The sequence below is a fragment of the Nocardiopsis sp. NRRL B-16309 genome, assembly GCF_001279585.1.
Lineage (GTDB): Bacteria > Actinomycetota > Actinomycetes > Streptosporangiales > Streptosporangiaceae > Nocardiopsis.
The window spans coordinates 114,384-170,196 of sequence record NZ_LGEC01000137.1 but is presented as its reverse complement, the minus strand read 5'-3'; the positions used below and the strand labels follow the sequence as shown (position 1 = coordinate 170,196).

54 protein-coding genes (2 of these 54 only partly in view) are annotated in these 55,813 nt (G+C 73.2%); 27 read left to right on the top strand and 27 right to left on the bottom strand.

Features of this window, described 5'->3' with window-relative positions:
* The 5 genes from ADL05_RS28355 to ADL05_RS28335 form a co-directional block, all read left to right on the top strand.
* Positions 1–1,930 carry the 3' portion of a nitrate- and nitrite sensing domain-containing protein gene (locus tag ADL05_RS28355; protein WP_053620095.1) on the top strand. Its footprint begins 491 nt before the window's first position, so the window shows 1,930 of its 2,421 coding nt (coding positions 492–2,421); its start codon lies beyond the left edge, outside the window; it ends in the stop codon at positions 1,928–1,930.
* A gap of 5 nt (positions 1,931–1,935) precedes the next feature.
* Entirely contained in the window at positions 1,936–2,394 is a 459-nt protein-coding gene (locus ADL05_RS28350; protein WP_053620077.1) for a roadblock/LC7 domain-containing protein, read from the top strand.
* Positions 2,391–2,753: a DUF742 domain-containing protein gene (locus ADL05_RS28345; RefSeq protein ID WP_053620076.1), complete on the top strand. Its 363-nt coding sequence runs from the start codon at positions 2,391–2,393 to the stop codon at positions 2,751–2,753. The genes ADL05_RS28350 and ADL05_RS28345 overlap by 4 nt, the downstream gene beginning before the upstream one ends.
* 21 nt (positions 2,754–2,774) lie before the next feature.
* Complete coding sequence (locus ADL05_RS28340) at positions 2,775–3,350, top strand: ATP/GTP-binding protein (protein ID WP_053620094.1); 576 nt, start codon at positions 2,775–2,777, stop codon at positions 3,348–3,350.
* 289 nt (positions 3,351–3,639) lie between these two features.
* Positions 3,640–4,995 (top strand): APC family permease, encoded by a 1,356-nt coding sequence (locus ADL05_RS28335; protein WP_053620075.1) that lies wholly within the window; start codon positions 3,640–3,642, stop codon positions 4,993–4,995.
* A 91-nt stretch (positions 4,996–5,086) separates the two neighbouring features.
* Here ADL05_RS28335 and ADL05_RS28330 read toward each other — a convergent pair whose 3' ends face one another.
* From ADL05_RS28330 to ADL05_RS28315, 4 genes are all read right to left on the bottom strand, one after another.
* Positions 5,087–5,647, bottom strand: coding sequence for a TIGR03086 family metal-binding protein (locus tag ADL05_RS28330; RefSeq protein ID WP_053620074.1), 561 nt, complete (start codon positions 5,645–5,647; stop codon positions 5,087–5,089).
* On the bottom strand, positions 5,635–6,114 hold the full coding sequence (locus tag ADL05_RS28325) for a hypothetical protein (RefSeq protein ID WP_053620073.1): 480 nt from the start codon (positions 6,112–6,114) through the stop codon (positions 5,635–5,637). The genes ADL05_RS28330 and ADL05_RS28325 overlap by 13 nt, the downstream gene beginning before the upstream one ends.
* Positions 6,115–6,269: 155 nt before the next feature.
* The gene (locus tag ADL05_RS28320) at positions 6,270–7,676 is read right to left on the bottom strand and encodes an amidase (RefSeq protein WP_053620072.1); all 1,407 of its coding nucleotides are present in this window, start codon (positions 7,674–7,676) and stop codon (positions 6,270–6,272) included.
* Between the two features lie 402 nt (positions 7,677–8,078).
* The gene (locus ADL05_RS28315) at positions 8,079–8,864 is read right to left on the bottom strand and encodes a DeoR/GlpR family DNA-binding transcription regulator (RefSeq protein ID WP_053620071.1); all 786 of its coding nucleotides are present in this window, start codon (positions 8,862–8,864) and stop codon (positions 8,079–8,081) included.
* A gap of 178 nt (positions 8,865–9,042) precedes the next feature.
* Between ADL05_RS28315 and ADL05_RS28310 the strand changes: the two genes are divergently transcribed.
* The 4 genes from ADL05_RS28310 to ADL05_RS28295 are packed head-to-tail and all read left to right on the top strand — an operon-like array spanning position 9,043 to position 14,351.
* Positions 9,043–10,329, top strand: a complete 1,287-nt coding sequence (locus ADL05_RS28310) for an ABC transporter substrate-binding protein (RefSeq protein WP_053620070.1) — start codon at positions 9,043–9,045, stop codon at positions 10,327–10,329.
* Positions 10,330–10,339: 10 nt separating this feature from the next.
* On the top strand, positions 10,340–11,305 hold the full coding sequence (locus tag ADL05_RS28305) for a carbohydrate ABC transporter permease (protein ID WP_197285967.1): 966 nt from the start codon (positions 10,340–10,342) through the stop codon (positions 11,303–11,305).
* Positions 11,302–12,189 carry a carbohydrate ABC transporter permease gene (locus tag ADL05_RS28300; RefSeq protein WP_053620069.1) on the top strand — a complete coding sequence of 296 codons (888 nt, stop codon included), beginning with the start codon at positions 11,302–11,304 and terminating at the stop codon, positions 12,187–12,189. The genes ADL05_RS28305 and ADL05_RS28300 overlap by 4 nt, the downstream gene beginning before the upstream one ends.
* A complete protein-coding gene (locus tag ADL05_RS28295; protein ID WP_053620068.1) occupies positions 12,186–14,351 on the top strand; it encodes an alpha-galactosidase in 2,166 nt (721 codons plus the stop codon). The genes ADL05_RS28300 and ADL05_RS28295 overlap by 4 nt, the downstream gene beginning before the upstream one ends.
* A 229-nt stretch (positions 14,352–14,580) precedes the next feature.
* Here the strand turns inward: ADL05_RS28295 and ADL05_RS30935 are convergent, their stop codons facing one another.
* The gene (locus ADL05_RS30935; protein ID WP_156366090.1) at positions 14,581–14,742 is read right to left on the bottom strand and encodes a MerR family transcriptional regulator; all 162 of its coding nucleotides are present in this window, start codon (positions 14,740–14,742) and stop codon (positions 14,581–14,583) included.
* Positions 14,743–14,767: 25 nt separating this feature from the next.
* On the opposite strand from ADL05_RS30935, the gene ADL05_RS28290 reads away from it, so the two are divergent.
* On the top strand, positions 14,768–15,787 hold the full coding sequence (locus tag ADL05_RS28290) for an aldo/keto reductase (protein ID WP_369801006.1): 1,020 nt from the start codon (positions 14,768–14,770) through the stop codon (positions 15,785–15,787).
* Positions 15,788–15,807: 20 nt separating this feature from the next.
* Positions 15,808–16,434, top strand: coding sequence for a class I SAM-dependent methyltransferase (locus ADL05_RS28285; protein ID WP_053620066.1), 627 nt, complete (start codon positions 15,808–15,810; stop codon positions 16,432–16,434).
* A 122-nt stretch (positions 16,435–16,556) separates the two neighbouring features.
* On the opposite strand, the gene ADL05_RS28280 is transcribed toward ADL05_RS28285, so the two are convergent.
* The gene (locus ADL05_RS28280) at positions 16,557–17,336 is read right to left on the bottom strand and encodes a TSUP family transporter (RefSeq protein ID WP_053620065.1); all 780 of its coding nucleotides are present in this window, start codon (positions 17,334–17,336) and stop codon (positions 16,557–16,559) included.
* 347 nt (positions 17,337–17,683) lie between these two features.
* The gene (locus ADL05_RS28275) at positions 17,684–18,163 is read right to left on the bottom strand and encodes a hypothetical protein (RefSeq protein ID WP_053620064.1); all 480 of its coding nucleotides are present in this window, start codon (positions 18,161–18,163) and stop codon (positions 17,684–17,686) included.
* Between the two features lie 314 nt (positions 18,164–18,477).
* On the opposite strand from ADL05_RS28275, the gene ADL05_RS28270 reads away from it, so the two are divergent.
* Positions 18,478–18,735, top strand: a complete 258-nt coding sequence (locus ADL05_RS28270) for a hypothetical protein (protein ID WP_156366089.1) — start codon at positions 18,478–18,480, stop codon at positions 18,733–18,735.
* 140 nt (positions 18,736–18,875) lie between these two features.
* Here ADL05_RS28270 and ADL05_RS28265 read toward each other — a convergent pair whose 3' ends face one another.
* From ADL05_RS28265 to ADL05_RS28250, 4 genes are all read right to left on the bottom strand, one after another.
* A complete protein-coding gene (locus ADL05_RS28265) occupies positions 18,876–19,634 on the bottom strand; it encodes a potassium channel family protein (protein WP_082376954.1) in 759 nt (252 codons plus the stop codon).
* 95 nt (positions 19,635–19,729) lie between these two features.
* Positions 19,730–20,362 (bottom strand): alpha/beta hydrolase, encoded by a 633-nt coding sequence (locus ADL05_RS28260; RefSeq protein ID WP_053620062.1) that lies wholly within the window; start codon positions 20,360–20,362, stop codon positions 19,730–19,732.
* Positions 20,359–21,309 carry a ring-cleaving dioxygenase gene (locus ADL05_RS28255; RefSeq protein ID WP_053620061.1) on the bottom strand — a complete coding sequence of 317 codons (951 nt, stop codon included), beginning with the start codon at positions 21,307–21,309 and terminating at the stop codon, positions 20,359–20,361. The genes ADL05_RS28260 and ADL05_RS28255 overlap by 4 nt, the downstream gene beginning before the upstream one ends.
* A gap of 306 nt (positions 21,310–21,615) precedes the next feature.
* A complete protein-coding gene (locus ADL05_RS28250) occupies positions 21,616–22,512 on the bottom strand; it encodes a hypothetical protein (protein WP_053620060.1) in 897 nt (298 codons plus the stop codon).
* 205 nt (positions 22,513–22,717) lie between these two features.
* On the opposite strand from ADL05_RS28250, the gene ADL05_RS28245 reads away from it, so the two are divergent.
* The 4 genes from ADL05_RS28245 (at position 22,718) to ADL05_RS28230 (ending at position 26,170) form a co-directional block, all read left to right on the top strand.
* On the top strand, positions 22,718–23,248 hold the full coding sequence (locus ADL05_RS28245) for a hypothetical protein (protein ID WP_053620059.1): 531 nt from the start codon (positions 22,718–22,720) through the stop codon (positions 23,246–23,248).
* 62 nt (positions 23,249–23,310) lie between these two features.
* A complete protein-coding gene (locus tag ADL05_RS28240) occupies positions 23,311–23,997 on the top strand; it encodes a response regulator transcription factor (RefSeq protein ID WP_197285965.1) in 687 nt (228 codons plus the stop codon).
* A complete protein-coding gene (locus ADL05_RS28235) occupies positions 23,997–25,394 on the top strand; it encodes a HAMP domain-containing sensor histidine kinase (protein WP_053620057.1) in 1,398 nt (465 codons plus the stop codon). The genes ADL05_RS28240 and ADL05_RS28235 overlap by 1 nt, the downstream gene beginning before the upstream one ends.
* 56 nt (positions 25,395–25,450) lie before the next feature.
* Positions 25,451–26,170 (top strand): CdaR family transcriptional regulator, encoded by a 720-nt coding sequence (locus ADL05_RS28230; protein ID WP_197285964.1) that lies wholly within the window; start codon positions 25,451–25,453, stop codon positions 26,168–26,170.
* Between the two features lie 50 nt (positions 26,171–26,220).
* Here the strand turns inward: ADL05_RS28230 and ADL05_RS28225 are convergent, their stop codons facing one another.
* Positions 26,221–27,462 (bottom strand): MFS transporter, encoded by a 1,242-nt coding sequence (locus ADL05_RS28225; RefSeq protein WP_053620055.1) that lies wholly within the window; start codon positions 27,460–27,462, stop codon positions 26,221–26,223.
* 69 nt (positions 27,463–27,531) lie between these two features.
* Between ADL05_RS28225 and ADL05_RS28220 the strand changes: the two genes are divergently transcribed.
* A complete protein-coding gene (locus ADL05_RS28220; RefSeq protein ID WP_053620054.1) occupies positions 27,532–28,548 on the top strand; it encodes a LysR family transcriptional regulator in 1,017 nt (338 codons plus the stop codon).
* Positions 28,549–28,708: 160 nt separating this feature from the next.
* On the opposite strand, the gene ADL05_RS28215 is transcribed toward ADL05_RS28220, so the two are convergent.
* The 6 genes from ADL05_RS28215 to ADL05_RS28190 form a co-directional block, all read right to left on the bottom strand.
* A complete protein-coding gene (locus tag ADL05_RS28215; protein WP_053620053.1) occupies positions 28,709–29,167 on the bottom strand; it encodes a cupredoxin domain-containing protein in 459 nt (152 codons plus the stop codon).
* 358 nt (positions 29,168–29,525) lie between these two features.
* Complete coding sequence (locus ADL05_RS28210) at positions 29,526–30,983, bottom strand: aldehyde dehydrogenase family protein (protein ID WP_053620052.1); 1,458 nt, start codon at positions 30,981–30,983, stop codon at positions 29,526–29,528.
* Between the two features lie 67 nt (positions 30,984–31,050).
* Complete coding sequence (locus ADL05_RS28205) at positions 31,051–31,917, bottom strand: ABC transporter ATP-binding protein (protein WP_369801005.1); 867 nt, start codon at positions 31,915–31,917, stop codon at positions 31,051–31,053.
* Between the two features lie 5 nt (positions 31,918–31,922).
* Positions 31,923–32,804 (bottom strand): ABC transporter permease, encoded by an 882-nt coding sequence (locus ADL05_RS28200; protein WP_082376953.1) that lies wholly within the window; start codon positions 32,802–32,804, stop codon positions 31,923–31,925.
* Complete coding sequence (locus ADL05_RS28195; RefSeq protein WP_053620050.1) at positions 32,801–33,649, bottom strand: ABC transporter permease; 849 nt, start codon at positions 33,647–33,649, stop codon at positions 32,801–32,803. Before ADL05_RS28195 ends, ADL05_RS28200 begins: the two co-directional genes overlap by 4 nt.
* A gap of 251 nt (positions 33,650–33,900) precedes the next feature.
* Positions 33,901–34,857: an ABC transporter substrate-binding protein gene (locus ADL05_RS28190; RefSeq protein ID WP_053620049.1), complete on the bottom strand. Its 957-nt coding sequence runs from the start codon at positions 34,855–34,857 to the stop codon at positions 33,901–33,903.
* Positions 34,858–35,210: 353 nt separating this feature from the next.
* Here ADL05_RS28190 and ADL05_RS28185 point away from each other — a divergent pair, with 353 nt between their 5' ends.
* A complete protein-coding gene (locus ADL05_RS28185; protein ID WP_053620091.1) occupies positions 35,211–36,149 on the top strand; it encodes a sucrase ferredoxin in 939 nt (312 codons plus the stop codon).
* Between the two features lie 120 nt (positions 36,150–36,269).
* On the opposite strand, the gene ADL05_RS32355 is transcribed toward ADL05_RS28185, so the two are convergent.
* Entirely contained in the window at positions 36,270–38,186 is a 1,917-nt protein-coding gene (locus ADL05_RS32355) for a serine/threonine-protein kinase (protein WP_304437804.1), read from the bottom strand.
* Positions 38,187–38,623: 437 nt separating this feature from the next.
* Here ADL05_RS32355 and ADL05_RS28175 point away from each other — a divergent pair, with 437 nt between their 5' ends.
* Together ADL05_RS28175 and ADL05_RS28170 are read left to right on the top strand one after the other, a co-directional pair.
* Positions 38,624–39,892 (top strand): cytochrome P450, encoded by a 1,269-nt coding sequence (locus ADL05_RS28175; RefSeq protein WP_053620047.1) that lies wholly within the window; start codon positions 38,624–38,626, stop codon positions 39,890–39,892.
* A 71-nt stretch (positions 39,893–39,963) separates the two neighbouring features.
* Positions 39,964–41,088, top strand: coding sequence for an endo-1,4-beta-xylanase (locus ADL05_RS28170; protein ID WP_053620046.1), 1,125 nt, complete (start codon positions 39,964–39,966; stop codon positions 41,086–41,088).
* Here ADL05_RS28170 and ADL05_RS28165 read toward each other — a convergent pair.
* Together ADL05_RS28165 and ADL05_RS28160 are read right to left on the bottom strand one after the other, a co-directional pair.
* A complete protein-coding gene (locus ADL05_RS28165) occupies positions 41,081–42,052 on the bottom strand; it encodes an MBL fold metallo-hydrolase (RefSeq protein ID WP_053620045.1) in 972 nt (323 codons plus the stop codon). The two genes, ADL05_RS28170 and ADL05_RS28165, sit on opposite strands and share 8 nt — an antisense overlap.
* Before the next feature lie 103 nt (positions 42,053–42,155).
* Complete coding sequence (locus tag ADL05_RS28160) at positions 42,156–43,028, bottom strand: serine hydrolase (protein WP_053620090.1); 873 nt, start codon at positions 43,026–43,028, stop codon at positions 42,156–42,158.
* 39 nt (positions 43,029–43,067) lie between these two features.
* Here ADL05_RS28160 and ADL05_RS28155 point away from each other — a divergent pair, with 39 nt between their 5' ends.
* Entirely contained in the window at positions 43,068–44,075 is a 1,008-nt protein-coding gene (locus tag ADL05_RS28155; protein WP_053620044.1) for a LysR family transcriptional regulator, read from the top strand.
* A 317-nt stretch (positions 44,076–44,392) separates the two neighbouring features.
* Here ADL05_RS28155 and ADL05_RS28150 read toward each other — a convergent pair whose 3' ends face one another.
* Complete coding sequence (locus ADL05_RS28150; RefSeq protein ID WP_053620043.1) at positions 44,393–44,908, bottom strand: hypothetical protein; 516 nt, start codon at positions 44,906–44,908, stop codon at positions 44,393–44,395.
* Between the two features lie 147 nt (positions 44,909–45,055).
* On the opposite strand from ADL05_RS28150, the gene ADL05_RS28145 reads away from it, so the two are divergent.
* Positions 45,056–45,982, top strand: a complete 927-nt coding sequence (locus tag ADL05_RS28145) for an aminoglycoside phosphotransferase family protein (RefSeq protein WP_053620042.1) — start codon at positions 45,056–45,058, stop codon at positions 45,980–45,982.
* A 25-nt stretch (positions 45,983–46,007) separates the two neighbouring features.
* On the opposite strand, the gene ADL05_RS31410 is transcribed toward ADL05_RS28145, so the two are convergent.
* Positions 46,008–46,592 carry a hypothetical protein gene (locus ADL05_RS31410; protein ID WP_197285963.1) on the bottom strand — a complete coding sequence of 195 codons (585 nt, stop codon included), beginning with the start codon at positions 46,590–46,592 and terminating at the stop codon, positions 46,008–46,010.
* A 206-nt stretch (positions 46,593–46,798) separates the two neighbouring features.
* Between ADL05_RS31410 and ADL05_RS28135 the strand changes: the two genes are divergently transcribed.
* The gene (locus tag ADL05_RS28135; RefSeq protein WP_053620041.1) at positions 46,799–47,782 is read left to right on the top strand and encodes an alpha/beta hydrolase; all 984 of its coding nucleotides are present in this window, start codon (positions 46,799–46,801) and stop codon (positions 47,780–47,782) included.
* Between the two features lie 19 nt (positions 47,783–47,801).
* Positions 47,802–48,779: a helix-turn-helix domain-containing protein gene (locus tag ADL05_RS28130; RefSeq protein ID WP_053620040.1), complete on the top strand. Its 978-nt coding sequence runs from the start codon at positions 47,802–47,804 to the stop codon at positions 48,777–48,779.
* Positions 48,780–48,795: 16 nt separating this feature from the next.
* Here the strand turns inward: ADL05_RS28130 and ADL05_RS28125 are convergent, their stop codons facing one another.
* Positions 48,796–49,254: an ATP-binding protein gene (locus ADL05_RS28125; protein WP_053620039.1), complete on the bottom strand. Its 459-nt coding sequence runs from the start codon at positions 49,252–49,254 to the stop codon at positions 48,796–48,798.
* A gap of 412 nt (positions 49,255–49,666) precedes the next feature.
* On the opposite strand from ADL05_RS28125, the gene ADL05_RS28120 reads away from it, so the two are divergent.
* Complete coding sequence (locus ADL05_RS28120) at positions 49,667–50,470, top strand: helix-turn-helix transcriptional regulator (protein WP_082376951.1); 804 nt, start codon at positions 49,667–49,669, stop codon at positions 50,468–50,470.
* A gap of 11 nt (positions 50,471–50,481) precedes the next feature.
* The gene (locus ADL05_RS30180; RefSeq protein WP_231640934.1) at positions 50,482–50,652 is read left to right on the top strand and encodes a DUF397 domain-containing protein; all 171 of its coding nucleotides are present in this window, start codon (positions 50,482–50,484) and stop codon (positions 50,650–50,652) included.
* A 155-nt stretch (positions 50,653–50,807) separates the two neighbouring features.
* Here the strand turns inward: ADL05_RS30180 and ADL05_RS28115 are convergent, their stop codons facing one another.
* The 3 genes from ADL05_RS28115 to ADL05_RS28105 form a co-directional block, all read right to left on the bottom strand.
* Positions 50,808–52,523, bottom strand: coding sequence for a CBM35 domain-containing protein (locus tag ADL05_RS28115; protein WP_053620038.1), 1,716 nt, complete (start codon positions 52,521–52,523; stop codon positions 50,808–50,810).
* 247 nt (positions 52,524–52,770) lie between these two features.
* The gene (locus tag ADL05_RS28110) at positions 52,771–53,472 is read right to left on the bottom strand and encodes a pentapeptide repeat-containing protein (protein WP_053620037.1); all 702 of its coding nucleotides are present in this window, start codon (positions 53,470–53,472) and stop codon (positions 52,771–52,773) included.
* Between the two features lie 150 nt (positions 53,473–53,622).
* Positions 53,623–55,197, bottom strand: a complete 1,575-nt coding sequence (locus ADL05_RS28105; protein ID WP_053620036.1) for a PucR family transcriptional regulator — start codon at positions 55,195–55,197, stop codon at positions 53,623–53,625.
* 285 nt (positions 55,198–55,482) lie between these two features.
* On the opposite strand from ADL05_RS28105, the gene ADL05_RS28100 reads away from it, so the two are divergent.
* Positions 55,483–55,813, top strand: the 5' end (the start) of a protein-coding gene (locus tag ADL05_RS28100; protein WP_053620035.1) for a xanthine dehydrogenase family protein subunit M. 539 nt of this gene lie beyond the right edge of the window; the window shows 331 of its 870 coding nt (coding positions 1–331); its start codon is at positions 55,483–55,485; its stop codon lies beyond the right edge, outside the window.

Below are 55,813 nucleotides of genomic sequence, written 5' to 3'. Positions count from 1 at the left end.
GCTTTCCGACCCCGAACAGGTCCCCCACCTGCGCTCCCTGACCTCGCTGATGCGCACCCGCGAGCTGCTCAACCAGCAGGACGCCGTCCTGGCGCACGCGGTGGCCACCAACTCCTTCCCCGCCGAGTCCCACGCCGCCTTCGCCGCGGCGGCCGGAGCCCAGCGGTACGCCTGGGCGCGGGTGGGCACCGAGCTCAGCGACCAGGACCGCCAGGACTACGTGGCGCTGGAGTCCTACTCGGTGCTGCACACCGTCTACTTGCTGCAGGGCAGCATCGTCGGCACGCCCCTGCGCCGGAGCGGCACGATTCCGGTCAACACCCCCACCTGGCGCGGAGCGGCCGAGGCCGTGGACATCCGGATGCGCGAGGTCGAGGAGGCGCAGATGGAGCGGGTCGTGGCCCTGGGCCACGCCCACGCCGCCTCGCTGCGCGACCAGGTGCTGCTGATCAGCGTTCCCGCGCTGGTGGTGGCGCTGGCCTCCAGCGCGGTCGCCGTCACCGGAGCCCAGCGGGTGGGGCGGCGGCTGCAGCTCCTGCGCTCGGCGACGCTGGAGCACGCCCGGGTGCGGCTGCCCTCGGTCACGGCGCGGCTGCGCCGGGGCGAGGAGGTGGACGTGGACGAGGAGGTGCCGCGGTTGGGCCGGGGGCGCTCGGACGAGATCGGCGGGGTCGCGGAGGCCTTCGACACCGCCCAGCGCGCCGCGGTGGCCGCGGCCGTGGAGGAGGCGCAGGTCCGGGCGGGGGTGCGCAACATGTTCCGCAACATCGCGCGGCGCACGCAGTCGCTGGTCCACCGCCAGCTGGGGCTGTTGGACTCGCTGGAGCGCGGCGAGACCGATCCGGCGGTCCTGGAGTCGCTGTTCCGGATCGACCACTTCAGTACGCAGCTGCGGCGCAACGCCGAGAACCTGATGCTGTTGAGCGGGGACGCGCCCGTGCGGCGCGGGTGGGCCCCGGTGGGGCTGTACGAGGCGGTGCGGGCGGCCTCCAGCGAGATCGAGGACTACACCCGGGTGCGGCTGCGGCGGCTGCCCGACGTGGCGCTGCGGGGCGATGTCGGGGCGGGCGCCGTGCGGCTGCTGGCCGAGCTGTTGGAGAACGCGACGGTGTTCTCCCCGCCGGGGACCGAGGTGACGGTGACCGGTGAGCGCGCCCGGGACGGCGGGGTCGTGCTGCGGGTGCGCGACCGGGGTCTGGGGATGGGCGAGACCCAGGTGGAGCGGGCCAACGCGCTGTTGGCGGACGCTCCCCGCTTCGATCTGGGCCGGGTGCGCGAGGATTCGCAGCTGGGGCTGTTCGTGGTGGCCACGGTCGCGGCCCAGCACGGCCTGGAGGTGTCCTTGGCGTCCTCGGCGCAGGGCACGCTCGCGGTGGTGGTGATCCCCGAGGACGCGCTGGTGCCGAACGAACCGGCCGGGCCGGTGTGCCTTCCGGTCGCGGCTCCCGCGCCCGTTCCGGAGTCGTCGCCGGCGCTCGCGCGGACGGTGGTGCGGCCGGAGGCGCGTGTGCCCGAGCCGGCCGGTGCGCGCCCTGGCGGGTCCTCCCCGGGTCCGGCGCCCTCGGCGCCGCCGGTGTCCCCCTCCTCGCCCGTGGGCGGCGGCGGTGGAGTGCCGGAGCGGGCGGGGGAGCCGGAGGCGGTGGCCGCCGCGGTGGTGGCGAGCGGTGAGGCGGGCGGTGCGGCCGGTGGGGAGTCCGAGGACACCTACATGGGTCTGCCGCGGCGTCGGCGCGGGGGCCGCCGGGAGCCGGTGTCCGAACCGGCGGCCCCGTCGGGGCGGGAGCCGGACGGGCAGCGGTCGCTGTCGGAGATCCGGTCCATGATGAGCGCGTTCCAGGCCGGGACGATGCGCGGTCGCGCGGAGTCCGAGGGTCCTGGTGGTGAGGCGGGTGCGCGCGGTGCGGGCCCTGGAGAGGACGTGGAAGGGTGAGGCCGATGTCGGCGGGTGCTGCGGCGGAGGACCGGGTCACGGACGGCGGTACGGGGGGTGCTTCCCCGGCCCAGACGTTGGACTGGCTGTTGAGCGACCTGGTGGAACGGGTGGTGGGCGCGCGGCAGGCGCTGCTGCTGTCGTCGGACGGGTTGCTGCTGTCCTGCTCGCGGGGGTTGGACCGTGGGGAGGGCGAGCGCCTGGCGGCGATCGCGTCGGGGTTCGCGAGTCTGGCTCGTGGGGCCAGGGCGCAGCTGGGGGCGGCCGAGGTGCGTCAGACCGTGGTGGAGATGGACAGTGTGTTCTTCTTCGTCCTGGCGGCCGGGCGGGGGGCGTCGTTGGCGCTGGTCGCGGAGTCCTCGTGCGACATGGGCCAGGCGGCGTTCGAGGTGAACCGCCTGGTGCGCCAGGTGGGTCCGCATCTGTCGGCGCTGCCGCGACGGCGGGGTGGTGGCGTGGGGTGAGCGGGGTGCCGCCCGGTGAGCCGGGGGAGTCGAGTCTGATCCGTCCGTACTCGGTGACGGGTGGGCGTACGCGTCCGTCGCGCTCGGATCTGGCCCTGACCTCCCAGGTGGTGGCGGTCCCGTCGATGGACCCGGTGGAGCTCGACCCCGAGCCGGGGCTGTTGCTGTCGCTGTGTGCGCGGCCGGTGTCGGTGGCGGAGGCGGCCTCGCGTTCGGGGTTCGCGCTGGGAGTGGTGCGGATCCTGTTGGCCGATCTGTTGGATCAGGGCTACGCGGTGGTGCACAGCTCGGAGTGGGAGAAGCGGCGTCCGGACGCCGCGACGCTGCGGTCGGTACTGGAGCGTATTCGTGCGTTGTGAGGTGGAGTGGCGTTGGACGTGATGGCCTCCGAGGGGGCGGGACCTGTTCCCGACACCTTGAAGATCCTGGTCGCCGGGGGTTTCGGGGCGGGCAAGACCACCCTGGTCTCGGCGGTGAGCGAGGTGGAGTCGCTGCACACCGAGGAGGTGATGACCTCCGAGAGCGTGGGCGTGGACGACCTGGCGGGGGTGGAGGGCAAGACCACGACGACGGTGGCGCTGGACTTCGGCCGGATCACGTTGGACGAGTCGACGGTGGTGTACCTGTTCGGGACGCCGGGGCAGAAGCGGTTCTCGTTCATGTGGGAGGAGTTGGCGGAGGGTGCGCTGGGCGCGGTGGTGCTGGCGGACACGCGCCGGTTGTCGGACTCCTTCGGTGCGATCGACTTCTTCGAGAGCCGCGGGGTGCCGTTCGTGGTCGCGGTGAACTGCTTCGACGGCCAGCGCACGCACCGCGGCGACGATGTGCGGGTGGCGTTGGACCTGGAGGACCAGGTGCCGTTGCTGCTGTGCGACGCGCGCAGTCGGGAGTCGGCCAAGGAGGTGCTGGTGGAGTTGGTGGCGCTGGTGCTGCGGATGGAGTTGTCGGGGGTCTGAGGGTGTGCGGTGGCGGGGTCCGGCGCGGGGGCGCCGGGCCCCGTTCGTGTGCGTGGACGAGGTCGGGGGTGTGTGGTGTGGGGTCGTTCGTGTGGATGCACGACCCCTCCCCCGTTTCGGCAACTGATTTCATTGCGCTTTCAGGCTAGATATCGTGATTCAGTTGTCGGGCCGATTCTTTGCGAGTGATTCACTTGCACTCAGGACGTGATGTCTGTCATGGTGGGCTGGTTCACAAAAGCCCTGAAGCCATGCAAGTGGTGATATACCTCGCAGGAAGGTCGATCTGTTGCCAAAGACGACCCCTCAGCTGGAGCGCGTCCTCAAGCTCCCGCATCTGGTGCTGTTCGGCCTGGCCTACCTCGTGCCGACGACGATCCTGACCGTCTACGGCGTGGCCACCGCCATGTCCGGGGGCCGCCTGCCCTCCGCGGTGCTCGTCGCCCTGGTCGCCATGCTCTTCACCGCCTACTCCTACGGGCGGATGTCGCGGGTCTACACCTCGACCGGCTCGGCCTACGTCTACGCCCAGAAGTCGCTCGGGCCGCGTACGGGGTTCATGGTCGGCTGGACGATGATGCTGGACTACCTGTTCCTGCCGCTGATCAACTACATCACCATCGGGCTGTACCTGAACGCCCAGTTCCCCTCCGTGCCCGACTGGGTGTGGATCGCCGGCTTCCTGGTCGTGATCACCACCCTGAACGTGCGCGGCATCCAGATCGTGGCCCGGGCCAACACCTTCATCGTCGGCGCCCAGGTGGCCTTCCTGCTGCTGTTCTTCGCCCTGAGCACGCGGCACCTGTTCGGACAGGCCGACATCCACCCGCTGGCGCCCTTCGCGGGCACCGGGCTGGAGATCCTGCCCGTCATCGCGGCCGCCGCCATCCTCACCGAGTCCTTCCTGGGCTTCGACGCGGTCACCACGCTCTCGGAGGAGGCCGAGGACCCCAGCCGCGACGTGCCCCGGGCGATCATGCTCGTCACCCTGCTGGGCGGGCTGATCTTCCTGGCCGCCTCGTGGTTCGGCCACATGGTCTTCCCCGACCACTCCCGCTTCACCGACGTGGACTCCGCCGCGCTGGACATCATGCGCGCCCTGGGCGGCGACCTGCTGGCGGCGCTGCTGACCACCGCGCTGATCATCGGCTCCTTCGGGTCCGCGCTCAGCTCCCAGGCCAGCGTCTCGCGCGTGCTCTACGCCATGGGGCGCGACGGCACACTCCCCCGGGGCGTCTTCGGCCGCCTCAGCCCCCGCTACTCCACCCCCGCGGCCAACATCGTCCTGGTCGGCGCGGTGTCGGTGGGCGCGGTGTTCCTGGACATCGAGACGGTGGCCTCCTTCATCAGCTTCGGCGCCCTGGTGGCCTTCTCCGCGGTGAACCTGTCGGTCATCTGCCACTTCGTGGTCCGCGAGCGGATGCGCACCCGCGCCGACCTGGTGCGCTACGGGCTCATTCCCGGCGTCGGCCTGGCGCTGACGGTGTACCTGTGGACCAACCTGAGCGGTCTGGCCTTCGCCATCGGCGGTGTGTGGGCGCTGGTCGGGCTGGCCCAGCTCGCCTACGTCACCCAGGGGTTCCGCCGGCCCCCGCCCGAGATGGACTTCGACGAGCGCAACCTGGCCGAGCGCGTCGAGGCCTGACCCCCGAACCACTCCCCTGGCACACGTCGGCGGCCCCGGAGCACGATGCTCCGGGGCCGCCGGTGTGCGCGGGCGGGAGGACTCCGACGTGTCAGGGTGTGCGCCCGGTCAGGGCCAGGAGCCGGTCCTGGGGCGAGGCACCGTCCGGGACCGCCGCGGGGGCCTCGAACATCGGGGCCGGCCCCAGGGGCCGGTCCCCGGTCCACACGCGCAGCTCGGCGACCAGGCCGGGGTCCAGGCGCTCGTCGGCGCCCACCGCCCGGGCCAGGTCCCACGCGTGCACGGCCAGGTCGAAGGTCATCTCCCACAGGTAGTGCTCGCCGGGGGCGTCGCCCATGGACAGGTGCACGGTGCGCTCCAGCGCCCCGGGTGAGAGCCAGGCCAGGCGGGCCTCGCGGGAGGCGATCGCCCAGGTGGCGGCGGGTTCCTCGCCGAGGTTGTCGCCCGCCAGGTCCTCGGCCAGGTCCCGCACCCGGCCGCCGGAGAGCAGGTGGGGCACCCACAGCTGTTCGGTGACCAGGTGGTCGACCAGGTCGTGCACGTCCCAGTCCCGGCAGGGCGTGGGCCGCCCCCAGTCGGCGGTGCCCACGGCCCTGACCCGTCGGTCGAACTCGCCCATGGCGGTGGCGTGCAGGTCGATCAGCTCCGGCATGTCTCCCCCGCGGCGGCGTCGAGGCGGTCGTAGACGGCACTGGTGACGAGCGCGTAGACGGCGTGGTGGAAGAGGTCGACGCCGATCTCCTTGGCGCCCCAGCGCCAGGCGGGCGGGGCGGTGCCGGTGGCGGGCAGCACGGCCTGTTCGGCGCCCCACACCGCCGCCATGTGGGCGGCCGCGGCCACCGGTCCGCTCAGTCCGGTGGCGCCGATGAGCCCCCGGGCCGCGCCCCAGGCGGTGCCGTAGCCCCAGTGCACGATCGTCTCGAAGCGCCCGGAGTCCCCGGCGGGCTCGACGCCGAGCACGGTGCCCGCCACGTCGGCCGGCGTCGAACTCGCTCCCCGCTGGCGCAGCTTGGCCTCCAGCGTGCTGGAGACCGTCATGGCCGCCGTCCCTACCGCCCCGGCGAGCATGCCCCGGCCCGCGCAGGAGGCGACGGTGGCCAGTAACGCGGTCGTCCTCATCACTGTCCCCGATCGTCGTGGTCCGTGTCCTGGCGTCGGGGCGGCAGCGGCCGCCCCTGCCAGGTGTACGCCGTCCGTGCCGATCCGTCGCGGCCATCTCCGGGCGTGTCGCGGATGGGACCCGGCCGCATGGGGCAGGGGTGGGCGGCGGGAGCTCACACGTGGGCGGGGGGCAGCCGGTCGTGCCAGGGCAGGGCCGCTTCGAGCTGGGCGGCCACCATCAGCAGCAGGTCCTCGCGCCCGGCGGCGGCCACGAGTTGGACGCCGATGGGCAGGCCGCGGGGGCTCTGGGCCAGGGGCAGGCTGATCGCGGGGTGCCCGGAGACGTTGAAGGGCGCGGTGAAGGGCCCGTAGGACAGGATCCGGCGCAGCCAGGAGCGCACCGAGTGGCCGGGGGCGTCGTAGTCCAGGGTGCCGTGCCGTGCGGGCGGACGTCCCAGGGTGGGAGTGACCAGGAGGTCGTGGGTGTCCAGGAACCGGGAGACGGTACGGGTGACGCGGTGCTGGGCCTGCAGGGCACCGGCGATCTCCACGGCGGTGCACCGGCGGGTCTCGGCCAGGACCTGGCGTGAGACGGCCTCCATCATCGCGGGGTCGGGGCGGTGGGGCAGGCGCAGCAGGGCGGTTCCGGTGGCCGTGGCGGCCAGGAGGCAGCCCTCCACCACGTCCTCCGGGTCCAGGACCGGGGCGTCCTCGTGCACGGTGTGCCCGATCCACTCCAGGGCCCGGGCGGTGTCCAGCGCCGCCTCGGCCACGCCGGGGTCGACGTCCGTCTCGGCCCAGGGGCGGGTGGTGACGGCGATCCGGAGCCGACCGGGGTCGCGGAGCACGGCCTGGGCGAAGGGGCGTGCGGGTGCGGGCGCGACGAACTTCTCCCCCAGCGGCGGGGCGCCCAGGGCGTCGAGCAGGTGGGCGGCGTCGCGCACGGTGCGGGTGAGGCCGAACTCCGTCACCAGCCCGTAGCCCGCCTCCCCCGCGTCGGGGCCGCAGGGCGTGCGGCCGCGGGTGGGTTTGAGGCCGACCACGCCGCAGGCGGAGGCCGGGACCCGCAGTGACCCGGCCCCGTCGTTGCCGTGGGCGAAGGGGACCGCTCCGGCCGCCACGAGCGCGGCCGCTCCCCCGCTGGAGCCGCCGACGCCGAAGTCGGTGTCCCAGGGGTTGCGGGTGGGGCCGTGCCGACGGGGCTCGGTGGCGAAGTTGAGCCCGAGTTCGGGTGCGGTGCTCTGGCCCAGGGCGGTGAGACCGGCGGCGCGCAGGCGCTCCATCAGGGCGTGGTCGTGCCGGGCCACGGCCAGCAGGCCGCGGCTGCCCAGGGCGGAGGGCACTCCCCGTGTGAAGGGGCCGCTGTCCTTGATGACGAAGGGGACCCCGGCCAGCGGCCCGCGGGGGTCGTAGGCGGTGGAGGCGTCCAGGAGCGGCCCGGTGAGGGCGTTGAGGCGGGCGTGGGCGAGCGTGAGCGCGTCACGGGCGGCCGACTCGACCTCGGCGGCGCTGACCTGGCCCTGCCGGATCAGGGCGGCCAGTCCGACCGCGTCGTGCCGGGCGTAGTCGTGCACGTCCACCGCTGCTCCTCGCCGGTTCCGGGCCGCCGGGTCGGGGCGGCCCGGCGCCACGGTAGTGCCGCGGTCGCGCGGGGCACCAGCGGTTTTCCCGGCGGCGCCGCGGTGGCCGTTCCGGTCACCACGGACCGGAGGCGGATCGGGAACGCGGGGGGCGGACGTGGCGGCCGGTCAGGTCGGGCACGGAACGGGAGCGCATTCGGAGCGCGGACGCGGCGGCCGTCAGGTCAGGGGCCGGACGGGCGTGGCGGCGGCCGCTCCGTTCGGGCAAGGGCCGGACGGAGGCGGAGGTGGCCGCTCCGTTCGGGTCAAGGGCCGGACGGAGGCGGAGGTGGCTTCCGGTCCGTTCGGGTCAAGGGCCGGACGGAGGCGGAGGTGGCTTCCGGAGCCGGGGGGCGGGTCCGCTCAGGTGTCCTCTCCGACGGGAGCGGTCACGACGCGGCCCACGTGCTCGTCCAGGGCCCGGCGCGCGGCGGGGTCCAGGCCGGTGTCGGTGACGAGCACGTCGCAGCGGTCGAGCGGGGCGATGGTGCTGACGCCCACAGTGCCCCACTTGGTGTGGTCGGCGACGACCACGAGCGTGCCGGCGGCCTCGACCAGGGCGCGGTCGGTCTCGGCCTCCATGAGGTTGGGGGTGGTGAAGCCGGACCTGACCTGCATGCCGTGCACGCCCAGGATGAGGACGTCGAGGTTGAGGCCGCGCAGGGAGGTCAGGGCCAGGGGGCCCACGAGGGCGTCGGAGGGGGTGCGGAATCCTCCGGTGAGCGCCACCGTGCGGTCGGAGCGGGGGGCGCTGTGCAGGACCTGGGCCACGCGCAGGGAGTTGGTGACCACGGTCAGCCCCGGGACGTCGCACAGGTGTTCGGCCACGGCCGCGGTGGTGGTGCCCGCGGACAGGGCCACGGCGCTGTGCGGTTCGACCAGGGCCGCCGCGGCCCGGGCGATGGCGCGCTTCTCCTGCGCCTGGCGGGTCGACTTGGCCTCGAAGCCGGGTTCCTCGGTGCGCGGCCCCTGGATGGTGACGGCGCCGCCGTGCACCTTGCGCAGGGCGCCGCGGCTCTCCAGCGCGTCGAGGTCGCGCCTGATGGTCATGTCCGACACCGCCAGACGCTCGACGAGGTCGGCGACGCGGACGGCCCCGGTCCGCCGTACCTGGTCGAGGATCTGCTCCTGCCGTTGGGCGGCCAGCAATCCGTCTCCCGTCTCTGGATTTGTTTGAAGATGTTGGTAACAGCCTGGCATGTTCCGCGCCCGTGTCAATTCGACCGTGGATACCTGTTGGAAAAAGTTCGTACCTGTTGACAACCGGGGTGCTACGTGTGGAAGATCCACGTGTGACCGCCTTCACACCCCTTGGGAGGAGCCCACGATGCACCCCAGACCTCCGGCGCCGCGCGGACCGCGGCGCCGCACCCTGCTGCGGGGACTGGCCGGGGCCGGGACCCTCGCCGCGCTGCCCGCCCTGGCCGGATGCTCCACCCGGGATCCGAACACGGTCACGCTGGTCTCCAACCGCGCCAACGACGCCCAGCGCACCGCCGTGCGGGACAGCGTCGACCTCTTCGAGGCCGGCTCCGACCACAGGGTGGAGATCAACACGATCGACGCCACCTCCTTCCAGGAGAGCATCAACAACTACCTGCAGGGCACGCCCGACGACGTCATCGGCTGGTTCGCCGGGTACCGCACCCGCTTCTTCGCCGAACGCGGCCTGATCAGCGACGTCTCCGCCGTGTGGGAGGGCCTGGAGGGCGCCTTCACCGACCAGGTGCGCGACCTGTGCACCGCCCCCGACGGCAGGCAGTACATGGTCCCCGACTCCACCGCGCCCTGGGCGGTCTTCCACCGCAGGAGCCTGTTCGAGGAGAACGGCTACGAGGTCCCCGCCACCCGCGCCGAGTTCGTCGAGCTGTGCGAGCGCATGCGCCGCGACGGCCTGGAGCCCCTCGCCTCCGGTGTGCGCGAGGGCTGGCCCGCCATGGGCATGTTCGACCACCTCAACCTGCGCATCAACGGACCCGAGTACCACCTCGAACTCCTCGACGGCGCGCACTCCTGGGACTCCCCCGAGGTCCGCTCCGTCTTCGGCGCCTGGGCCGAACTCCTCCCCCACCACCAGCCCGACCCCCTGGGCCGGGGCATCAACGAGGCGCAGACCGCCCTGGTGCGCCGCGAGGCCGGGATGATGCTCTGCGGCATGTTCCTCACCCACGTCTTCCCCGAGGGCGAGGACCTGGACGACCTGGACTGCTTCCCCTTCCCCGAGTTCGACCCCGAGATCGGCGCCGACGCGATGGAGGCGCCCGTCGACGGGTTCATGGCCTCCGCCGCGCCCCGCAACCCCGAGGGCGCCCACGCCCTGCTGGCGCACTTCGGCACGCTGGAGGCCGAGGAGCTCTACACCGCGGTCGACCCCCAGGCCCTGCCCGCGCGCGTGGACGCCGACATCAGCGGCCTGAGCCCCCTCAAGGCCAAGGTCAAGGACATGGTCGACAACGCCGGCGCGCTCACCCAGTACATGGACCGGGACTCGCGCCCCGACTTCGCCTCCATCGTCATGATCCCCGCGCTCCAGCGCTTCCTGAGCCGGCCCGACGACATCGCCGACCTGACCGCCACCATCCAACGCCAGAAGCTGTCCATCTTCGGCCAGTGAGGAGCAAGGCATGGCCTCCCCCGGCACCGCCGCCGCACCACCGGCGGCCCCGCCCCCGCCCGAACCCCGGCCCCGGCGCCCCCGGACCGCCCTGCGCCACGACCGCGCCGACCGGATCTCCCTCGCCCTGATGCTGGGCGTGCCCGCACTGCTGGTGCTGGGCCTGGTCTGGATCCCCGCCGCGGTCACCGTCGTGCTGTCCTTCACCCGCTGGGACGGCATCGGCGGGCTGGACACCATCGAGTGGGTCGGCACCCAGAACTACGTGGACGCCGCCACCATCTACCCGCCCTTCGAACCGGCCCTGCGCAACAACCTCGTCTGGCTGCTGGCGCTGTTCACGGTCCCCACCCTGCTGGGCATGTTCCTGGCCGTCCTGCTCGACCGCGAGCTGCGCGGGGGCCGGATCTACCAGAGCGTCTTCTACCTGCCCGTCGTTCTGTCGCTGGCCCTGATCGGGTTCATCTGGCAGCTCGTGTACTCCAGCGACCAGGGCCTGCTCAACGCCTTCCTCGCCCTGTTCTCCAACGCCCCGGCCGTCGACTGGTTCGGTGACCCCGACATCAACCTGTACGCCGTGCTGGTCGCCGCGGGGTGGCGGCACACCGGCTACATCATGCTGCTGTACCTGGCCGGGCTGAAGGCCGTCGACCCCTCGCTGCGCGAGGCCGCGGCCATCGACGGGGCCGGGCCGGTGCGCACGTTCACCAGCGTGGTCTTCCCCGCCCTGCTGCCCATCAACCTGGTGGTGGTCGTGGTGACCGTCATCGACGGGCTGCGGGCCTTCGACATCGTGTGGATCATCAACCGGGGCCGCAACGGGCTGGAGCTGATCTCCGCGCTGGTGACCTCCAACGTCATCGGCGAGGCCAGCCGGGTGGGCTTCGGCTCCGCCCTGGCCGTGGTCATGCTCGCCATCTCCCTGGTCTTCATCACCATCTACGTGTCCACCGTGCTGAGAGGGGCCCAACGGTGACCGCCACGACCCTGCCCGCGGCGCGCCGCCGCCGGATCCGCCCCGCCCGGGCCGCCCTGCACACCTTCCTCGTCATCACCGCGCTGGCCTGGTTCTTCCCCGTGCTGTGGGCGGTGATCAACTCCTTCCGCGACTACGACTACACGACCGTGCACGGCTACCTGTCCCTGGGCGGGTTCACCCTGGACAACTACGTCAACGCCTGGGACCAGGGCCGGATGCCGGTCTACTTCCTCAACTCGCTGGTGATCACGGTCCCCGCGGTGCTGCTGACGCTGTTCCTGTCCTCGTGCGCGGCGTTCGTGCTGAGCAACTACTCGCGCCGCTTCAACCTGGTGATGCTCGCGGTGTTCCTGGCCGCGAACCTGCTGCCGCCCCAGGCGCTGCTGGTCCCGCTCTTCCGGCTCTACACCTCCATCCGGCTGCCCTACTGGATCAGCGAGTCCGGTTCCCTCTACGACAGCCACATGGGCATCGTCCTGATCCACGTGGCCTTCCAGATCGGGTTCTGCACGTTCGTGCTGAGCAACTTCATGAAGGCCATGCCCTCCTCCCTGCTGGAGGCGGCCAGGGTGGACGGGGCGAGCGTGTTCCAGCAGTACTGGAAGGTCGTGCTGCCCCTGTGCCGCCCCAGCCTGGCGGCGCTGGCCACCCTGCTGGTGACCTGGATCTACAACGACTTCTTCTGGGCGCTGGCGCTGCTGTCCAGCGGTGACAAGATGCCCATCACCACCGCGCTGCAGAACCTGCAGGTGTCCTTCTTCGTCGACTACAACCTGCTGTCGGCCGGGTCGGTCATCGTCGCCCTGCCGACGCTGATCGTGTTCTTCCTGCTGCAGCGCCACTTCGTGGCGGGACTGACCCTGGGAGCGAGCAAGGGATGAGGCACGACACCGTCGAACTGAGGGCCGCGGGGACCGCGCTGGTCCTGGCCGTACCCGAGAGCGGACTGCCCCACGTGCTGCACTGGGGCGCCGACCTGGCCGGTACCGCGGGCCTGGCCGCGGTCGCCGTGCCGTCGGCCGCCAACAACGGCCTGGACGCGCCGGTGCCGGTCTCGCTCCTTCCCACCCAGGGCGAGGGCTGGCGCGGCCACCCGGGGGTCTCCGGCCACCACGAGGGGCGGGCCACCTTCCCGCGCTGGACCGTGGACGAGGTCGTCGTGGACCCCCTCGGCGGCCAGGACGACCCGAACGACGCAGAGGGCGACCAGGGCGGCGTCCTCACCGTCACCGCGCACGCCGCCGGGCTCGGCCTGCGCAGCGAGGTGCGAATGGAGGCCTCCGGGCTGGTCCGTGTCCGCCACACCGTCACCAACACCGACCCCGCCGTGTGGACCCTGGACTCCCTCCTGGCGACGATGCCCCTGCCCCGCGAGGCCGGGGAGGTCCTGGACCTGACCGGGCGCTGGTGCCGCGAGCGCGCGCCCCAGCGCCAGGAGCTCACCATGGGCACCCGGCTGCGGGCCTCGCGCCGCGGCCGCACCGGGCACGACGCCCCGCTGGTGCTCACCGCCGGCGGTCCCGGGTTCGGATTCCGCCACGGCGAGGTGTGGGGGGTGCACACCGGCTGGAGCGGCGACCACGTCCACCTGGCCGAGCGCCTGCCCGAGGGCGCCGGACAGGCCGACGGCGTGCTGGCCGGGGGAGAACTCACCCACCCCGGCGAGGTGCGCCTGGCCCAGGGACAGAGCCACACCACCCCGTGGGTGTACTTCTCCTGGTCCGACCAGGGCCTGGACGGAATGTCCGCGCGCGTGCACCGGTGGCTGCGCTCGCGTCCGTCCCACCCCAGCTCGCCCCGGCCGGTGGTGCTCAACACCTGGGAGGCCGTCTACTTCGACCACGACCTGGACACGCTCACCCGGCTCGCCGACACCGCGGCGGCCCTGGGGGTGGAGCGCTTCGTGCTGGACGACGGCTGGTTCCGCGGCCGGCGCGACGACACCGCCGGGCTCGGCGACTGGACCGTGGACACCGAGGTGTGGCCCGACGGCCTGCACCCCCTGTTCGACCACGTCCGCTCCCTGGGCCTGGAGGTGGGGCTGTGGGTGGAGCCGGAGATGGTCAACCCCGACTCCGACCTGGCGCGCGCCCACCCGGACTGGTTCCTGTCCGCCCCGGACCGCCTGCCCCCGCCCAGCCGCCACCAGCACCTGCTCGACCTGGCACGGCCCGAGGCGTTCGATTACGTGTTCGAGCACCTGGACGCGCTGCTCGCCGAGTACCGCCCCGACCACGTCAAGTGGGACCACAACCGCGACCTGCTCGAACCCGTGCACGCCCCCACCGGCGGCGCGGGGACCCACCACCACACCCGGGCGGTGTACGCGCTGCTGGACCGGCTGCGCGCCCGCCACCCCGGGGTGGAGATCGAGTCGTGCTCCTCCGGCGGCGGCCGGGTCGACCTGGGCATCCTGGAGCGCACCGACCGGGTGTGGGCCTCCGACACCAACGACCCCCTGGAGCGCCTGGCGATCCAGCGCTGGACCGAACTGCTGATCCCGCCCGAACTCGTGGGCGGCCACGTCGGCGGGCCCCGGTCGCACACCACGGGCCGCGTCGCTGACCTGTCCCTGCGCTGCCTGACCAGTCTGACCGCGCACGCGGGCATCGAGTGGGACATCACCGGCTGCGCGCCGGAGGAGCTCGACACCCTGGCGGGGTGGATCGCGCTGTACCGGGAGCTGCGCCCGCTGCTGCACTCGGGCGACCTCGTGCACGCGGACGCGCCCGACCCCGCCGAACAGCTGGACGGGGTGGTGGCGCCCGACGGGAGCGAGGCGGTCTTCCGGTACGCCCGGCTGGCGGCCTCGGCCCGCGGCCTGCCGGGCCGGGTCCGCCTGCCCGGCCTGCGCGAGGACCGGACCTACCGGGTGCGCCGACGGGAGGAGGCGGGACCGCCCCGCACCACCGAGCAGGCGGCGCCGCCGTGGTACGAGCGCGGTGAGGTGGAGGTCTCGGGCGCCGTGCTCGTGCGCTCGGGGATCCAGCTGCCCAACCTGGACCCCGCCCAGGCGCTGCTGTTGCACCTGCGCGCGGTCTGAGCCCGCGGTAACCGCGAGGCGCGCGCCTCGCAGGTGCGGTCCAAGGACCTGGCGGAGGAGCAGGAGTGGCCCCGCGGCCAGTGCCGTGTCGTTCTCGGGAGGGCTCCGACGGCGTGGACGCACAGTGACGGGCGGACCCTGGGAACGCCAGGACCACACCGAGCGGACCCGCGCGGACGAACACCGACCCCGACCGCACTCGGATCCGTGCGCGGGCCGCCACCGGACGCTAGACGCCCGGTTCGAGTCGGTCGTTCCGCGAGGGCCGCTGACCTCCCACCTCGTTGTGAAGTCCTCGGAGCCCCACGTCCTCCCAGTGCCTCAGCACCTGGGCGGCCATACCGAACGCCGCCGCCATCTCGCCGATGGACAGGCACTCACTTGACTTCATGTTGACATGAACTTGCAGGATTCCAATGAACTGTCAAGCGAGAGGGAGAACGATGCAGGAAGAGACACGCCGTCGACGTCGCTTGGGCCGAGGAGGACCGGAGGTTTCCTCGATCGGGCTGGGATGTATGGGGATGAGCCATGCCTACGGTCCGGCGGACCGCCGCGAGGCCCTGCGTGCTCTTCGGCACGCCGTGGAGATCGGGGTGGACCTCCTCGACACGGCCGACGCCTACGGCGACGGACACAACGAGGAACTCGTCGGAGAAGCGGTGCGGCACCGTCGGGACGACGTGGTGCTCGCGACGAAGTTCGGGCTGCGCGGTGCCCCCGGCTCCCGTTCCCTGGTGATCGACACCTCACCGGAGTGGGTGGTAGCGGCCTGCGAGGGTTCGCTGCGTCGGCTGGGGGTCGACACCGTGGACCTGTACTACGTCCACCGCCGCGACCCCCGGGTGCCCGTGGAGGAGACGGTCTCGGCGATGGCCGGTCTCGTCGCGGCGGGCAAGGTGCGCTGGCTCGGTATGTCGGAGGTCAGCCCGGAGACCCTGCGGGCCGCCCACGCGGTACACCCCATCACGGCCGTGCAGGTGGAGTACTCGCTCTTCACCAGGGACGTGGCGGAAGGCGAACTGTGGGACACGTGCCGCGAACTGGGGGTGGCCCTCATTGCCTACTCACCGATCGGCCGGGGACTGCTCAGCGGCTCGTACGTGTCCGACGAAGGCGATCAGCGCCGCTCCCTGCCCCGTTTCTCCGAAGAGAACCTGCCGAGCAACCTGGCACTGGCCCAGGCGGTCCGCCAGGTGGCCGCCGACATCGGCTGCACACCGGCGCAGGCCGCGCTGGCCTGGGTCCTGGCCCAGGGGGAGGACGTCGTCGCCATCCCCGGGACCCGAAGCGTCGCCCATCTCGTCGACAACGCCGCCGCACGCGACATCTCGCTGACCCCGGACCAGATCGACCGGCTCTCACGGGCGGTCCCGCCGACCGGTGTCGCCGGAGAACGGTACCCCCAGCACGCGCTGGCCTGGGTGAACCGCTGAGTGACGAGGAGAACGACTCGATGAGACAACGCATCCACGCCCGACTGCACGCCGCCGTGCACCACCGCGGCGGCGACGGCTTCGACCGGCGACGGAGTGAGTCCTACGACCGGCTGGCACAACGGACGCTGCGGGGACTGTACCGGCGGGTGGCCTCCGACGTCGCGTGTGCGGCGCCCCCGCGAGGACAGGTGCTCGACGTGGGAACCGGTCCGGGGCGGCTACTGCACGAGGTCGCCGCGAAGCGGAGCGATCTGTCCCTCGTGGGCGTCGACCCGTCCGAGGACATGATCGCGCTCGCCGAACGGGTGTCCGCAGAGCGCGGATCGGCCGGTCGCACCGCCTTCCGTGTCGCCGACGTGGCGGCACTCGCCCAGGCCGACAACAGCGTCGACCTCGTGGTGTCGACGCTGAGCATGCACCACTGGCCGGATCCGGAGGCGGCCGCCGCGGAGCTGGCCCGCGTGATCCGCCCGGGGGGCCGACTGATGGTCTACGACTTCCGCTTCGCGCCGGTCGATGAGGCGATGACCGCGCTGAGTCGACACCCGGTGTTCGCGCAGGAGCCGCCGGTGCGCGAACCGGTGCGCACCGGCTGGTTTCCCCTCGCCGTGTTCCAGCTCCTGGCGCTGTCCGCGTCCGGGTGAGCTCGCACACGACTCGTCTGACTGAGGCCCGGCCCGCCGACACGGGCCTCAGTCGGACGGGGAGGACGAGATGTCGGGTTCGACCGCCGTGTACGTGTCCGACAACGCCCCGGCTCACCGGGTCAGGGGCCGGCTAGGACGTCCCAGGCCATGCGCACGAGGAGGGCCAGCACGACCACGAGCAGGACGGCGCGGACGAACCCGGAGCCGCGCCTGAGCGCCATGCGCGCGCCGATCTGGGCGCCGACGATGGTGCTCACGGCCAGCCCCAGGCCCAGCAGCCAGTCGATGTGGCCGCCGAACGCGAACACGACCAGGGCGCCGAGGTTGGTGCACACGTTGACGATCTTGGCCGAGGCGGAGGCGGTGACGAAGTCCATGCCCAGGACGGCGGTGAGCGCGATGATGAGGAAGACGCCGGTGCCGGGGCCGATCAGGCCGTCGTAGAAGCTGACGCCGAGCCCGGCCAGGGCGATGGCGGCCAGGAGGCGGTTGCGGGTGCGCAGCCGGGGGTCGGCGACCGAGCCCATGGCGGGGCGGAAGTAGACCAGCAGGGCCACACCGGCCAGGACGACCATGATGACGGGCTTGAGGACGTCGGCGGTCAGGGCGGTGGCCAGGACCGCCCCCAGCCCCGAGCCGACCAGCGCGAGCGCGGAGGTGGGCAGGACCACGCCGCGGTCCAGGGGCACCTTGCGGGCGTAGGCGATGGCGGCGGAGGTGGTGCCGAAGACCGCGCCGAGCTTGTTGGTGCCCAGCAGGGTGGCCAGGGGCGTGGTGGGCGCCGCGACCAGGAGGGCGGGCAGGAGGAGCAGCCCTCCCCCGCCGACGACGGCGTCGACCCAGCCCGCGGCCACGCCGGCGAGCAGGAGCAGGCCCAGGATCTCGGGGTCGAGGGTCACGGGTGGGCCTGGGGGCGTGAGGGGATCATGGGTTCTTTTCGGTGCGCGGGGTGTGTCGTGGCGATTCTAGCGAGAGGGCCCCTGTGAGCCGCGCCTCGCTGGACATTCAGCCGTTCAGCCACCTTTACGACGTAGATCTTGAAAGCGCATCCGGGACCGCCCCCATCTGCCGCCCGTGGAGCCTCCGGCTCCGACGCGCTCGGCGTGAGACCGACGCGAGGAGCACAGGCCCCTCGGCCGGTCGAGCGCACCCGCGGCCCGCCCTCCGCCAGGCGTGCTCCCCCGCGGGAGGCGGTGCCGCGCTCACCCGCGGAACCGGCACGGACGGCGCAGACGCCGGCGGCCCTTCAGTCCCGTGTGGCCTGGTCCTCCCCCTCCGGACCCCTCCGCCCCCGCGACCACCTGACGGAGAGGATCGTGGCGGTCCCCACGGCGACGAGCACGGCCAGTCCGCCGACGGGGACCCACAGGGGCGACCCGACCACGGAGCTGATCCAGAAGAGTCCCGCCACCGCGTATCCGCTCCCCGCGGCCAGGGCCAGGACGTTCACCAGGACCGTGGTCAGGTTGTGGGAGGAGCCGGCCTCGGACTGCGCCTGGTAGCTGACACCGAACCCTCCCGGAAGGCCGAGGCCGAACTGCTGGACCTCGGGCGGCCGCAGCATCACGTGAGGAGGCGGATCCGGGACCCCGGGTCGCGAGGAGGCCGGCGGCGCGGGCTCCGCCGGAACCTCGTCCTCCAGGTCCTCGGAACTCGCCACCTCGACCTCGGCCCCCGTCGCCCCGTGCGGTACTTCGCCGCTGAGGTCGTCCATGTCGGATCCCATCGGTCAGGCGCTCCCTGGGCGCTCGACGCGGATCGGATCGTCCGCCTCGTGCGTCGGCACCTCGTCGCTGAGGTCCTCCTCGCTCAGAACCACGAGCCGGTCCTCCTGAACGTCCTCCGGCATGCCACCCCCGCCCCCGTCAGTCGATGACCATTGGCGTTCAGAAGGTGACCCATTGCAAGCATCTACGGTGGCGCGTCGCCAGATACAGTCAACGTATGTATGATTGATGCACATTGGCTGTTCTCAACGCGTACCAGCGCCGACTTCGGGCAGCATGTCAGCATCGGCGCTACGTCAGGAAGGTGGCGATCATGGCCGGCACGCAACCGCGTCAGGAGACCGAGGACCAGGCCGCGGTCACCAAGGTGCATCGGGTGACCGTCAACCTGACCGAGAAGTCCCACGAGAAGCTCGAAGAGACCGTCAAGCTCACAGCACGGAACAAGACGGACACGATCAACCGCGCCATCCAGGTCAACGCCTGGTTGGAGGAGGCCGTCCAGAACGGAGCGAGCGTCTTCGTGCAGGAGGGCGGGAGCGGGGAGCTGCAGAAGATCGTGCTCCTGTGAGTCCCCCGTGGCCGTGAGACCGCGGGCGGTGAGACCGCCCGCGTCGGCGGCACCGCCGACGTCCGCGCGCCGTCATCGGCGGAGGCCGCGGTCGGCGTGCGGGGTCCGGACCCTGGTCCGCGACCGTCCGTGTCCGCGGCTCAGCCGTCCTGGGCGTTCTTCGCGTCCTGGGCGTTCTTCGCGTCCTCGGCGTTCTTCGCGTCCTCGGCGTCCTGGCGCTGGATGCTGGAGACGAACGAGGACGCCACCGCCGCCGTGAGCACGCCCACGAGCGAGATCCCCATGATCATCAGCACCACCGCCACCAGGCGGCCCTGGAGGGTGACCGGGTAGAAGTCGCCGTAGCCCACGGTCGTCACCGTGACCACCGACCACCACAGGGCGTCGCCGAACTCGGTGATGTTCGCGCCGGGGGCGTGCTGTTCGACGTCCAGCACGGCGATCGCGCCCAGGAAGGTCGTCAGCGCCGCCGCGCCCGCCACGTAGACCGAGGCCCTGCCGCTCAGCGTTCCCGCCATGGCGCGGTTGAGCATGCGCAGGAGGGCGAGCAGCCGCAGCAAGCGCAGCGTGCGGAACATGGGGACCAGGATCAGCAGCACGTCGTACCAGTTGCGGAGCGCGTACCGCACGCGGTTCTCGGCCAGGGTGAGCCGGATCCAGAAGTCGACCGCGAACGCCACCCACACCGTCCACGACAGGACGCGCAGGGAGGAGCGCAGGTCGCCCTCCAGGCCGGGGTCGATGACGGGCCAGGCGTAGGCCACCAGGAACGCTCCGGCCAGGAACAGCATCGGGATCTCCACGCGCCGTTCCCAGCGTTCGACGCGCTCGCCGAATCCGGTCGCGCCATCCCTCTGTCCGCGCTCTTCGCGCTCGCCGCTCTCGTGTGGTGCCGCCATGGGGGACAGGTCTCCGTTCTACGCTGGATCGCCACAGGTCAGTGCACGTCCACGTAACCAGAGAGCGGACACCGCCGCGACACCCGGGTTGGCGGTCAGAACTCCCCGGCGGACCACCACCGGCGGGCGTCGGCCAGCACCTGCGGCGGGATCCCGTGTCCACCGGGGTGTTCGCGAGCCGTCACCTGGGCGCCCCGCTCCCCCAGTTGGGCGGCCAGCAGGCGCGCCTGGTCGACGGTGGTGATGGGGTCGGTCCGTCCCGCGCCCAGGAAGACGCGTGTGCCGGACAGGTCCACCGGCTCGGGCTCGCGGCCCTGCAGGGGCGCTCCGGCGGCGAAGAGCGCGGCACCGGCCAGCAGGTCCGGGTGGAGCAGCAGCAGGGCCGCGGCCGTGTTGGCTCCGTTGGAGAACCCGCTCGCCACGATCCGCCCCGGGTCCAGGTCGTAGGCACGGGCCGCGGCGGTGACGAAGGCCGCCAGCTCGGCCGCCCGGGCGATGAGGTCGTCGACGTCGAAGACGCCCTCGCGCAGGCGGCGGAACCAGCGGTGGGCGCCGTGTTCGTCGACCTTGCCGCGCGGCGAGAGCAGGGCGGCGCCGGGCGCCAGGGCGCGGCCCAGGGGCAGCAGGTCGTGCTCGTCGGCGCCGGTGCCGTGGAGCAGCAGCACGGTGGGCGCTCCGGGCTCGGCCGCGGGCTCGAACACATGGACGAAGTCGTCGGTGGTGGTCACTGCGCGACCCGGACCTCGGGCAGGCGGGCGGCGATCTGGTCGCGGTCGGGCTCCATCCACGGCGGGAGCTTGAGGGAGCGGCCCAGGTCCAGCAGAGGCTCGTCGTAGTCGAAGCCGGGCCCGTCGGTGGCGATCTCCAGCAGGACCCCGCCGGGCTCACGGAAGTAGATCGAGGTGAAGTAGCAGCGGTCGCGGATCTCGGTCACGCCCACGCCGTCGTCCACCAGCCGCTCGCGCCAGGCCCGCTGGACGGGCCCGTCCGGGGCGCGGTAGGCGACGTGGTGCACCGTTCCGGCGGCCACCAGGCCGCGCTCGGCGCGGGGCCGGGCCAGCACGTCGACGATGGTGCCCACCCCGGCTCCGGCGTCGCCGGTACGAAAGCGCAGGCGGTCGCCGACCTCCTCGGCCAGGTGGAAGCCCAGCTGCCCGCCGAGCATCTCGGCGGTGCCCTCGACGTCGTTCTCGGTGAGGGTGACCGCGCGGATGCCGCGGACGGCGTGCTCGGCGGGGACGCCGGCGCCGTCCCAGGGGTCGGTGTCGTGGTAGTCGGCGCTGGCGGCGAGTTCGATGACCAGGCCGTCGGGGTCGCGCAGGCTGAGCACGTCCTCCGATCCGCGCTCGGCGGGCCGTGTGGTGGGCACCTCCAGGGCGGCCAGGTGCTCGGCCCACCAGCCCAGGGAGCCCTCGGGAACGGAGAGGGTCGTGGTGGTGGCCTGGCCGGCGCCGCGCCGCCCCTGTGGCGCGTCGGGCCAGGGGAAGAAGGTCATGATGGTGCCGGGGTGGCCCGCGCGGTCGCCGTAGTAGAAGTGGTAGGTCTCCGGGGCGTCGAAGTTGACCGTGCGCTTGACCATGCGCATGCCCAGGGCGTTGAGGTAGAAGTCCGCGTTGGCCTGGGGGTCGCCGGCGATCGCGGTCACGTGGTGGATCCCCGAGGGCCGCACGTCCATGTCGTCACCTTCCGTCGAGCTCTCGCCCGGACTGGCACCGGGAAGTAGTTCAAAATTAAACTACAGGCGCCCGTCCGTCCCGTCGATGATGCCGCACCGCGCGTGTCTCGGGGCGGGGGCGCGCACGGGCCCGCCCGCGGCACGGCGGTGCCGTGCCCCGGGCGGGCCCGTCCCGTCCGCTCGCGGCGGCTCCCTCCTGGTCGCGGCCCGGGTGCGGTCGCTCGTCCTGAGCCGTGTCGCGGGGGCACTCGCGCAGCGAGAGGCGGCCTGACGGCCGCGAGCCCGCGATGCCGCGCACAACACGACCTAGTTGCAGTCCTCCCAGGTGTTGGCGCGGTCGTCGATCCTGCTCCGCAGGATCCTGGGCCGGCCCGGGTCGCCGACCAGGACGTTGGCGGTCCCGTCGACGTAGAACCCGTAGGAGAAGACCTCGTACTGGTTGGGACGGCCGCGCCAGGTGTCGGTCCAGACCTGGTTGCCGTAGTCGTTGGCCTGCCAGGCCCACGAGTAGTGCTCGACGTCGAAGCTCGGGTTCTGCCGCACCGTGACGGTCTGGTACTGGGCCTCCCACCAGGCGGTCCTGCCGCCGGCGGGATCGATGTTGAACCAGTCGGAGTGGGTGCGGGTCTCGGTGTCGGACCACTCGGCGCCCATCTCGACGGTGACGCTCGCGGTGAAGGCCCCGGAGAAGCCGGTCTCGGCGCCCACGGCGACCGAGATGCTCTCGGTGAAGGTCGCGGTCTTGGTGTAGTCGAGCCTGATGCCCCGGCTGCCCTGTTGGGTTCCGGTGCAGTTGGTCACGGGCTCGGAGACCCGCTTCCACCAGTGGCCCGTCCACTGCGAGCGCAGGTCCGTGCGGTCGTAGCGGCAGCGGCCGCGCACGTGCTCCCACGGCGGGTTCAGCGCGCGCTCGCCGTTGCGCACGTTGTGCACCGGAGCGCGCCCGCCTGCGCTGCTGTCGCGCACCTCGCCGGTCTGCACGTTGAGGTAGAAGTCGCGGGTGTCCCTGCTGCCGTCGCCGCAGAACTCGGCCAGCACCCTGTCGGTGCTCCAGCCCTCGCGGTGGTCGCCGTCGGCCGGGTTCCTGAGGTCCTCGATGCCGAGGTCCCGGAAGTCGGCGTGGGCGGGCGAGGCGGCGGCCAGGCCGGTCGTGACCGCCATCATGCACACCACCGCGGCTGTCAGTGTTCTCTTCAGCAGCACGCTCACTCCTTTTCTGTCGGGGGAACGCAGGAGTCACTGCTGGACACTTCGTGATGTCGTGCCCACGACGAGTATTCGCGCGTGGTCGCGCCCCTGACCATCCGAAGATGTCGGATTCTGTGCGGTTGTGGTACCGATCCGCTGGGCGCGTCACTACGGTGGCCGACACCGACCACGGGTGCCCCCCACCGAAGGAGACACAGCGATGACGCCGAGGACCCCCCACCGCGCCACCTGGCGGACCCGCGTAGCGGCGGCCCTGGCCGCGCTGGCGATGACATCGGCCGTGGCCGTGGCCGCGGCGTCTCCCGCCCAGGCACGGGACGGCTCGCACTTCCTGCGGGTGAAGACCCCCGGCAACGCCCAGTCCGTCTTCATCAGCGGACGCGGGTGGACCGCCTACGACATCATCGGCGAGGGGTACCGGACCCTGTACGAGCAGTCGATCGACACCTGCTACATGTACACGGGCCACAACGACGGAGCCGACTGGGCGAGTGTGAACAGCGGTCTGATCGCCCACACCAACCAGGCGGACGGGTTCCAGAGCGTCAGCGACGTCGACGGCGCGCAGCGGTCCAATCCCGCCTGGACCGACGGCACCGCCCTCACCGTCACGACCTACGGCTCCCGGGACTGCACCAGCGGGCAGAACGGCCGCTGGCGGAACGTGCGCGTGCCCTCCGACGACCTCTTCTACCTCTGGCTGGACCTGACGAGTCTGCCGCAGAGCTGAGCCCGGGCGGGGGCCGCGCGGGGGTGTCCGGGCGCGCTCCCGGACTAAGGTTGAATACTCAAGTGACTTCCCCGCGAGAGACCGCCCGCGTTCTGGTCGTCGACGACAGCCCCGGCATCCTGTCCATGCTCACCGTCACCCTGGAGTTCGTCGGCTTCGAGGTGGTGACGGCCCGGACCGCCGCCGAGTGCCTGGAACGCACCCGCGAGACCGGACCCGACGTCATCCTCCTGGACGTCATGCTGCCCGACACCGACGGCTTCGTCCTGTGCCGCAGGCTGCGCGGCGCGGGCGTGGACGCCCCGGTGCTCTTCCTGACCGCCAGGGACACCAGCGAGGACAAGGTCCGGGGCCTGGAGCTGGGGGACGACTACGTCACCAAGCCCTTCGACCTCAGGGAGGTCGTGGCCCGGATCCGGGCGCTGCTGCGGCGCACCGGCTGGGCCGAGCCCGAACCGGCGCTGCGGGCCGCGGGGCTGGAACTGGACGAGGACGCCCACGAGGTCCACGGGCCCGGGGGCGCCGTACGCCTGTCGGGCACCGAATGCCGCGTATTGGGGCACCTGATGCGCAACGCGGGCCGCACGGTGTCCAAGGAGGACCTCCTCCTCCGGGTGTGGGGGCGCGACTTCGAGGGTGACGGGGGCCTGGTGGAGACCTACGTCTACTACCTGCGGCGCAAGCTCGGCGACGACGGCCGCTCGCTCATCCGCACCGTGCGCGGTGTCGGCTACCTCCTGAGGGCCTGATGTCGCCCCTCCCCCTGCGTCCCCGGCCCGGAGGCACCCGCCGCTCCGGCCCCGGCCTGGTGCTCACGGTCGCCCCGGTGGTGCTGTCCCTGGTCGCCGCCGCGGCCTTCACCGGGCTCTACCTCTTCCTCGCCGCGCGTACCGAGCGGCTGGTGGTCGAGCAGCTGGAGCTGCACGCCGCCGACGCCGCGCTGGACCGGCCCCTGGACGAGGGCGCGCGGATCGGGGCGGCCGAGGACTCGCACACGCTCGTGGTCGACGAGGCGGGGACCGTCCTGCACGGTGTGGGCGCCGCGGACCCCGTCGCCGACTTCGATCCGGACCTGTTGCGCGAGCTGGCGCGCGAGGGACGGGTGGCCGCGGTCGGTGACGGGGTGCACCGCGTAGCGGTGGCGGCGCTGCCCGAAGGCGGCTACCTCGTCGCCGCGTGGGCGCCGCCGTGGGAGGAGCGGACCACCGCCTGGGGCGTCCTGGCCCTGTTGACCACCCACCTGGTCGTGGCGGTCGCGGCCACGGTCACCGAGCGGGCCGAGCGCCGGCTGCTGCGCCCGCTGTCGACCCTGACCAGGACCGTGGAGGCCATCGCCGCGGAGGGCCTGCGCGAACGCGTGGCGCTGGAGGGAGCGCCGCACGAGATCGCCCGCCTGGGACGGTCGTTCAACACGATGCTGGAGCGCCTGGAGCGGGGGTTCGAGCGCCAGCGCTACGCGGAGGAGCGGCTGCGTCGCTTCCTCGGCGACGTCGGACACGAGCTGCGCACACCGCTGACCGCCCTGACGGGGTACCTGCAGCTGTGGCGCCTGGGCGGGCTCGAACGCGAGGCCGACCGGGACGAGGCGCTGCACCACATGGAGGCCGAGACCCGGCGGATGGCTGTGTTGGTGGAGGAGATCTCCCTGCTGGCGCGCCAGGAGCGGACGCGCCCGCTGGAGCGGCGCGAGGTGTGTCTGGTGGAGGTGTGCCTGGCCGCGGTGGGCAGTGCCCGGGTCGTGGACCCCGACCGCCGCCTGCGGGTGGAGGTGAGCCCGGACGAGCACATCGTGCTCGGCGATCCCGAGCGCCTGCACCAGGTCGTCGCCAACCTGTTGGCCAACGTGCGGGCGCACACGCCACCGGGCACCGAGGGCGTCCTGCGCCTGTCGCGGGAGGGCGGCCACAGCATCGTGGACGTGGTCGACGACGGCCCGGGGATCCCGCCCGGCCTGGGCGAGCGCGTCTTCGAGCGGCGGGTGCACGGCGCGGGGCACGACGGGGAGGGGCTGGGACTGGGGCTGTCCATCGCGGCCGAGGCGGTGGCGGCGCACGGCGGCACGATCGGCGCGGTCCCGCACGAGGAGGGGGCCTGGTTCCGGGTCCGACTGCCCTCGTCGGGCGGGGGTGACGGCGTGGCGCGCTGAGGTTACGTTGAGGTAGGGCTGAGTTCGGCATGACCTCGGTGCTGTTCGATCGCCCTATGACGCCCGAGGACACGCACCGATCCCCCGTCGCACCCCATGCCCACCTCGCACTCCTGCTCGGGAGACCGTCGCCGCGCTGGGACGCGGTCGCCGACGAGGCCATTCGCGTCCTGACCGGGGACCGTGCCCGCACGGCGCTGTCCTCCGGCGGGGGCCGCGTGGTCCTGCCCTGCCGTGACGAGCGGCGGGCCGCGCACACGGCGGCGTCCGTGCGCACCGCGTTGCGCGACCGGCCGGTGTGGATCGGGCTGGCCTGGTCGCCCGGGGGCGAGGGGACGCGGGCGGCGCACGAGGCCGGGGACGTCGTGCGGCTGTCGCGGGGGCTGCGTCTGGCCCCGGGGGTGTACCGGCTGCGCGACGTGATGATGGAGTACGCGTGCGCCGGGTCGCCGCGGGTGCGTGCGGCGATGGTGGCCCGGATCGCGCCGGTGGTGGCCGACGCGGTGCTCAGGCCGACGCTGGAGGCCGTGATCGACGCCGGGGGCAACCGCAGCCGGGCGGCCAGGGCGCTGTTCATCCACCGCAGCACGATCGACTACCGCCTGGGCCGGGTGCGAGTGCTGACCGGCCAGGACCCGGCCGACTCGCGGGGGCTGCAGTACCTGCGCACGGCGCTGGCCCTGCACCAGGCGCCGGCGTCGGACGCGGCGGCGGGCGTGGACCCGGTCCCGGAGGTGGGCGGCGACGACCCGGGGCACCGCGTGTCCAGGGTCTGAGGGACCCGCACACCCGGCGGCCCCTCCGACGGGGTGCGGCGGCCCGGTGGTCAGTCCCGGTCGGCCGGGGCCGCGGGCAGGCGGCGCAGGCGCAGCGCCACCAGGGCGGCCGCCGCGCACAGGCCCAGCGCGAAGAGCACCGCGCCGTTCCAGCCCGCCGTGTCGTAGACCAGGCCGCCCAGCCAGCCGAAGAGGCTGGAGCCGAGGTAGTAGGCCAGCGTGTACACCGCCATGGCCTGGGCGCGCCCGGCCGACGCCCGGGCGCCCACCCAGGCCGAGGCGGTGGCGTGGGCGCTGAAGAAGCTGAAGGTCAGCACCAGCAGGGCCGCCAGCAGACCGAACAGCACGGCGGCGAACAGGCCCGCCAGACCCGCCGCCATGAGCGCCGTGGACACCGTCAGGACGGTGTAGCCGCCGAAGCGGGCGGTGGCGGATCCGGCGACGGCCGAGCCGAGCATCCCGGCGGTGTAGGACAGGAAGAGCAGGGACGCGGCGGCCTGGGACAGCCCGAAGGGTTCGTCCGTGAGCCGGAAGCCCAGCAGGTTGTACACGGTCATGAACGCGCCCATGAGCAGCAGGGCCTGGGCGTAGAGGGCGGGCAGCCCGCGGGTGGTCAGAGCCGAGCGCAGGCGCGCCGCCAGGGACGGGCCCGCGGCGCGGCCCGACGGCGCCGCCGCGGGACGGGGCACCCGCCTCCGGGGCAGGACCAGGACGAACACGGCCAGGGCGAGAAGGCCCAGCAGGGTGTTGGCGGCGATCCCCCACGCCCATCCGCCGTGGTCGGCGGCGAACCCGGCCAGCAGCCGTCCCCCCATGCCGCCCAGCGGGTTGCCCGCGATGTAGAGCCCGGTGGCGCGGGGCGCGTCGGCGGGGTGGATCTCCTCCGCGAGGTAGGCCACGGCCGCGGCGGGGACCCCGCCCAGGGCGGCGCCCTGCAGGGCGCGCAGGGCCAGCAGCAGCGGGAGGTCCCCGGCCAGGGGCGCCGCGCACCCCAGCAGGGTGGCCAGCAGCAGTGAGGCCGTGATGACGCGGGCGCGGCCGAAGCGGTCGGCGGCCCCGCTCCAGATGAGGGTGAACCCGGCCAGCCCGCCGGTGGCGACGGAGACGGTGAGCGCGGCCTGGCTCGCGGAGGTGTCGAAGCCCTCGGCGATGGCGGGCAGGATCGGCTGGACCGACCAGAGTTGGGCGAAGGTGGCCACGGCGGCGGCGACCAGGGCGACGACCGTGCGGCGGTAGGCGCGGCTGCCCGCGCGGGGGCGCGGATCGGTGGCGGTCGGGCTGGTCACGGTCATGCGTCCACGCTAGACAGACCCGTTTCATACGTCCAATGCATGGTTTGCCGCTGATGCATACTGGAATGCATGGATGAGGTGGATGCACTGGCCCAGGTCCTGGTGCCCCGGCTGCGGATGGTCGCGGCGGTGGCCCGCACCGAGCACGTCACCCAGGCGGCCGAGTCGCTGGGCGTGCCCCAGCCCACGCTCAGCCGCGCGCTGGCGCGGGTGCAGGAGGAGATGGGGATCGCGCTGGTGGAGCGCACGGGGCGGGGCGTGCGGCTGACGCGGGCCGGGCAGCGGCTGCTGCCCTACGTGGAGCGCGCCCTGGCGGACCTGCGCGAGGGACTGGCCGACCTCACCGGCGCGGAGGAGGGCCGGGTGGCGCTGACCTTCCTGCCCACGCTCGGCGTCGAGGTGGTCCCCGCGCTGCTGCGGGGCTTTCGCGCCGAGCATCCGGGGGTGCGCTTCACCCTGACCCAGGAGCCCTGGGCGGAGTCGCTGCGGCGGCTGGCCTCGGGCGGGGCGGACCTGGCCCTGACCTCGCCGCTGCCCGCGGACCCGGGCCTGGCGTCGGCGGTGCTGCACACGCAGTGGCTCCGCCTGGTGGTGCCCGAGCACCACCGGCTGGCGGCCTCGGCGGGGCCGGTCTCGGCGGCGACCGCGGCGGCCGAGGAGTTCGTCCTGCTCAAGCCCGGGCGGGGGGTGCGCCATCTGACCGACCGGCTGCTGGGCGGAGCGGGTGTGACGCCGCGGGTGGCGTTCGAGGCCGACGACATCGCCACGGCGCGGGGGCTGGTGGCGGCGGGCCTGGGGGTGTCGGTGCTGCCCGCCCGGCCGCACGGGCCGCTGCCGGGCACCGTGGAGCTGGGCCTGGCGGAGGAGGGCGCCGACCGGCCGGTGGGGGTGGTTTGGCCGCGGGCGGCACGCGGCGGTGGGCCCCGGGCCGCGGAGGGCGCGGACCGGTCGGCCGGCGGTCCCGCGCCGGGGGCCGCCGCCGGGGGCGGGCGAGGGGACAGGGGGTTCGAGCCGCCCGCGGTGGCGCTGTTCCGCGACTACGTGTGCCGGGTGGGTCCGCGCATCATCCCCGACCTGACCGGTTGAGCGGACCGCCCCGCCCCGGGGTTCGGCCGGGGCGGGGACGGGGACCGGAGGGGGCAGGGCCCGGCCGGGCCGGAGTGGAACCGCACCGGACCGGAGGAGAGCAGGGAGCCGGACCGGAGCGGAACTCGGGCCGGTACGGGGAACGGCCCCGGTGTCCCGCCTACTCGACGGTGACGGTCTGCTCCATGCCCATCGAGCGGTGGCTGCCCACGGAGCAGTAGAAGGTGTAGGTGCCCGGCTCCAGCGTGACGGTGCCGGTGGTGCTCTCCCCGCCGTCGATGAGGGGGATGACCTGCTCGTCGCCCAGCTCCTCGACGACGAGGTCGTGCGGGGCCTCACCGGCGTTGTCGAAGGTGATCTCGACGGTCCCGGCGGGGAGGGTCTCGGGGATGCCGTCGTAGGCCATCTCCGAGGCCGTGACGGTGATGGCCTCCACGGCTTCGCCCGCCGTGTCGCCGGACTCCTCCGTGCCGTCCTCGGCGCCCGCCGTGTCCTCGGTCGCGGACTCCTCTGCCGCGGTCTCCTCCGACGCGGGCTCCGCGGCCTGGTCATCGGAGGAGCAGGCGGCCAGGCCGAGGGTCGCGGCGGCGGCCAGGGCGATCAGGGCGAGGCGTGACATGGGGTGCTCCTTGGTTCGGAGGCGCACCGAACGGGATCCTGTCGGTTCGGTGCCGGGCGGGGGCGCGGCCGGGCCGGTGACTCCCAGCAGCACTGTGGCCACACTATTCGCATGACTTCCCGGCAAACAAATGAACCCTCAAGTGAATCGGGTCACAGGCTTCACGGTCCGACCCTGGTGCCGCAGTCGGTGCCCCTGCACGGGCGCGGCGCGCTCCGGTTGGAGAGGCTGGTCCGCCACCACGGGCTGGAAGACCTGGACCGGTCGGCCGAGGACGTGCACCAGCGTGGCCAGCCGGGCCCGTGACAGGCGCCGGGCGGGGCCGGGGCGTCCCCACACGCGCCCCGGCCCCGGCGTCCTAGAACGGGTAGCGGGCCGGGTCGGCCTGCATGGTGACCCACTGGGTCTCGGTGAACGCCTCCAGGTTGGCGCGCGTGCCCCCGAAGCGGGACCCCGTGCCCGAGTCGCCCACGCCCCCGAAGGGCGCCACCGCCTCGTCGTCCACGGTCTGGTCGTTGATGTGCACGATCCCGCTGGGCACCCGGTCGGCGATCTCCATCCCGCGCATCGGGTTGTGCGTGAGCACGCCCAGGCTCAGCCCGTACTCGGTGGTGGTGGCCAGCTCCACGAGCTCGTCGATCGAGGAGAAGCGCACCACCGGGGCCACCGGACCGAACACCTCCTGGGCGTAGGCGGGCGTGGCGGCCCCCACCCGGTCCAGCACGGTGGGCCGGTAGAACAGGTCCTGGTAGGTGCCGCCCGCGCGCAGCTGGGCGCCCGCGTCGACGCTGCCGGTGACCAGGGAGTGGATCTTGTCGCGCTGGCCGGCGTCGATGACCGGCCCCAGCGCGGTGCCGTCCTCCTCGGTGCTGCCCACGGTCAGGGCGTCGGCCTTGGCCGCCAGGCGTTCGACGTAGGCGTCGGCGACCGCCTCGTGCACCAGGTGCCGCCCGGTGGTCATGCAGATCTGGCCCTGGTGCAGGAACGATCCCCAGGCGCCGATCGAGGCGGCGGCGTCCACGTCGACGTCGTCCAGGACCACCAGCGGGGAGTTGCCGCCCAGCTCCAGGTGCGCGCGCTTGAGGTGGCGCCCGGCGGCCTCGCCGACCTTGCGCCCGGCCTCGGTGGAGCCGGTGAAGGAGATGACCCGCACGTGCGGGTCGGCGATCAGGGCCTGGCCCGCCTCGACCCCGCCGGGCAGGACCTGGAACACGCCCTCGGGCACCCCGGCCCGGCGGAAGACCTCGGCCAGGACCGCGCCGCCGCACACGGCCGTGCGCGGGTCCGGCTTGAGGATGACGGCGTTGCCGACGGCCAGGGCCGGTGCGACCGAGCGGATGCCCAGGATGAGGGGCACGTTGAAGGGCGCGATGACGCCCACGACGCCGACGGGGACCTGGCGGGCGAAGCTCAGCCGCGGCTTGGCGGTGCGCAGGATCTCGCCGTGCGGCTGGGAGGCCAGTGCGGCGGCCTCGAAGCACTCCGCGGCCGAGACGTGGACCTGGAAGCCCGCCATCCCGGCCGCCGCCCCGCCCTCGCGGCGCAGCCAGCCCGAGATCTCCTCGGCGTTGGCCTCCAGCAGGTCCCCGGCGCGGCGCAGCACGGCGGCGCGCTCCTCGAAGGAGGCCGCGGCCCAGTCGCGCTGGGCCCGCGCGGCGCGGGCCGCGGCGTCGCGCACGTCCTCTCCGCCGGCGATGCCGATGCGGCCCAGGACGGTTCCGGTGGACGGCGAGACCACGGGCGCGTCGCCGCCCTTGGCCGGGGTCCACGTTCCGGTGAAGACGGCCGAGGTGTGGTCGTCGGCGAGCAGGGTCACGGTGTGTCTCCTTCGACGGTGATGGCGTGTGTCGTGCGCGGGGCTGTGGTGCGCGGGACGGTCGGGGTCAGTGCACGGCGGTCGAGGCGCGGGCGGCTCCGGTACCGGCGCCGTCGGCCGGGTTCTCGGGGGCGCCCTTGGCGCTGTTCTTGGCCTGCTGGATCTCGGCGTAGACGCGGGCGCGCAGCTCGGTGAAGCGCTCGTCCTGGCGGGTGGTGAGCTGGTCGCGCTCGGCGGGCAGGTCGACGGTGATGTCGTCCTGGACGACGGTGGGCGAGGACGACAGCACCAGGACGCGCTCGCCCAGGTAGACCGCCTCGTCGATGTCGTGGGTGACGAACAGGACGGTGACGCCCATGCGTCGCCAGATGGCGCGGATGAGGTCCTCCAGGTCGGCGCGGGTCTGGGCGTCCACGGCGGCGAAGGGCTCGTCCATCAGCAGGACCTGGGGCTCGTAGGCGATGGCGCGGGCGATGGCCACGCGCTGCTGCATGCCGCCCGAGAGCTGCCAGGGGTAGGCGTCGGCGAACGCGGTCAGGCCCACGGCCTCCAGCGACTCGGCGACCAGCTCGGCGCGGCGCGCCTTGCCCAGCTTCTTCTCCTTGAGCGGGAGTTCGACGTTGGCGCGCACGCTCATCCACGCGAAGAGGCTGCGGCCGTACTCCTGGAACACCACGGCCATGTCGGGCGGCGGGGCGGTGACGGGCCGCCCGGCCAGCTCGACCGTGCCGCTGGTGGGCGGCATGAGCCCGGCGATGCACTTGAGCAGGGTCGTCTTGCCGCAGCCGGACGGCCCGACCAGGCAGACGAGTTCGCCCTCGGCCAGGTCGAAGGTGAGGTCGCGGACGGCCTCCACCTCCGTGGCTCCCCCGCGGTAGACCTTCTGCAGTCCGGTGACCTTGAGCATGGTGCCGTGTTCTCCTTGGTGGTTCATGGCGCTTACTCCCCCCGGTGGGCGGCGCGCAGGCCGCGGTACCAGTACAGGACGCGGCTCTCGGCAAGCTCGAAGAGCGCGGACAGGGCGAAGCCGATCAGGCCCAGCAGCACCATGCCCGCCCACATCTCCGGGATGGCGAAGCTGCGCTGGAACTGCACGATGGCGAAGCCCAGGCCGCTGGAGCTGGCGAACATCTCGCTGATGACCATGAGGATGATGGCCAGGGCCAGGGCCAGGCGCAGGCCCGCCATGATCTGCGGGCTGGCCGAGCGCAGGACCAGCACGCGCAGCCGGGTGGTGCCGCCGATGCCGTAGCAGCGGGCGGTGTCGGCCAGGACCGGGTCCACGGCCCGGACGCCCTCGACGGTGTTGAGCAGGATCGGCCACACGCAGCCGGAGACGATGACCAGGATCTTCATGGAGTCGTCGATACCCGCGAGCAGGATCATCAGCGGGACCAGGACCGGCGGCGGGATGGCGCGCAGGAACTCCAGGACGGGTTCCAGAGTGGCGCGCACGCGTGAGGACATGCCCAGAAGCACGCCCAGGGACACCCCGATCAGGGCGGCCAGGGTGAAGCCGGTGAGCAGGCGGGCGATGCTGGGCAGCACGTCGGCGAACAGGCGCTCGGAGAACCACAGCTCCACGAACGCGGACGCGATGAGGTCGGGCGTGGGCGTGTAGTAGCTGCTGGAGGTGGCGCTGGCGTAGGCGTAGACGCCGATGAGCACCACGGGCAGGAGCAGGACGTGGAGCGCGCGGCTCCCGGCGCGCCGGGCGGCGCCGCCGCGGTGCGGGCGCCGCGGCCGGGCGCCGCGGGCGGGCGCGGGCGCGGACCCGGCGGGAGCCGGGGCGGCCGGGCCGGTCTGGGTGGGCTGGCTCATGCGGTGGCCTCCCCGCGGACGGACGTGTGCCAGCGCAGGACGCGCCGTTCCAGGACGCGCACGCCGGTGTTGATGACCACGCCCAGCGCGCCGGTGGCGACGATGAGGGCGTAGACGGACTCGACGGCGCCGCTGGACTGGGCGACGGCGATCTCCCGGCCGATGCCGGGGGAGCCGATGATCAGCTGGGCGGTGATGGACAGGATGAGGGCGACGGCCGCGGCCAGGCGCACCCCGGTCATGAGGTAGGGCAGGGTCGTGGGCCACACGACGTGGCGGACCCGGGCCAGTCGGCCCAGCCCGTAGGAGCGCGCGGTCTGCTCGGCGACGGGGTCGACGTCGGCGACGCCGTAGAGCACCTGGATGTAGATGAGCCAGAAGCAGGCGTAGACGACCAGGAGCAGGGTGGAGCGGATGTCGGTGCCGTAGAGCAGCACGGCCAGCGGGATGAGCGCGACCGAGGGGATGGGGCGCAGGAAGTCGACCGTGGAGGTGGTGTAGGCGCGGACCCGGGGCAGGGCGCCCAGGGTGAAGCCGAGCACGACCGCGGCGGCGAAGGCGATGGCCAGGCCCAGGGCCCAGCCGGCGAGGGTGTCGCCGACCGCGGTCCAGAACCCGGGCGTGGTGGCGCGCACGCCCAGGGCGGCCAGGACGTCGGTGGCGGGCGGCAGGTAGCGGTCGGAGACCACGCCCAGGCGCGGCACGGCCTCCCACAGCGCGAGCAGGGCCAGGATGCCCAGGGCCCCGAGCAGGGGTCGGCCCAGGTCGGCGCGGGTGGGGCCGCGCCGGCGGCGGACGGCGGGCGCGGGCGGGTCGGGCGCCCGGGTGGCGGGTGTGGCGGTCATCGGATCATCGTGTCCAGGTCGGGTGCGGAGTCGGGGAGGGCGTTGACGGCCGCTGTGGTGGGGATCGTCGTCCGGTGCGGTCGGGTCATGGTCGAACGTCTCCTGGATCGCGTGCGTCGGGCGGGTGGCCCGCCCGGCGGGGGGTGCCGGGCGGACCGGGGGGTCGGGCGGCCGCGGGGTTCGGGTGGCCAGGGCCCGGCGCCGGGTGGGGGCAGCGCGTCCGCGGGCCAGCGGTCGCGCGCGTCCGCGGGTTACCGGTAGAGCGCGTCCAGGTCGGGCTCGGTGTCGACCAGGCCGTCCTCGACCATGAGGTCGGCGAGGGTCTGGACCGAGTCGGTGTCGATGGCGGCGGGGAAGCGCGGCAGGGTCAGCTCCTCGATCACGCTCTGGTCGATCTCGGTGTAGGTGGTGATGACGGAGCGCACCTCGTCGGGGTTGGCCTCGGCGTAGGCCAGGGACTCCTCCAGGGCCGCGGTGAGGTCGTCGAAGAGTTCGGGGTCCTCGGCCACGCGCGGTTCGGCGGCGAAGTAGGCGGCCACGGACAGGTTCTCGTGGGTGTCGACGAAGTTGGAGGCGATCTCGCGCTCGCCGGACTCGCGGATGATCGAGGCGAAGGGCTCCACGGCCCAGACGGCGTCGATCTGTCCGGTCTCCAGGGCGGCGGGCATGTCCGGGAAGGGCAGTTCGAGGAACTCGACCCCGGCGGGGTCTCCCCCGGCCTCGCGCACGGACTGGCGCACGGTGGTGTCGCCGATGTTGTTGAGGTTGTTGATCGCCACCGTGGCGCCCTCCAGGTCGGCGGCGCTCTCGATGGGGCTGTCCTCGGGGACGAAGACACCGCCGAAGTCGGCGCCCTGCTCGCCCACGGTGGTGGCGCCGTTGGAGAGGGTGACCAGGGGCAGCCCCTCCTCACGGGCGACGATGAGCGACACCAGGTTGCTGAACCCGAGGTCGAACTCGCCGCTGATGACGCCGGGGACGATGGCGGCGCCGCCGGAGCCGGACTCCAATTGCAGGTCGATGCCGTGCTCGGCGAAGATGCCCTGTTCCACGCCGAGGTAGACGGGGGCGACGTCGACGATGGGGATGACGCCCGCGGTGAGGGTGGTCAGTTCGCCGTCCTCCTGCGAGGACGCCCCCTGCGCCCCGCAGGCGGTGGCGGCCAGGAGGGCGGCGCCCGAGGTGAGGGCGACCAGTGGACGGCGCATGGGAACTCCAAAACGGTGGAAGAGGCAGATCAGGGCCAACTTGTGCGAGCTACGAACATGTGTTCTTTAAGCGAACATAAGTGATCCGAGTCACGGGGTCAAGACGTCGACGGGGTTCATTTCGGGCACGTGAACGAGCTGGTGGTGGGATGAATTCACCTGGTCACAGCCGCACCTCCGGCACCACGGGCGCTCGCGCGCACCCCGGCCCCGACACGGCGTACCGGGGAGTCGCCCAGGAGGATGGATAGGCTAGCCTTACCTTTTAGTAGGGTGACGGGACGCGCGCAGTGCTCCCGCGACCGCCCCCTGCGCCTGCCCCCGACCGTGCCCCGACCGGATTGGACGCGACCGTGCGCCTGCCCACCGCCCCCGACGGCAGCCGAGGATGCTCGGCCCTGGCCCGCTACACCGGCGAGCAGATCGCCGGGACGGCCGGCCGGACCGGCGGCTGGCTCCTGGTGGAGCACAACGGGCCCTGGCGCCACCCCGCCCTGTTCAGCCCCGGCCTGGACCGCGGGGTCGTCGCCGAGATGGCCCGGCGCCTGGCCGGCCGCGACGTCAAGCCGCAGCTCATCAAGCGCCCGGGCCGGAGCCGCACCGACGGCGGCGGCCCGCTGCGCGCCTACCTCGCCCACACCGGCCGCGACGGGGCCTGGGTGCGGCGCGTGGACTTCCGCGACCTCGCCGAACTGCTGGAGTACGACGTCACCGCCGCGGAGCGCCCCGAACCGCCCGGCTTCGGCACCCCGGTCGACCACACCCTGTACCTGGTGTGCACCCACGCCAAGAAGGACCCGTGCTGCGCGGTCCTGGGCCGCCCGGTGGCCGGTGCGCTGGCCGGGGGCGAGGCCGAGGTGTGGGAGACCACCCACCTGGGCGGCGACCGCTTCGCCGCCAACCTCGTGGCCCTGCCGCAGGGGGTGTACTTCGGCCGCCTGGACCCGGACTCGGCGGTGCGCACGGTGGCCGCCTTCGAGCGCGGCGAGGTCGTCCCGGACCACTACCGCGGCCGCTGCACCGACTCCCCCGCCGCCCAGGCGGCCGAGGCGGCCCTGCGCACCCGCCTGGGCACCGTGGGCCTGGACGAGGTCGTCCACCTGGACGAGTGCGAGACCGGGACCGGGGTACGCGTCACCCTGGGCCACGGCGGCGGCGTGTACACGGTCTCGGTCGCCACCGTCGAGGGCCGGGCGTGCCCGACCACCTGCTCGGCCGCCGAGCCCACCCGCCCGGTCCACCACGAGGTCACCGACATCTCGCTGGCCCCGGCCCAGGCCGTCGCCCACTGACCACCGGCCCCCGGGCCGGACCCCGCGGCCGGATCCCCACGAAGGATCCCGCGTCCCGGAAACGACGAACGCGGCGGCCCCCGGATCGGGAGCCGCCGCGCGCGTGCGGGGTTGGACCGGTCAGGCCCAGAAGCCGAACCCGTACAGCAGGAAGTTCGTGGCGGCGATGACCCCCAGGGCCAGCACCGCGCCGGTGACGAACGCCGTGCGCAACGACCGCACCAGGAACTCCAGCGACACCAGGTTGTTGAACAGGAAGTACCCGAGCATCGTCGCGCTCCAGAAACCGGCCATGCTCAGCGGCTCGAAGCCGAAGGCCCTGCCGTTCCACAGCTGCGTCTCGGTGGTGAACCACTCCCAGGCCAGCGAGGCACCGTAGCCCAGCGGGATCTGGACCAGCGGCAGGATCAGCAGCGGCAACAGCTTGACGAAGCCCCACACGCCCGGCTGGTCGGCGTGGCGCGCCTGGGCCTGGGCCCGGCGGGTGGCCTCCTGTTCGGCGCGCAGGCGCTCGCGGTGCACGCGCTCGGCCTCCTGGCGGCGGCGCTGCTCCTCCACCTGCCGCTGCTGCTCGGCCCGGCGGCGCTGCTCCTCCGCCTGCTGCTGGGCCCGCGCCTGCTCGGCCTGCATCCGGCGCTGCTGCTCCTGCTGCTGGTACCCGGCGGTGTCGGCACCGCCGCGGCGCTCTCCGTACAACCCCGCGTAGGGGTCGTCACCGCCGGAACGGGCCTGCCGACCGTACTCCCCCTGACCGTGCTGTCCCTGGCCGTACTGCCCCTGGCCCTGGGTGTACTGCCCCTGGCCCTGGCCGTACGGGGCCTGGCCGTGGGCGTACTGCTGCTGCCCGTACTGGGCCGTGGGCGGCGTCCCCGGCTGCTGCTGCGTGGCGGGGAACCGCGCGGTCGGCTGGTAGCCCTGCCCCTGGGCTCCGGACTGGAGCCCCTCGGAGCCCATGACCGACGTCGCGCCGTGGTCGCCCGCGGCGGGCGCGCCGCCCGCCGGGGCGATCCGGGTGGCCTGGTCGTCGCCGAGCGCGCCCGCGGCGGCGGCTCCGGCCGCGGCACCCGCGGCCCCGCCCAGCGCTGCGGCGCCGCCCGCGCCCAGGACCTCGGTGCGGCGGTGCCCGCCGGTGGCCTGGGGGTCGTTCGCCGAGCCCGACAGCGCCTGGTTGACCTTGGCGACCTGCTCCTGCACGCCCCTCATCACCGTCGGCGGCAGCCAGGCCGTGCCCGCGGGCACGTCGCCGAGGTAGTCGAGGATCTCACCGGGGCTGGGCCGCCCGGAGGCGTCCTTGGACAGGCACGCCGCCACCAGGTGGCGCAGCGACTCCGGGACCGCGGACAGGTCCGGCTCGCGGCTGATGATGCGCATGACCATCGTGGGCATGCTGCCCTCGCCGAAGGGGCCCGTGCCCGTGGCGGCGAAGGCCAGGACGGCCCCGTAGGCGAAGAGGTCGCTGGCGGGGCCGAGCGCCTCGCCCTGGACCTGTTCGGGGCTCATGAAGCCGGGGGTGCCGATGACCGACTGCGTGGCGGCGGTGCCGTCGGTGGCGCGGGCGATGCCGAAGTCGATGACCCGCGGCCCGTCCTCGGACAGCAGGACGTTGCCGGGTTTGAGGTCGCGGTGGATCAGCCCGACCCGGTGGATCTCGGTGAGCGCCTCGGCCAGCCCGGCCGCGAGCACGTGCACGCTGGCCTCGGGCAGCGGACCGTGCGCCTGGATCGCCTCGTCCAGCGGCAGGGAGGGAACATAGGAGGTGACCAGCCAGGGCACCTCGTCGTCGGGCCCGGCGTCGATGACCGGGGCGGTGAAGGCGCCGCTGACCTGGCGGGCCGCGGTCACCTCGCGGGCGAAGCGCTCACGGAAGGAGGCGTCGGCGGCCATGTGCGGGTGGATGCGCTTGACCGCGACCGCCCGCCCCCCGGCCGAACGCCCCAGGAACACCTGGCCCATGCCACCGGATCCCAGGCGGTTGATCAGCCGGTACCGGCCGATCCTCTCCGGATCCGCGCTCTCCAAGGGAGCCAACGTCCTCAACCTCCGACTCTGCCGTGTGTCGTCCCGGGCCCCAGCGATCGTAGCCAACCGCCGGGCGCGGGCCGACCATCACGACCGTTCGCGCCCGGTGCGCCTTTCCGGGCACACCTGGGGCGCGGGCGCCGCGCCCACTCGGGAGGGGCCCAGTCTAGGGCGTGTGGGATCCACAAACTGTCGAAGGTGTTCGCGCCGGTGTCGCGAGACCCGTCGGACCGAGGCGAAGCGGGCAACGAGTGGGCGCGCGCACGAGTTCCCCCATGACCGGCCCCGGCCAACCGGTGGAGGGCCGCCCTCCCCCGCGACGGGTGGCCCTAGTCTGGCCGTGAACGAGCACGTGCGCCCGGCCACGGGCGCACACCGCCGGTGTCGGAGCGCCGCGTTGGCCAGGGTCCACCCACTCGTCCGGCGGGTAGCGGACCCGAGAGAGGACCTGCACCATGCCCTTGCCCGACACCCTGCGCCCGGACTCGCTGCGCGTGGACGCCCGGCTGCGTCTGGCCCGGGGCGCCTCCTGGGTGGCCGCCCAGCGGGGCGACCACCCCAGCCGCCTCCTGCACTGGCCCTGGCGGGAGAACCCCTATCCCACCTACGCCCGCCTGCGCGCCCAGGGCCCGGTCGCCACCAGTTCGCTGGGGTTCCTGAGCGCGAACTCCCACACCGCCGTGCGCGAGGTCCTGCGGGGCCGCGACTTCGGTGTCGGGCCGCCCGAGGGCTTCGCCTCCCCCGCCCAGTTCCGTTCGGTGGGGCTGTCCTTCCTCCAGATGGACCCGCCCGAGCACACCCGGCTGCGCGCACTGGCCCGGCCGGCGTTCACCCCCCGCAGGATGCGCGGATACGCCGAGGAGATCGAGAAGATCACCGCCGAGCTGCTGGACCGGGCGCTGGCGCCGGGCGGATTCGACCTCATGGCCGACTTCGCCCAGAAGCTGCCGATCGCCGTGATCAGCCGGCTCCTGGGCGTGCCCGAGCGCGACGACGCGGAGTTCGTGCGGATCGGCAACCTCCTGGGCGGTGCGCTCGACGGTGCCCAGTCGGCGCGTCACCTGCGACAGATCCAGGACGCCTCGGCAGAATTGGACGTGATGTTCGAGCGGCTCATGGCCGAGCGCCGCCGGGACCCGAGGGAGGACGTGGTCTCGGCACTGGTGGCCGACACCGACGCGGGTCGGATGAGCGCAGCCGAGATGCGGGACATGTGCCGTCTGCTGCTGTTGGCCGGTTTCGAGACCACGGTGAACCTGATCGGGAACGGGATGATGGCGCTGCTGCGCCACCGGGACCAGTGGGAGCGCCTGGTGGCCGACCCCGGTCTGGCGGGGCGCGCGGTGGAGGAGGTCCTGCGGTTCGACTCGCCCGTGCAGCTGACCGGCCGCTGGGCGCGGACCGACACCGTCGTGGACGGGGTGCGGGTGCGGCGCGGCGGGCAGGTGATGGTCCTGATCGGATCGGCCAACCGCGACTCGGCCCACTTCGCCGACCCGGACCGCTTCGACATCACCCGAACCGGCGCCGGTGACCACCTGGCCTTCTCCGGCGGCGAACACTACTGCCTGGGTGCGCCCCTGGCCAGGCTGGAGGGGCAGATCGCACTGCGGGCCCTGGCCGAGCGCGCGCCGGGGCTGCGGCCCACCGCGATGCCCACGCGCCGGCGCACGCTCACCGTGCGCTCGCTCTCGGCGTTTCCCGTCACGACGGGGCCCCGGTAGCGATGGGCGCGGGCACGAGGGGGGCCGGTCCGCGGCGGCGGTCGCGAACCCGGGGAAGGGCGGTCCTCGTCATGGCCGTTGCCGGATGTACCGCGATCATGTGCGTGACGGCGCTGCTGGCGCTCACACAGCCCTGGGCCGACGACGGCCCGCCCACGGACGCCGGGGAACTGCCGGCGCTGGCGCGGGCCCACGGAGTGGACCTGGGCGTGGCGGTGGCGGTCGAACCGCTGCTGTGGGACGGCGGGTACCAGGACGTGGTCGAGGGGCACTACACGTCGCTGACCGCCGAGAACACCATGAAGTGGGAGCACGTCCAGCCCGAGCGGGGCGTGTTCGAGTGGAGCGGCCCGGACACGGTGGTCCACTTCGCCGAGTCCCACGGCATGGACCTGCGCGGGCACACCCTGCTGTGGCACAACCAGCAGCCCTCGTGGCTGTCCGAGGGCGTCTGGACCTCCGCGGAGCTGCGGGAGGTCCTGCGCGAGCACATGGAGGCGCTCATGGGGCGCTACCAGGGCCGGATCGGGGCGTGGGACGTGATCAACGAGCCGTTCGAGGACGGCGGGCCCTTCCTGCGCGAGAACCTGTGGTACCAGGTGCTGGGCGAGGACTACATCGCCGAGGCGCTGTGGATGGCGCACGAGGTCGATCCCGAGGCGCGGCTCTACATCAACGAGTTCAACATCGAGGGCGGCGGCGCCAAGTCCGACGCCCTGTACGCGCTGGCCTCGGATCTGCTGGACCGCGGGGTGCCGCTGCACGGCATCGGGTTCCAGAGCCACTTCGTGCACGGACAGGTCCCCGAGAACCTGGCCGAGACGATGACCCGTTTCACCGACCTGGGCCTGGAGGTGACCGTCACCGAGCTGGACGTGCGCATCGCCGAACCGGTGTCGGAGGAGGCGATCCAGGAGCAGCGGGAGGAGTTCCGCCACGTCGTGGCGGCGTGCCTGGACGTGTCCGGCTGCCGGGGGGTGACGGTGTGGGGGGTCGGCGACGCGCACTCCTGGATCCCCGAGTGGTTCCCCGGCTACGACGCGGCCACGCCCTTCGACGAGGACTACGAGCCCAAGCCGGCCCTGTGGGGCATGGTGGACGCGCTGTCGCGGGAGCCGTCGGAGCGCTCGGCCGGTTCGCGGCGGCGCGGCACCGGCCGGGTGCCCGGGGGCACCCGGCGGAGGCCGGTCAGGTGAAGGTGTAGGGGGTCAGGTACTCGGGGACCCGGACGGTCGAGCGCGGGCAGACCCGGCGCACGATGCGGGTGAACTCCTCGACTCCCATGCCCTCGCCCGTGCCGTCCACGGGCGGGTTGGCGAGCTCGCGCTCGAAGTGGTCCCAGTGGACGGGCACCACCGTCCGGGGGCGGTCCAGCGCCTCCAGCAGGCGGGGCACGTAGTCGTGCGTGCTGGAGGTGTTGGGCAGCGCGACCATGGCGATGTCGGGGGCGAGTCCGCTGACGGCGCGCTCCACGAAGTCGCTGCCGCCCATGAAGAAGGCCGAGGGGCCGGAGGCGGGCGTGACCTGGAAGGCGAGGGTGTCGCCCTCGGGCAGGTCGGCGATGGTGGCCGGGGCGGTCGAGGGGACCTCCGTCCGGTGGCCGGGGAAGGCCAGCGAGTGGTTGCGGTTGCGGCTGTGCAGGGAGGGGACCACCTCCACGACGCAGTCCCCGAAGTCGAGCACCTCGCCGCCCTTGACCGGCGAGGTCTTGGCCGCGGGCACGCTCATGGCCTGGGCGAGCAGGCTGGTGGTGAACGTCCCGACGACGCGGGCCTCGGTGGTGGTGGCGATGTGCGGGACGTCGGCGAAGTGGTCCCAGTGCGCGTGGGTGACCAGGATCAGCCCGTCACCGCCGATGTCGGCGGTGTGCTGGTCCACGACGGCGGCGTCCACGGTCAGCGCCGTGGCGGAGTCGAACGTGCGGTCGGGGTCGAACAGGCCGGTGTCGAACCGGGAGAGGTAGGGGTCGATGAGCACCGAGCGCTCGGGCAGGTCGATCCGCCAGCCGCTGACGCCCAGCCACCGGTAGGTCGGCCCCTGTCCCGCCCCCGGCCGCGGCGCGGCGGCCGGAGCCGCGGCGGCGGGGGTGTTCCCGAGCAGGGGTGCCAGGGCGCCGCCAGCGGCGGCGCCGCGCAGGAATCCTCGTCGTCCCATGGACATGTACGGCCTCGTCTCGTCGTCTCTCAGGTGAACGGGGCACAGCTGACCACGGGCTCTGACCAGGCGTCCAATAACTCCGGCGGTTCCGGTGATAGGTGTTCGCCTATCGGATGACGTCAGTGGGGCCGTCGGGGAGCGCGGGGCCGCGCGGATCGGTTTCCTCCCGCCCGCGCAGTTCCTCCACCGCGGCGCGGGCGGCCCGGCCCAGGGCGGCGTCGACCTCGTGGCCGTTCCCACCGGCCTCGGCGCCCACCGCCGCCACGGCGACGGCGTAGCGGTGCCCGTCGGGGTACTCCACGACCCCGGCCTCCATGCGCAGGCCGGGCAGGGTGCCGGTCTTGCCGCTGACGTGGACGGGGGGCGCGAACCCCGAGGCCAGGCGGGCGCGCACGAGCTGGCGGGCCATGAGTTCGCGCACGAAGGCGCAGGCCCGCGGCGGTGCGGCGGCGTCGGTCCACACGAGCTGGAGCAGGCGGGTGAGGTCGCGCGGGGTGCTGGAGGTGACGCGGGCGGGGTCCGGCGGGTGCGGAGCCGCGGGGTCGGCCCCGGCCGCACGGGCGTCGTCGAGCATGGCGCGCAGGAGGGCGCGGGGGCCGCCGGTGAAGCGCGTGTGCTCCAGGCCCAGTTCCCGCACGAGCAGGTGGACGGGCTCGGTGCCCACCCGCTCCTCGATGAGGTCGGCGGCGGTGTTGTCGCTGATGGTCATGGCGAGGTTGGCGCAGTCGCGCAGGGACAGCTCCACGTCGTCGGCGAACCCGGCCGTGCCCGAGCCGCCCAGGCGGTCCTGGCGCCGGGCCACGACGCGTTCGGCCGGGTCGAGGGCTCCGGTGGCGGCCTGTCGGGCGAACTCCAGGGTGATGAGGATCTTGGCCACGGAGGCCAGGGCGAGGGGTTCGTCGGCGCGGTGGCCGAGTTCGCCGGTGCCGTCGATGTCGCGGACGTGCACGCGGGGCTCGCGGGTGTCGGTGGTGCTCACCCCGGCTACGGTAGCGAGGCCGCCGGATAGGGTCGGCGCGTGGATCTGGGACGTCATCTGCGGTATTTCCTCGTGGTCGCGCGGGAGGGGCACTTCGGCGACGCGGCGCTGGAGCTGGGGATCGCCCAGCCCGCGCTGAGCCAGTCGGTGCGGCGATTGGAGGACGAACTGGGCGTGGCCCTGTTCGACCGCTCGCGCCGGCGTGTGGAGCTGACCCCGGCGGGTCGGCTGCTCGTCGACCAGGCCCACCAGGTCGTGGGCGCCGAGGCCCGGCTGCGGGAGACGATGCGGCGGGTGCGCGACGGTGAGCTGGGCGCTCTGCGGGCGGGTGTACCGCCGGGGACGTCGGCGGTGGAGCTGCGCGGCCTGCTGGAGGGCATGGCCGGCCGGGCGCCGGACCTGGACGTGGACCTGGGCGAGATGACCGGCGCGGAGCTGGTGCGGGCGCTGGGCGCGGGCGCGGTGGACACCGGTCTGGTCACGGCGCCCTTCGACGGCGCCGATCTGGTGGGGCGCCTGGTGCGCAGCGCGCCGGTGGGCGCGGTGGTGCCGCGCGACTCGGTGTGGGCGCGCGCCCGTGAGGTGTCCCTGGCCGACCTGGCGGGGCGGGACCTGGTGGTGTCGGCGCGCACGGCCGCGCCGGAGTGGTTCGAGCGGGTGCTGGCGGTGTGCCGTGACCACGGGTGGGTGCCGCCCCGGGTCCGTGAGGCGGGGGACGCGGAGTTCCTGCTGGGCCTGGTGCTGGCGGGGCGCGGGGTGGCCCTGGAGACGGCGGCCACGGCCGCGCGGGAGCCGCGCCTGGCCTGGCGGCCCCTGGCGGGGGCGCCGCTGCTGCGCAGGACGGAGGCGGTGTGCCCGGCGGAGGGCGCCCATCCGGCGGCCGCGATGTTCGCCGAGGTCGCGGCGGAGGTGTTCGCGGGCGCGCGCGAGGAGGGCCGGCTCACGGCGGGGGCCGGTGAGCAGCCCTGGTCGCTGGTGTACGGGGGTGAGGGCGAAGCCCTCATCCTGCCCGGGGAGGCCGGTACGCAGCGTCCCGAGACGGTGTGACGGTGCGCAGGCGCGCGGCCTGCCCGGGGAAGCGTCCGAAGACCGTGGTGCGCGCGGGCCGTAGCGTGAGCAGCGAGGCGGACGCAGAACGTCCCGGGACTGTACGACGGCACGAAGGCCCACGGCCCGGCAAGCGAGGCGGGCGCGGGCACAGAGCGCTCACCGGGCGCGGAGCGCACCGGAACGGCCTCCGGCCGGTCCGTGCCCGACCGGGCGCGGGCCGGGTCGGAGAAACCCGACCGGCGCGAGGGCCGGGCTCCGGCCGGGCACGAAGACGCACCGCGGCGAGCGCGGGCGTGCCGGGGGCGGTGCGCGGGTCAGTCCGGCTCGGCGCGCCACATCGGACTGTAGGACTCCGTGAGGTCGTCGGCCGCTTCGCGGGTGTCGGGGTCGTCGGTGACCGGCGCGCGGGCCACGAGTCGGCCGAGCAGGTCCCACGCTTCGACGTGGACCAGGAGTTCGGCCAGGCGCAGGTACTCGTCGTCGTCGGCGGTGTCGAGATGCTCCAGGACGAGCGGTTCGAGCAGGGGCACCAGGTCGTCCTTCGGTAGGCCCGCGATGGCCCGTCGGGCCGCGAGAGCCCAGCCGTGGGACAGGGAGAGGTCGACGAGTTCCTCGAGGAGGGCCGGGACGTCGTCCGAGCGTGCCGCGAGGAGGTCGAGCGCGGCGCGCCGCTGCCAGGGCCCCGCACCCGCGGCCAGGGCGGCTCTGAGGATCCCCGGCCGGTCGCGGGCCGTGTTGTGGAAGTCGGCTTGGCGGCGGATCGCCTCCCGCTCTGCCTCGACGAACGCCTGCCAGAGCTCGTCGTCGGATGGTGGGGTGCTGGTGCTCATGGGTTCCTTCTCCGTCGGGCGGTCGCATCGGTAGGGTCGGAGCGTCGGACCACGACCACACCCCGAGGTGTTCGGTATGCGTTAGGCCCGTGCCCCGCCGGTCCTCCTTCGTCACCACGAACCACACCATGACGAAGGAGAACCGGCATGCGCCAAACCACCCCCGCCGTCACCGTGCCCGCCGCGCTGGCCGCGAGCACGACCGAGATCTTCGGACCGGAGTGGGCCGCCGCCCTCCCCCGGCTGACGGCACGCCAGTGTGACCTGTGGGGTCTGCGGCCCAGCGGCGCCCCCATGCACGGCCTGGTGTCCCTGGTCGTACCGGTCCGGCGCGCGGACGGCTCCGCGGCCATGCTCAAGGTGCAGCCGGTGGACGAGGAGACCGAAGGCGAGCCGATCGCGCTCGCCGCGTGGGCGGGCGACGGCGCCGTGCGGCTCCTGGACCACGACCCCGCCACCGGCGCGATGCTGCTCGAGCCCCTCTCCCCCGAACGGGACCTGTCCCGGGTGGAGGTCACCGAGGCGCTGACGGTGATCGGCGGGCTGCTGGCCCGGTTGACCGCCCGCCCGGCGCCCGCCGGTCTGCGGGACCTCGGCCAGGTGACCCTCAACCTGGCGGAGCGGGCCGACCGAATCGTGGCCGCTGGGCTGCGCTCGGAGGCCGACGGGGCGCTGTTGGCCCACCTGGCGGCGCGGGCGCGCGAGATCGCGGCGGAGCCGGGTGACCGGCTGCTGCACTGGGATCTGCACTATGCGAACGTCCTGGCCCCGCTGCCCGGCGCCGGGCGCGAACCGTGGCTGGCCATCGACCCCAAGCCGCTGGCGGGCGATCCCGCGTTCGACCTGGAGCCCGCGCTGGACAACCGCTGGGACGAGGCGGTGGCCACGGGTGACGCCCGCGGGGAGACGCGGCGCCGCTTCGACCTGCTGACGGGGGTCGCGGGTCTGGAGCGTGACCGGGCGCGGGCCTGGACCCTGGTGCGGGTGCTCCAGAAGTGCGTGTGGGCGGTCGATGACGGCGCGGACCGGCTGCCGCCGGTCCACGTCGCCATCGCCGAGGCACTGGGCCGGTAGTCCTCGCCGCGTGGTCCGGGCTCCGCTAGCGCGCGGGGCCCGGACCGGGGCCGTAGCCCTGGCCGGGATGCCCGTGGCCGTATCCGGGACCGTGGCGCGGGGGCGGGCCCTGGTGCGGGCCCTGGCCCGGAGGCGGTCCGGGACGCTGGTGTGGAGCGGGGCCCTGGTGCGGACCGGGCGCGTGACCGGGCGCGTGACCGGGACCGGGGCCCTGGCCGGGGTGGCCCTGGTGCGGACCTGGACCGGGATGGCCCTGTCCGGCAGCGTGTCCGGGTGCGGGACCCGCGCCGGGCGAGGCCTGGAGCGTCTGCATGAGGTGGTGGTGCAGCTCGGTGGCGACCTCCCGGCCCTCGCCCCAGTCGAAGACACCGAAGTTCATCTTGGGCGAGATGCGCAGGTTCGTCCCCTGAGGGAGGGGGTGCAGGTCGACGAACACGCTGAAACCCCAGGTGAGCAGGCTCATCCCGGTGGAGAAGGAGTAGCGGTAGCCACCGCCGGGCACCGGATTCCCCCTGCCGGAGGCCCTTGTGCAGCGCTGCACGGCAGCGGGCAGGCTGTTCCACACGTGGTTCAGTGAGTACGGGATCTGGAAGTCGTGAGTCGCGGCCATGCTCTCAGTCCTGGGCTCGGAATCCGCCGCGGCATGAACTCCGGGGCAGAGGATTCACCGCGCTCGTTCGGTGCGCCGAATCCTACATGTCCCGGCACCGCCGGATGGCGGTCGTAGCCCGCCGCACGGCGCTGCCGCTCCCCGCCTCGCGGACCGAGAATGGTGACACAGCACACACCACGCACCGCCGACGCCCGGAGGCCGCCATGACCACTCCTGCCCGTCCACCGTTCGACCCCGAGCTGGCCGCGGCCCTGACCGTGGTCAACGAGCAGGTGCCGCCCAGCATCACCGCCGAGATGATCCAGCAGATGCGGTCGGCCGGGATGGACGACGCCCCGATGCTCCAGGCCCCCGACGACCTGAGCCTGGACGGGGCGTTCACCGAGGAGGCCCACGACGTGCCCGGCCCCGAGGGGGAGCCCGACGTACCGGTCATCGTGTGGCGGCCCACGGACGCCCCCGCTCCCACCAGTGCCCTGTACTGGATCCACGGCGGAGGGATGATGCTGGGCTCGCACCGGGGCTATGAGATCTCCGGCCTGTTGGAGGTGGCGCGGGAGCTGGGCGCGGCCGTGGTGTCGGTGGGCTACCGGCTGGCTCCGGAGCATCCGCACCCCGCGCCGGTGGAGGACTGCTACACGGGTCTGGTGTGGGTGGCCGAGAACGCGGAGAAGCTGGGCATCGACCCCGACCGCGTCGTGGTCGCCGGAGCCAGCGCGGGTGGCGGGCTGGCGGCGGCGACCGCGCTGCTGGCCCGTGACCGGGGCGGGCCCCGGCTCGCCGGCCAACTGCTCATCTGCCCGATGCTGGACGACCGCAACGACTCGGTGTCCGCGCACCAGATGGCGGGCGTCGGCGTGTGGGACCGGGTGTCCAACGAGACCGGATGGACGGCGCTCCTCGGCGAGAGCCGTGGCGGGCCGGACGTGTCCCCCTACGCGGCCCCGGCGCGCGCCGAGGACCTGTCGGGGCTGCCTCCGGCGTTCCTGGACGTGGGTTCGGCCGAGACCTTCCGCGACGAGGTCGTGGCCTACGCCTCGGCGATCTGGGCGGCGGGGGGATCGGCCGAGCTGCACGTGTGGCCGGGCGGCTTCCACGGTTTCGACGGCTTCGCGCCCCAGGCGGCGCTGAGCGTGAGCGCCGTCGCCCAGCGGCCGACCTGGCTGCGCCGGGTCCTGGGGACCTGATCAGCGGCACAATGGGTTCATGAGGGAGCTGCTCGGCAGGATCTCGGCACTCGACCCCGAGGCGGGCGAGGCCGTCAGGGTGATCGCCTACTTCGATTCCCTGGCCGGTGCGGGCGTCGAACCGCTCGTGCGGGGCGCGGCCGTGCTGACGGGCGTCCCCGCCGGGTTCGTGGACCGCTCGCGCGGCGTGGCGCTGCGCGTGACGCCGGAGGGGTCGGTCGACCGCGCGGCGGCCGACCCGGATCCGTCCTGGAGTTCCGTTCCGGTCCGGGCCGTGGGCGGCGTCCTGTGGCTGGAGCGCACGGGTGAGCCGGGTCCTGTGGGGGCCATGGTGCTGGAGCGGGCCTCAGCGGCCCTGCGCGCGCACCTGGAGCTGACGGGGCCGGTCCAGGGCAGCCGGGAGGCGCTCCGCGAGGTGCTGGTCGACCCGCACGTCGCCGAGTCCGTCCGGGTACGGGCGGCCCGGCGGCTGGGGATCGGCGTCCACACCCCGGTACGCGCGGTGGCGACCCCGGAGGGGGCCGCCCGCGTGGTGGCCGCCGCCGACGCGCCCGTACCGGGGCCCGAGCGCGCCGGGGTCGGACCGGCGGTCGAGGTTCCGGGGCTTCCCGAGTCCTGGGCGCAGGCACGGCGGGCGCTGCGCTTCACCGCCGAGGGCAGGGGAACCGACCCGGGGCCGCGCGTGGCCTACGCCGAGGAGCTGGGCGGACTGCTCGTGCTCGCGGACGCCGTGATCCGTGGTTCCGAGCCCGTCCCCGACGTGGTCGCTCTGGACCGTGTCGGTCGCGAGAGCCCGGTGCTCCTGGAGGCGTTGGACGCGGTGGCGGCCGCGCCGAGCCTGCGGGCCGCCGCCACCGCGCTGGGGACGCATCACTCCACGCTCCAGGAGGGTGTGGGCCGGGCCGAGCGGGTGCTGGGCTGGCCGGTCCGCGACGTGTCGGGGCGCCTGCGCCTCCAGGTGGCCCTGGCGCTGCGGCGGTTGCACCGCAACGCGTGAGGTCGGCGACTTCCGCTCACGCGGAACGCGAGCGGGAGAAGACCGCGCGCACGCTCACACCGACCGGGGTGTGGTCCCATTCCCAGTAGTCGGCGAGCCGATCCACCAGGGAGAGCCCTCTGCCGCCCTCGGTGTCCGCTCGGCGCGGCCTGGGGTAGGAGGGGTTCTCGCGGTCGCAGGCCCCCTCGTCGGTGACCCGCAGGACGAGGGTCGCCGGACGGTGGAAGAGCTCGATGGTGGTGTGTCCGCCGGGAAGCCCGCTGCGGCTGTACAGGAGTGCGTTCGTCGTGAGCTCACTGGCCGCGACGCACAGTTCATAGGCCAGGGTCGGAGTGACCTTCGCGCATTGGGAGACCCACCTGCGGACGACCGAAACGTAGCCGAGGTGGTGTCCGATGATGATGCCGCAATGGTCGGGAGAGGCGGTCACGAGTCGCCGGGGCGGGTCGAGGAGCGGAATGGCCGCGATGGTCATCGGAGATTCCTCCGAACCCGCCGCGAACCGGTGTTCGGCGGCCCGGGAATGACGCTCTCGCCGAGCCGGACTTCGGTACGATCAGGCACGTTCTCACCCTTTTCTGCTGGGAGTGGGAAACCACGCCTCGGCACCGGCCGTGGTCGCCGAGGCTGTCGTGTCGCCCGTCCCGCCCCCATGGCGGTGGGGACGGGACGGGCGCACCATTCGGGCACATATATGCCGCGAACCGTGCGTTTCCGACTCCGAACGGCGGGATCGGGACTCAGAAACCTCGAACGTTCATCACGCCCTCGGTTTCCTGAATCCACCATGCCTGACCAGCCGAAAGACTATCCAGCTGTGGCCAGGAACTGAATCACAGATTCGCCAGGGCATTTCCTGTTGGCGTCGATCGTGGTTTCCTGTAGCCATGGCCAGTCGCACAACCCCCGCCGAGCACGCCGCCATCTCCCAATTCGGCACCGAACTACGCCGACTGAGAGAACTGTCCGATATGTCGCAAAAGGACCTCGGCAATCGAACCGGGACGTCGAAGCAGCAGGTCGGGGCTGTGGAACGGGCGATCCGCAAGCCGTCGAAGAAGTTCGCGGAACTCGCCGACAGGGCACTCGATGCCCACGGAGGACTACTGAACCTGTGGCCCGGCGCGAAACGGGCACAGCCGTGGTGGCTGGAGAAGTTCGCCGAACTGGAGACCAAAGCCCAGGTCATCAACGAGTTCCAGCCGCAGGCCGTCTCCGGCCTCCTGCAAACCGAAGACTACGCGCGCGCACTGGTCAACGCCGCCTTTCCGCCGCTCCGCCCCGATGAGGCGGAGCACCACCTCGAAGGGCGACTCGAACGCCAGCGAGTCCTGGCGCGGGAGCAGCCTCCCCTGGCCCTGTTCGTGATGGACGAGGCGACCCTGCGCAGGCCCGTGGGAGGTGAAGCCGTCATGAAGGAGCAGTACAAGGCTCTCTTGGAGAAGGCACAACTACCCCATGTGCAACTCCAGATCCTCCCGTTCGACCGGGGCGCACACAGCGCGATGAACGGCCCACTGATCCTGCTCAACATGACCCATACAGAGTCGCTCGTGTACGCGGAGACACCGGGTTCAGGCCAGGTGATCACCGACGCACGAGTCGTGGCAGACTGCCGTCAGCAGTTCGGAGCACTATGCAGCATGGCGCTCTCACCGGCCGAAAGCCTCGACTTCATTGCATCGCTGTAAGGAGTAGCAACGTGAACGACTGGCACAAGTCCAGCTACAGCGGAAACACAGGGCATTGCGTCGAGGTGTCCGAGGGCGCCACGACAGCGGTGCGGGACACCCGGAACCGGGACCTGGGTCATTTGTCGTTCGACTGCCAGGAATGGTCCGCGCTGGTCAACGCGGTGCGCACGTCCGACTGACCCCCTCAACCCGCACTCCTCCCCCAACGGCCGGGCCCCGTCACCGCGGTGACGGGGCCCGGCCGTTGTGCGGCGCCTGGGCGCTCACCCACGGCAAGGCCACCGGGCCCCGCCGAAGCGGCGGGGCCCGGTGCCGCGCCCGGGGCGCGCGGTCGTCAGGACAGGGTGATGCTGTCGATCTCGGCGTAGCCGGTACCGCCCTCGAAGTGCGGTGAGCCCTTGGCCAGCCGGATGACGTTGTATCCGGCGCGCAGGTCCACGGTCACGCTCGTGGTCTCGAACCGCCCCCACCCAGGGGTCGGGGGGTAGGAGACGGTGGACCAGTCGCTCCCGTTGTAGGCGAGCCCGTGCGTGGAGGTCGCCCCGGTGCCGTTGGCGTAGTCGATCGCCATCGTGTAGCTGCGGGCTTCGGGCACGTTGACGGTGAAGTCCACGAAGGAGTCCGACCGCATGTCCTCGTCCCCGTCGATACCGCCGACGTAGTAGCCGTTCGACGCCTCACCGGAGGACCTGGTCTGCGCGTTGACGACCGTGGCGTTCTCCGCCTCGTACACCCGCTGCCAGGACGTGGCCGGTCCGCCCTCCGGGGTGACCAGGAGCTGGTAGGCGCCCTCGGCGTCCATACCGTCCACGGGAACCGAGATCCGGCCGTTGGAGACGGGCATGGTCGCCTCGCGCACGACGGTGGGCGCGGAGACGTGGGTGTGCCGACCCGAGCCGGGGGTGGACAGGATCCGCACGTCGACCGACGAGCCGAACGCGTCCAGGCCGGTGACGTCCACGGTGTTGTCGCCCCAGTCCCCGCCGAAGGCGACGTTGACGGTCTGGCGGCTGGCGTCGTAGGAGGCGACGCCGTCCAGCCAGCTCTCGGGGGTCGTCCGCACGATGTTGCCGGTCATCTCCCCGTACCAGCGGTAGAGCCAGTACGAGGCGGTCGGCTCATTGTCCAGGGTGAACAGCCCGTCGAAGGTCCCGGCCTCGAACCAGTAGGCGCGGTGCGCCTCGCGTGCCCCGTGGCGCTCGAACACGCTCATCCAGTGCAGGGCCACGCTGGGGACGTCCATCTGGTTGAAGCTGTTGTACTCGTTGATGGCGATCGGGCGCGGCGAGATGCCCAGCCGCTCCTCGATGGCGCGGTAGTCGGCGACGTGGTCGTCGAAGGAGTCCCAGTTCATGTCGTCGAGCTCGTGCCAGACGATCACGTCCGGAACCGTGTCGGTGTCGCGGGTGTGGGTCATGAAGTCGAGCATGTCGTCGTGGCGGTAGACCGACGGGCTCGGTCCCACGATGGGGGTGACCGCGTCCAGCGAGCGCACCAGCCGGTAGGTGCGGGTCCAGCCGTCGTTGAAGGAGCCCGCCTCCTCGGTGTCCCACGTCCAGTCGGGCTCGTTCCACAGCTCCCAGCCGTGGATGTTGGTCGTGTCGGTCGCGGCCAGACGGTCCTCGACCATGGTCGTGACCTTCTGCTCCCAGTCGCCCCACCCCTGCCACTCATAGGGGAAGGTCGGATAGATGTCGGGCAGGCGGATGAACTGCTGGGCGCCGGCCCTGGTGATGTTGTGTCCCACGTCGAGCGCGTCGCAGCAGGGTTCGGTGGCGCCGTTGCCCAGGTGGGTGGTGCCGGGCGGGGGCTGGGTGAAGCTGGTCGGGTTCAGCGGCAGCAGCATGTCCGTGGTCGGCTGGGAGTCGGAGCCGACGCCGTAGAGGCCGCCGGCGGCGACCTGTGTCGCCGGGCGCACGACCTGCCCGACGTCGACGGTGAGGGTCAGGTCGGCGGCGCTGGCCGGGGAGGCGGGGCCCGCGACGACGAGGCCGGCGAGCAGGGTGAGGGCGGACAGGCGCGCGAGCGCCCGTGTCAACGGGGGGTGCATGGTTCTCCTCAAGGAGGTGTCGAACCGGTTCGACAACCCGGTTCGCGACTGACCGTAGTTTCGAACGCCGTTCGCCGCAAGACACCTTCCGGACATGTCTGCCATCGGGGACCGGAGCGGACCCGCACGTCAGCGCGGCCACCCGAGCGGGCCCTCGCCTCCGCTGGCCAGAGCGGGCGGGGGCACGCACCCGGCCGCCGCCCCCTGGCACCCGTCCCCCGTCCCGTCCGGCCGCGCCGCCCGGCTCCTACTCCACGACGGTGATGCCCAGCGCCCCGAGGATGGTCCCCGCCTGGGCCGGGCTGATGGTGGCCCCGCGCAGGTACCCGGCCTGGTCCAGGGCGAGTTCTCCCAGGTCGGCGCCGCGCAGGTCCGCGCCCTGGAAGCGGGCGTTGACGAGGTTGGCGCCGCGCAGCCGCGACTCCATCCACACGGTCTCGCGCAGGTCCGCGCTCGCCAGGTCGGCTTCGTCCATGCGCAGCCCCTCCAGCGTCCGGCCCCGCAGGGACAGGCCCTTGCACCGGGCCAGCATGAGGTTGCAGTGCGCGAAGGAGTACCCCACCCCCCGCAGCGACGTCAGGCCCGCCCCGGTCATCCGGCAGCCGGTGAACTCCGCGTCGGTGAGCAGGGCGCTCTGCCAGCGCGTGTTGGCCAGGTCCACCCGCTCGAACCGGGCGTCGGCGCACTCCGCACCGGAGAAGGCCGCGCCCGCCGCGCTGCCGCCCGTCAGTCGCGCCCCGTCCAGGAGCGCCCGTTCCAGCCGGGCGCCGTCCAGGCGGCAGTCGGTGAAGACGGCGTCCACGAGGTCGGTCTCGCGCAGGTCGGCCTGGGACAGGTCGCAGCGCACGAACTCCTGGCGCTGTCCGATCGGCTTGGCGAGCGCGTCGCGCAGGTCCGCGCCGGACAGGTCGGCGTCGGCGGTCAGGGGTGTGGAGAGGTCGGTGCTCATCGCGCGCACCCTAGCCTCCCCCGGTGACAGAACCGGGGAGGGTGCGCCGACGGCCGCGACCAGCGCGGCGGTGACGCGGTACCGGGCGCGGGGTCCGGCCCCGGAGGCGGACCCGTCCCGCCGCGAGGGCGGGCCCGGACCGGCGCCGGCTCAGTCGCGCAGCTTCAGGGCCAGGAACAGGTCGACGCGGTGTTCGAGGCTGCTCATGTCGCGGCCGGTCAGCTCCTCCACGCGGCCGATCCGGTACCGCAGGGTGTTGACGTGCACGTGCATGGCCGAGGCGCAGCGCTGCCAGGAGCCGGAGTGCTCCAGGAACCGCTCCAGGGTCGTCACCAGCTCCGAGCGGTGGTCGCGGTCGTAGGCCACCAGCGGCCCGAGCAGGCGTTCGCGGTAGGAGGTCTGCACCTCCTCGGGCACCGAGGCCAGCAGCAGCTCGTGGGAGTCGATCTCCGCCCCGGCGATCACGCGCGAGCGACCGCCGCGCAGCTCGGCCAGGCGGCGCGCGTGCCGGGCCTCCACGGCGGCTCCGCGCAGCTCGGGCACGCCGTGCGCGGCCGAGCTCAGGCCGACGGCGAGCCGGTAGTCCAGCAGCCCGCCCTCCAGGACGCGCGCGCGGTGGACGAGTTCGGACCGGATCTCCTCGGCGCGCTCGCGCGCCTGCGACTCCCCGCCCTCGACCGGGACGACGGCCAGGGTGTCGTTCTCGCCGGTCACGACCGCGCCGGGCCAGTCAGCGACGAGTTCGGTGAGCACGCGCCGCGCCAGGTCGGGGACGCGCGGCTCGGGCATCATCACGGCGCTGACGATCACGTGCCCCGCGTCCTCGGTGCCGGTGGCCACGCCCGTGCCGTCCATGAGCGCGGTGACCTCGTCGAAGCGCTGGGCGGCCAGCAGGCGGGGCAGGCCCTCCAGGTGGCGGGCGTCGGTCAGGGCGCGCTCCTCGACCCGGCTGCGCGCCAGCACCGACACCGACACCAGTTCGGCGACGGCCTCGTGCTCCTCGTCGCCCCACACCTGGTGGTCGCCCGCGCAGACCAGGAGCCAGTTCGACAGCGGATGGGAGTCCTTGGCCTGGACGGGTACGACGGTGAGCACACGGCCGCCCTCGACGGGCAGGCGGGTGGTGTGGGGGAAGGCGGGCCAGGTCAGGGCGCGGGCGGCGATCCACTCTCGGTCGTGCTCGGGCAGCGGTTCGGTGGTGGCGGCCACGTGGCGGCCGGTGGAGGAGATCACCCAGGCCCGCATCGAGGCCTGGGTGGCGGCGTCGGCGAAGGCGGAGGGGAAGTCGGCGCCCGCGGCGACCTCCGCCATCAGGCGGCGGTGGCGGTCACGGGTCTCGGCGATGGTGGTGAAGCGGCGTTGGGTGAGCGAGCGCAGGACCTCTTCGGTGACCGCGCCGAAGGAGGTCTCGGAGGGGACCTCCACGAGCGGGATGTCGTGTGCCTGGCAGGCGGCCAGCAGGTCCGGGGGGATCTCGCCCAGGGCGGTGCCCGCGCCGATCGCGACGGCGCCCGCGCTGACGACGGAGGCCACGAAGGTCTCGGAGTCCTGGGGCCGGGTGCGCCACATCATGCCGGTGAGGACGAACTCGCCCCCGCGCAGGTAGCGGGCGGGCTCCAGCAGATCCGTGGTGTAGGCCCAGCGCACGGTGCGGTGCTGGTGCTCGGCTCCCGTCAGGAAGCGCAGGTGCAGCCGCTTGACGGCGACCAGCTCACTGATCTGCATGGATGGTCCTCTGAACTCTCGTGGGCGGGCCGCGGCCCGTGGGCGGTGCGCGCGTCGGGCGTCGCGCGCGGGAGGCGGTGGTGGCACTCGGCACCGATTGTTCGCCTGTTCGTCGCTTGTAGGAAACGACCAACGATAACGGTTCGTTCCACTGGCACTTCATGGCATCGCGTGCTAGTTGGGCTCCCACCTGGGGTGGTGTACTTCACAGCAGTACCGGATTTACCGAGGAGTTGCCTAACCCGACCGCTGACCGACCCGACCTGGCGAGCAACGAGGACAAGCATGGAATTCCTGAGTCCCTCCACACTGGAGGAGGCGCTTGAGGCCAAGAGCGCCCACCCTGACGGGGTCCCCATCATGGGCGGAACCGACGTCATGGTGGAACTCAACTTCGACAAACGGCGCCCGTCGACCCTGATCGACCTGGCCCGCGTGCCCGAACTGGGCGAGTGGGGCACCGACGGCGACCACACCCGCCTGGGCGCGGGTGTGCCCTACACCAAGATCGTCGAGCACCTGTCGCGGAGCGCTCCCGCTCTGGCGAAGGCCTCGCGCACCGTGGCCTCCCCGCAGATCCGCAACCGCGGCTCCGTGGGCGGCAACCTGGGCGGCG

Bases quoted from the DNA above. Each gene is read 5' to 3' on its own strand.
- ADL05_RS28350 (WP_053620077.1), top strand. From the start codon at position 1,936: ATGTCGGCGGGTGCTGCGGCGGAGGACCGGGTCACGGACGGCGGTACG.
- ADL05_RS28340 (WP_053620094.1), top strand. From the start codon at position 2,775: ATGGCCTCCGAGGGGGCGGGACCTGTTCCCGACACCTTGAAGATCCTG.
- ADL05_RS28330 (WP_053620074.1), bottom strand. From the start codon at position 5,647: ATGCCGGAGCTGATCGACCTGCACGCCACCGCCATGGGCGAGTTCGAC.
- ADL05_RS28325 (WP_053620073.1), bottom strand. From the start codon at position 6,114: ATGAGGACGACCGCGTTACTGGCCACCGTCGCCTCCTGCGCGGGCCGG.
- ADL05_RS28310 (WP_053620070.1), top strand. From the start codon at position 9,043: ATGCACCCCAGACCTCCGGCGCCGCGCGGACCGCGGCGCCGCACCCTG.
- ADL05_RS28305 (WP_197285967.1), top strand. From the start codon at position 10,340: ATGGCCTCCCCCGGCACCGCCGCCGCACCACCGGCGGCCCCGCCCCCG.
- ADL05_RS28295 (WP_053620068.1), top strand. From the start codon at position 12,186: ATGAGGCACGACACCGTCGAACTGAGGGCCGCGGGGACCGCGCTGGTC.
- ADL05_RS30935 (WP_156366090.1), bottom strand. From the start codon at position 14,742: ATGAAGTCAAGTGAGTGCCTGTCCATCGGCGAGATGGCGGCGGCGTTC.
- ADL05_RS28290 (WP_369801006.1), top strand. From the start codon at position 14,768: ATGAACTGTCAAGCGAGAGGGAGAACGATGCAGGAAGAGACACGCCGT.
- ADL05_RS28285 (WP_053620066.1), top strand. From the start codon at position 15,808: ATGAGACAACGCATCCACGCCCGACTGCACGCCGCCGTGCACCACCGC.
- ADL05_RS28275 (WP_053620064.1), bottom strand. From the start codon at position 18,163: ATGGGATCCGACATGGACGACCTCAGCGGCGAAGTACCGCACGGGGCG.
- ADL05_RS28270 (WP_156366089.1), top strand. From the start codon at position 18,478: ATGGCCGGCACGCAACCGCGTCAGGAGACCGAGGACCAGGCCGCGGTC.
- ADL05_RS28265 (WP_082376954.1), bottom strand. From the start codon at position 19,634: ATGGCGGCACCACACGAGAGCGGCGAGCGCGAAGAGCGCGGACAGAGG.
- ADL05_RS28255 (WP_053620061.1), bottom strand. From the start codon at position 21,309: ATGGACGTGCGGCCCTCGGGGATCCACCACGTGACCGCGATCGCCGGC.
- ADL05_RS28245 (WP_053620059.1), top strand. From the start codon at position 22,718: ATGACGCCGAGGACCCCCCACCGCGCCACCTGGCGGACCCGCGTAGCG.
- ADL05_RS28235 (WP_053620057.1), top strand. From the start codon at position 23,997: ATGTCGCCCCTCCCCCTGCGTCCCCGGCCCGGAGGCACCCGCCGCTCC.
- ADL05_RS28230 (WP_197285964.1), top strand. From the start codon at position 25,451: ATGACGCCCGAGGACACGCACCGATCCCCCGTCGCACCCCATGCCCAC.
- ADL05_RS28225 (WP_053620055.1), bottom strand. From the start codon at position 27,462: ATGACCGTGACCAGCCCGACCGCCACCGATCCGCGCCCCCGCGCGGGC.
- ADL05_RS28220 (WP_053620054.1), top strand. From the start codon at position 27,532: ATGGATGAGGTGGATGCACTGGCCCAGGTCCTGGTGCCCCGGCTGCGG.
- ADL05_RS28215 (WP_053620053.1), bottom strand. From the start codon at position 29,167: ATGTCACGCCTCGCCCTGATCGCCCTGGCCGCCGCCGCGACCCTCGGC.
- ADL05_RS28205 (WP_369801005.1), bottom strand. From the start codon at position 31,917: ATGAACCACCAAGGAGAACACGGCACCATGCTCAAGGTCACCGGACTG.
- ADL05_RS28200 (WP_082376953.1), bottom strand. From the start codon at position 32,804: ATGAGCCAGCCCACCCAGACCGGCCCGGCCGCCCCGGCTCCCGCCGGG.
- ADL05_RS28195 (WP_053620050.1), bottom strand. From the start codon at position 33,649: ATGACCGCCACACCCGCCACCCGGGCGCCCGACCCGCCCGCGCCCGCC.
- ADL05_RS28190 (WP_053620049.1), bottom strand. From the start codon at position 34,857: ATGCGCCGTCCACTGGTCGCCCTCACCTCGGGCGCCGCCCTCCTGGCC.
- ADL05_RS28175 (WP_053620047.1), top strand. From the start codon at position 38,624: ATGCCCTTGCCCGACACCCTGCGCCCGGACTCGCTGCGCGTGGACGCC.
- ADL05_RS28170 (WP_053620046.1), top strand. From the start codon at position 39,964: ATGGCCGTTGCCGGATGTACCGCGATCATGTGCGTGACGGCGCTGCTG.
- ADL05_RS28165 (WP_053620045.1), bottom strand. From the start codon at position 42,052: ATGTCCATGGGACGACGAGGATTCCTGCGCGGCGCCGCCGCTGGCGGC.
- ADL05_RS28150 (WP_053620043.1), bottom strand. From the start codon at position 44,908: ATGAGCACCAGCACCCCACCATCCGACGACGAGCTCTGGCAGGCGTTC.
- ADL05_RS28145 (WP_053620042.1), top strand. From the start codon at position 45,056: ATGCGCCAAACCACCCCCGCCGTCACCGTGCCCGCCGCGCTGGCCGCG.
- ADL05_RS31410 (WP_197285963.1), bottom strand. From the start codon at position 46,592: ATGGCCGCGACTCACGACTTCCAGATCCCGTACTCACTGAACCACGTG.
- ADL05_RS28135 (WP_053620041.1), top strand. From the start codon at position 46,799: ATGACCACTCCTGCCCGTCCACCGTTCGACCCCGAGCTGGCCGCGGCC.
- ADL05_RS28130 (WP_053620040.1), top strand. From the start codon at position 47,802: ATGAGGGAGCTGCTCGGCAGGATCTCGGCACTCGACCCCGAGGCGGGC.
- ADL05_RS28125 (WP_053620039.1), bottom strand. From the start codon at position 49,254: ATGACCATCGCGGCCATTCCGCTCCTCGACCCGCCCCGGCGACTCGTG.
- ADL05_RS28120 (WP_082376951.1), top strand. From the start codon at position 49,667: ATGGCCAGTCGCACAACCCCCGCCGAGCACGCCGCCATCTCCCAATTC.
- ADL05_RS28115 (WP_053620038.1), bottom strand. From the start codon at position 52,523: ATGCACCCCCCGTTGACACGGGCGCTCGCGCGCCTGTCCGCCCTCACC.
- ADL05_RS28110 (WP_053620037.1), bottom strand. From the start codon at position 53,472: ATGAGCACCGACCTCTCCACACCCCTGACCGCCGACGCCGACCTGTCC.
- ADL05_RS28105 (WP_053620036.1), bottom strand. From the start codon at position 55,197: ATGCAGATCAGTGAGCTGGTCGCCGTCAAGCGGCTGCACCTGCGCTTC.